55 protein-coding genes and 1 tRNA gene (2 of these 56 only partly in view) are annotated in these 57,671 nt (G+C 36.8%); 39 read left to right on the top strand and 17 right to left on the bottom strand.

What is annotated here, in order from left to right; all coding sequences use genetic code 11:
* The 5 genes from trpD to H3R28_RS03145 all read left to right on the top strand — a co-directional run.
* Positions 1-445, top strand: the end of a protein-coding gene (gene trpD, locus H3R28_RS03125) for an anthranilate phosphoribosyltransferase (protein ID WP_198208828.1). Its footprint begins 632 nt before the window's first position; the window shows 445 of its 1,077 coding nt (coding positions 633-1,077); the start codon falls outside the window, past its left edge; the stop codon is at positions 443-445.
* A gap of 12 nt (positions 446-457) precedes the next feature.
* Positions 458-1,315, top strand: coding sequence for an indole-3-glycerol phosphate synthase TrpC (trpC, locus tag H3R28_RS03130; RefSeq protein WP_122123602.1), 858 nt, complete (start codon positions 458-460; stop codon positions 1,313-1,315).
* A 56-nt stretch (positions 1,316-1,371) separates the two neighbouring features.
* Positions 1,372-2,307 (top strand): lipoyl synthase, encoded by a 936-nt coding sequence (gene lipA / locus H3R28_RS03135; protein ID WP_155580427.1) that lies wholly within the window; start codon positions 1,372-1,374, stop codon positions 2,305-2,307.
* A gap of 40 nt (positions 2,308-2,347) precedes the next feature.
* Positions 2,348-2,782 carry a type II toxin-antitoxin system RatA family toxin gene (locus H3R28_RS03140; RefSeq protein ID WP_122123600.1) on the top strand — a complete coding sequence of 145 codons (435 nt, stop codon included), beginning with the start codon at positions 2,348-2,350 and terminating at the stop codon, positions 2,780-2,782.
* 187 nt (positions 2,783-2,969) lie between these two features.
* On the top strand, positions 2,970-3,416 hold the full coding sequence (locus H3R28_RS03145; RefSeq protein WP_198208827.1) for a hypothetical protein: 447 nt from the start codon (positions 2,970-2,972) through the stop codon (positions 3,414-3,416).
* A gap of 67 nt (positions 3,417-3,483) precedes the next feature.
* On the opposite strand, the gene H3R28_RS03150 is transcribed toward H3R28_RS03145, so the two are convergent.
* The 3 genes from H3R28_RS03150 to H3R28_RS03160 are packed head-to-tail and all read right to left on the bottom strand — an operon-like array spanning position 3,484 to position 6,627.
* Positions 3,484-3,993, bottom strand: coding sequence for a CinA family protein (locus tag H3R28_RS03150; protein WP_122123598.1), 510 nt, complete (start codon positions 3,991-3,993; stop codon positions 3,484-3,486).
* A 34-nt stretch (positions 3,994-4,027) separates the two neighbouring features.
* On the bottom strand, positions 4,028-6,001 hold the full coding sequence (locus H3R28_RS03155) for a lytic transglycosylase domain-containing protein (RefSeq protein ID WP_198208826.1): 1,974 nt from the start codon (positions 5,999-6,001) through the stop codon (positions 4,028-4,030).
* A 26-nt stretch (positions 6,002-6,027) separates the two neighbouring features.
* Positions 6,028-6,627: a YjbE family putative metal transport protein gene (locus H3R28_RS03160; protein ID WP_155568122.1), complete on the bottom strand. Its 600-nt coding sequence runs from the start codon at positions 6,625-6,627 to the stop codon at positions 6,028-6,030.
* Positions 6,628-6,751: 124 nt separating this feature from the next.
* On the opposite strand from H3R28_RS03160, the gene purB reads away from it, so the two are divergent.
* The 9 genes from purB to H3R28_RS03205 all read left to right on the top strand — a co-directional run bounded on the left by purB (position 6,752) and on the right by H3R28_RS03205 (position 13,629).
* The gene (purB, locus tag H3R28_RS03165; RefSeq protein ID WP_198208825.1) at positions 6,752-8,104 is read left to right on the top strand and encodes an adenylosuccinate lyase; all 1,353 of its coding nucleotides are present in this window, start codon (positions 6,752-6,754) and stop codon (positions 8,102-8,104) included.
* 137 nt (positions 8,105-8,241) lie between these two features.
* The gene (gene purC, locus H3R28_RS03170) at positions 8,242-9,012 is read left to right on the top strand and encodes a phosphoribosylaminoimidazolesuccinocarboxamide synthase (RefSeq protein WP_198197647.1); all 771 of its coding nucleotides are present in this window, start codon (positions 8,242-8,244) and stop codon (positions 9,010-9,012) included.
* Positions 9,009-9,251, top strand: a complete 243-nt coding sequence (gene purS / locus H3R28_RS03175) for a phosphoribosylformylglycinamidine synthase subunit PurS (RefSeq protein WP_155565471.1) — start codon at positions 9,009-9,011, stop codon at positions 9,249-9,251. Before purC ends, purS begins: the two co-directional genes overlap by 4 nt.
* The gene (locus tag H3R28_RS03180) at positions 9,248-9,649 is read left to right on the top strand and encodes a Rap1a/Tai family immunity protein (protein WP_110438010.1); all 402 of its coding nucleotides are present in this window, start codon (positions 9,248-9,250) and stop codon (positions 9,647-9,649) included. Before purS ends, H3R28_RS03180 begins: the two co-directional genes overlap by 4 nt.
* Entirely contained in the window at positions 9,649-10,347 is a 699-nt protein-coding gene (gene purQ / locus H3R28_RS03185; RefSeq protein ID WP_155566818.1) for a phosphoribosylformylglycinamidine synthase subunit PurQ, read from the top strand. Before H3R28_RS03180 ends, purQ begins: the two co-directional genes overlap by 1 nt.
* Positions 10,347-12,557, top strand: a complete 2,211-nt coding sequence (purL, locus tag H3R28_RS03190; protein WP_198208824.1) for a phosphoribosylformylglycinamidine synthase subunit PurL — start codon at positions 10,347-10,349, stop codon at positions 12,555-12,557. The genes purQ and purL overlap by 1 nt, the downstream gene beginning before the upstream one ends.
* A gap of 2 nt (positions 12,558-12,559) precedes the next feature.
* On the top strand, positions 12,560-12,787 hold the full coding sequence (locus H3R28_RS03195) for a BolA/IbaG family iron-sulfur metabolism protein (protein ID WP_155566816.1): 228 nt from the start codon (positions 12,560-12,562) through the stop codon (positions 12,785-12,787).
* A 24-nt stretch (positions 12,788-12,811) separates the two neighbouring features.
* Positions 12,812-13,141, top strand: a complete 330-nt coding sequence (gene grxD / locus H3R28_RS03200) for a Grx4 family monothiol glutaredoxin (RefSeq protein ID WP_155565467.1) — start codon at positions 12,812-12,814, stop codon at positions 13,139-13,141.
* Positions 13,142-13,263: 122 nt separating this feature from the next.
* Complete coding sequence (locus tag H3R28_RS03205; protein WP_198208823.1) at positions 13,264-13,629, top strand: hypothetical protein; 366 nt, start codon at positions 13,264-13,266, stop codon at positions 13,627-13,629.
* Here the strand turns inward: H3R28_RS03205 and H3R28_RS03210 are convergent.
* Positions 13,626-14,021, bottom strand: a complete 396-nt coding sequence (locus tag H3R28_RS03210) for a YraN family protein (RefSeq protein WP_155566814.1) — start codon at positions 14,019-14,021, stop codon at positions 13,626-13,628. The two genes, H3R28_RS03205 and H3R28_RS03210, sit on opposite strands and share 4 nt — an antisense overlap.
* A 67-nt stretch (positions 14,022-14,088) precedes the next feature.
* On the opposite strand from H3R28_RS03210, the gene cls reads away from it, so the two are divergent.
* The gene (cls, locus tag H3R28_RS03215) at positions 14,089-15,525 is read left to right on the top strand and encodes a cardiolipin synthase (RefSeq protein ID WP_198208821.1); all 1,437 of its coding nucleotides are present in this window, start codon (positions 14,089-14,091) and stop codon (positions 15,523-15,525) included.
* Here the strand turns inward: cls and H3R28_RS03220 are convergent.
* Positions 15,520-16,176: an endonuclease/exonuclease/phosphatase family protein gene (locus tag H3R28_RS03220; protein WP_198208819.1), complete on the bottom strand. Its 657-nt coding sequence runs from the start codon at positions 16,174-16,176 to the stop codon at positions 15,520-15,522. The two genes, cls and H3R28_RS03220, sit on opposite strands and share 6 nt — an antisense overlap.
* 275 nt (positions 16,177-16,451) lie before the next feature.
* Between H3R28_RS03220 and metC the strand changes: the two genes are divergently transcribed.
* Positions 16,452-17,675: a cystathionine beta-lyase gene (metC, locus tag H3R28_RS03225; protein ID WP_198208817.1), complete on the top strand. Its 1,224-nt coding sequence runs from the start codon at positions 16,452-16,454 to the stop codon at positions 17,673-17,675.
* Here the strand turns inward: metC and H3R28_RS03230 are convergent.
* From H3R28_RS03230 to H3R28_RS03245, 4 genes are all read right to left on the bottom strand, one after another.
* Positions 17,667-19,151 (bottom strand): YifB family Mg chelatase-like AAA ATPase, encoded by a 1,485-nt coding sequence (locus H3R28_RS03230; protein WP_198208815.1) that lies wholly within the window; start codon positions 19,149-19,151, stop codon positions 17,667-17,669. The two genes, metC and H3R28_RS03230, sit on opposite strands and share 9 nt — an antisense overlap.
* 37 nt (positions 19,152-19,188) lie before the next feature.
* On the bottom strand, positions 19,189-20,448 hold the full coding sequence (gene serA, locus H3R28_RS03235; RefSeq protein WP_155568113.1) for a phosphoglycerate dehydrogenase: 1,260 nt from the start codon (positions 20,446-20,448) through the stop codon (positions 19,189-19,191).
* A 25-nt stretch (positions 20,449-20,473) separates the two neighbouring features.
* A complete protein-coding gene (locus tag H3R28_RS03240) occupies positions 20,474-21,259 on the bottom strand; it encodes an inositol monophosphatase family protein (protein WP_370552814.1) in 786 nt (261 codons plus the stop codon).
* Between the two features lie 211 nt (positions 21,260-21,470).
* On the bottom strand, positions 21,471-21,968 hold the full coding sequence (locus tag H3R28_RS03245; RefSeq protein WP_198208813.1) for a cytochrome c family protein: 498 nt from the start codon (positions 21,966-21,968) through the stop codon (positions 21,471-21,473).
* A gap of 123 nt (positions 21,969-22,091) precedes the next feature.
* Between H3R28_RS03245 and H3R28_RS03250 the strand changes: the two genes are divergently transcribed.
* From H3R28_RS03250 to H3R28_RS03275, 6 genes are all read left to right on the top strand, one after another.
* Positions 22,092-22,823 (top strand): 3-deoxy-manno-octulosonate cytidylyltransferase, encoded by a 732-nt coding sequence (locus tag H3R28_RS03250; protein WP_155568111.1) that lies wholly within the window; start codon positions 22,092-22,094, stop codon positions 22,821-22,823.
* Positions 22,824-22,835: 12 nt separating this feature from the next.
* The gene (locus H3R28_RS03255) at positions 22,836-23,675 is read left to right on the top strand and encodes a prephenate dehydratase (protein ID WP_198208811.1); all 840 of its coding nucleotides are present in this window, start codon (positions 22,836-22,838) and stop codon (positions 23,673-23,675) included.
* Positions 23,676-23,757: 82 nt separating this feature from the next.
* Complete coding sequence (gene dapA / locus H3R28_RS03260) at positions 23,758-24,645, top strand: 4-hydroxy-tetrahydrodipicolinate synthase (protein ID WP_198208809.1); 888 nt, start codon at positions 23,758-23,760, stop codon at positions 24,643-24,645.
* Positions 24,646-25,128, top strand: a complete 483-nt coding sequence (gene smpB, locus H3R28_RS03265; protein WP_198208807.1) for an SsrA-binding protein SmpB — start codon at positions 24,646-24,648, stop codon at positions 25,126-25,128.
* A gap of 190 nt (positions 25,129-25,318) precedes the next feature.
* Entirely contained in the window at positions 25,319-26,545 is a 1,227-nt protein-coding gene (locus tag H3R28_RS03270; protein WP_198208805.1) for an acetate/propionate family kinase, read from the top strand.
* Between the two features lie 60 nt (positions 26,546-26,605).
* Entirely contained in the window at positions 26,606-28,960 is a 2,355-nt protein-coding gene (locus H3R28_RS03275; RefSeq protein ID WP_198208804.1) for a phosphoketolase, read from the top strand.
* Positions 28,961-29,006: 46 nt separating this feature from the next.
* Here the strand turns inward: H3R28_RS03275 and H3R28_RS03280 are convergent, their stop codons facing one another.
* Entirely contained in the window at positions 29,007-29,369 is a 363-nt protein-coding gene (locus H3R28_RS03280) for a hypothetical protein (RefSeq protein WP_198208802.1), read from the bottom strand.
* Between the two features lie 270 nt (positions 29,370-29,639).
* Between H3R28_RS03280 and H3R28_RS03285 the strand changes: the two genes are divergently transcribed.
* From H3R28_RS03285 to H3R28_RS03305, 5 genes are all read left to right on the top strand, one after another.
* On the top strand, positions 29,640-29,915 hold the full coding sequence (locus H3R28_RS03285) for a hypothetical protein (RefSeq protein WP_232351167.1): 276 nt from the start codon (positions 29,640-29,642) through the stop codon (positions 29,913-29,915).
* Positions 29,916-30,030: 115 nt separating this feature from the next.
* Positions 30,031-31,299: a replication-associated recombination protein A gene (locus H3R28_RS03290; protein ID WP_232351192.1), complete on the top strand. Its 1,269-nt coding sequence runs from the start codon at positions 30,031-30,033 to the stop codon at positions 31,297-31,299.
* Positions 31,300-31,304: 5 nt separating this feature from the next.
* On the top strand, positions 31,305-32,279 hold the full coding sequence (locus H3R28_RS03295; protein WP_155571929.1) for an RluA family pseudouridine synthase: 975 nt from the start codon (positions 31,305-31,307) through the stop codon (positions 32,277-32,279).
* A 127-nt stretch (positions 32,280-32,406) separates the two neighbouring features.
* Entirely contained in the window at positions 32,407-34,563 is a 2,157-nt protein-coding gene (locus tag H3R28_RS03300; protein ID WP_198208798.1) for an AsmA family protein, read from the top strand.
* A gap of 29 nt (positions 34,564-34,592) precedes the next feature.
* A complete protein-coding gene (locus tag H3R28_RS03305; protein WP_198208796.1) occupies positions 34,593-35,318 on the top strand; it encodes an ATP12 family chaperone protein in 726 nt (241 codons plus the stop codon).
* Positions 35,319-35,363: 45 nt separating this feature from the next.
* Here H3R28_RS03305 and H3R28_RS03310 read toward each other — a convergent pair whose 3' ends face one another.
* Positions 35,364-36,545, bottom strand: a complete 1,182-nt coding sequence (locus H3R28_RS03310) for a bifunctional 2-C-methyl-D-erythritol 4-phosphate cytidylyltransferase/2-C-methyl-D-erythritol 2,4-cyclodiphosphate synthase (protein WP_198208794.1) — start codon at positions 36,543-36,545, stop codon at positions 35,364-35,366.
* Between the two features lie 132 nt (positions 36,546-36,677).
* On the opposite strand from H3R28_RS03310, the gene dusB reads away from it, so the two are divergent.
* Genes dusB through hflX form a run of 7 tightly spaced genes read left to right on the top strand, consistent with a single transcriptional unit; the run spans position 36,678 to position 45,552 of the window.
* Positions 36,678-37,721, top strand: coding sequence for a tRNA dihydrouridine synthase DusB (gene dusB, locus H3R28_RS03315; protein WP_198209490.1), 1,044 nt, complete (start codon positions 36,678-36,680; stop codon positions 37,719-37,721).
* A gap of 8 nt (positions 37,722-37,729) precedes the next feature.
* Positions 37,730-38,830: a nitrogen regulation protein NR(II) gene (locus tag H3R28_RS03320; RefSeq protein ID WP_198208792.1), complete on the top strand. Its 1,101-nt coding sequence runs from the start codon at positions 37,730-37,732 to the stop codon at positions 38,828-38,830.
* A 17-nt stretch (positions 38,831-38,847) separates the two neighbouring features.
* Entirely contained in the window at positions 38,848-40,308 is a 1,461-nt protein-coding gene (locus H3R28_RS03325) for a sigma-54 dependent transcriptional regulator (RefSeq protein WP_198208790.1), read from the top strand.
* A complete protein-coding gene (locus H3R28_RS03330; protein WP_198208788.1) occupies positions 40,278-42,524 on the top strand; it encodes a PAS domain-containing sensor histidine kinase in 2,247 nt (748 codons plus the stop codon). Before H3R28_RS03325 ends, H3R28_RS03330 begins: the two co-directional genes overlap by 31 nt.
* Positions 42,514-43,923 carry a sigma-54 dependent transcriptional regulator gene (locus H3R28_RS03335; RefSeq protein WP_155566792.1) on the top strand — a complete coding sequence of 470 codons (1,410 nt, stop codon included), beginning with the start codon at positions 42,514-42,516 and terminating at the stop codon, positions 43,921-43,923. Before H3R28_RS03330 ends, H3R28_RS03335 begins: the two co-directional genes overlap by 11 nt.
* A 54-nt stretch (positions 43,924-43,977) precedes the next feature.
* Positions 43,978-44,250, top strand: a complete 273-nt coding sequence (hfq, locus tag H3R28_RS03340) for an RNA chaperone Hfq (protein ID WP_198208786.1) — start codon at positions 43,978-43,980, stop codon at positions 44,248-44,250.
* Positions 44,251-44,262: 12 nt separating this feature from the next.
* Positions 44,263-45,552: a GTPase HflX gene (gene hflX, locus H3R28_RS03345; RefSeq protein WP_198208778.1), complete on the top strand. Its 1,290-nt coding sequence runs from the start codon at positions 44,263-44,265 to the stop codon at positions 45,550-45,552.
* A 9-nt stretch (positions 45,553-45,561) separates the two neighbouring features.
* Here the strand turns inward: hflX and H3R28_RS03350 are convergent, their stop codons facing one another.
* Positions 45,562-46,728, bottom strand: a complete 1,167-nt coding sequence (locus H3R28_RS03350; protein WP_198208776.1) for a hypothetical protein — start codon at positions 46,726-46,728, stop codon at positions 45,562-45,564.
* 97 nt (positions 46,729-46,825) lie between these two features.
* Between H3R28_RS03350 and H3R28_RS03355 the strand changes: the two genes are divergently transcribed.
* Positions 46,826-47,659 carry an SDR family oxidoreductase gene (locus tag H3R28_RS03355; protein WP_198208774.1) on the top strand — a complete coding sequence of 278 codons (834 nt, stop codon included), beginning with the start codon at positions 46,826-46,828 and terminating at the stop codon, positions 47,657-47,659.
* Positions 47,660-47,663: 4 nt separating this feature from the next.
* Here the strand turns inward: H3R28_RS03355 and H3R28_RS03360 are convergent.
* Positions 47,664-47,738 (bottom strand) — tRNA-Cys (locus tag H3R28_RS03360).
* Positions 47,739-47,874: 136 nt separating this feature from the next.
* Here H3R28_RS03360 and H3R28_RS03365 point away from each other — a divergent pair.
* From H3R28_RS03365 to msrA, 4 genes are all read left to right on the top strand, one after another.
* Positions 47,875-48,522 (top strand): protein-L-isoaspartate O-methyltransferase, encoded by a 648-nt coding sequence (locus tag H3R28_RS03365; protein WP_198208772.1) that lies wholly within the window; start codon positions 47,875-47,877, stop codon positions 48,520-48,522.
* Positions 48,523-48,576: 54 nt separating this feature from the next.
* Entirely contained in the window at positions 48,577-50,040 is a 1,464-nt protein-coding gene (locus H3R28_RS03370) for a TolC family outer membrane protein (RefSeq protein ID WP_110437977.1), read from the top strand.
* 31 nt (positions 50,041-50,071) lie between these two features.
* Positions 50,072-52,753, top strand: a complete 2,682-nt coding sequence (locus H3R28_RS03375) for a valine--tRNA ligase (protein WP_198208770.1) — start codon at positions 50,072-50,074, stop codon at positions 52,751-52,753.
* A gap of 126 nt (positions 52,754-52,879) precedes the next feature.
* Positions 52,880-53,437 carry a peptide-methionine (S)-S-oxide reductase MsrA gene (msrA, locus tag H3R28_RS03380; protein WP_198208762.1) on the top strand — a complete coding sequence of 186 codons (558 nt, stop codon included), beginning with the start codon at positions 52,880-52,882 and terminating at the stop codon, positions 53,435-53,437.
* A 2-nt stretch (positions 53,438-53,439) separates the two neighbouring features.
* On the opposite strand, the gene H3R28_RS03385 is transcribed toward msrA, so the two are convergent.
* The 4 genes from H3R28_RS03385 to coaBC all read right to left on the bottom strand — a co-directional run.
* Complete coding sequence (locus tag H3R28_RS03385; RefSeq protein WP_198208760.1) at positions 53,440-54,771, bottom strand: AAA-associated domain-containing protein; 1,332 nt, start codon at positions 54,769-54,771, stop codon at positions 53,440-53,442.
* A gap of 10 nt (positions 54,772-54,781) precedes the next feature.
* On the bottom strand, positions 54,782-56,506 hold the full coding sequence (locus H3R28_RS03390; RefSeq protein WP_198208758.1) for an ABC transporter permease subunit: 1,725 nt from the start codon (positions 56,504-56,506) through the stop codon (positions 54,782-54,784).
* Between the two features lie 87 nt (positions 56,507-56,593).
* Entirely contained in the window at positions 56,594-57,052 is a 459-nt protein-coding gene (dut, locus tag H3R28_RS03395; RefSeq protein ID WP_198208756.1) for a dUTP diphosphatase, read from the bottom strand.
* Between the two features lie 5 nt (positions 57,053-57,057).
* A protein-coding gene (gene coaBC, locus H3R28_RS03400) for a bifunctional phosphopantothenoylcysteine decarboxylase/phosphopantothenate--cysteine ligase CoaBC (protein WP_198208754.1) crosses the window boundary here: on the bottom strand, positions 57,058-57,671 show its 3' portion. It continues 604 nt past the right edge of the window; only the last 614 of its 1,218 coding nucleotides appear in the window; its start codon lies off the right edge, out of view; the stop codon is at positions 57,058-57,060.

Below are 57,671 nucleotides of genomic sequence, written 5' to 3' on the forward strand. Positions count from 1 at the left end.
GGGTTCAAAACGGGTATGGGCTGTTCATGGGTTTATTGATCCCAATAAATCCGAACACGGTGTTGATGAAATTACGTTGGCAGGACCATCAACGATACTGGCCCTGGAAAATAACAGGATTGTCCCGGTTGATTTAACATTATCCACTATGGAAGCGGCCGGTCTGAGATATACCCCACTTACAGAGATACAGGGTGGAACACCTTCCGAAAATGCGAAGGCATTGCTGGATCTTCTTTATGGTGAAAAAGGTGCCTATCGTGACACAGTCTTGATAAATACCGCTATTGCGCTACATATTGTAAAAGGTTATTCTTTGATAAATTCACATGGTGAAATTGATCCTTGTATCTTGAAGAGACTTATAAACCAAGCGTCTGAAGCGATCGATAGCGGTAAGGCTTTATCAGTTCTTCGGGCCATACAAAATGAAAACCATTTTTAATTAGACAATATCATGAATGACGAAGAAAAATCCAATTCCGTTTTGAATGCCATTTTGCAATCTGAAAATCATCCCTCTGATGTATTGGAGCGAATTTGTGCAAGAACAAGGGCCGAAGTTGCAAAAAGGGCGGAAATAAAATCCTTCAAGGATATTATTCGAGAAGCAAAAAATAAAAATACGCCAACTCGCGGTTTTGCTAAAATAATAAAAGACCAGGTGGCAAAAAAACAGATTGGATTAATTGCTGAATGTAAAAAAGCGTCTCCATCTGCAGGAATTATTCGTCCTGACTATGATCCGGCGATGATCGCGGTTCAATATGAAAATGCAGGAGCTTGTTGTTTATCCGTTTTGACAGAAAATGCATATTTTCATGGAAATAATGAGGATCTCAAAATTGCAAGAGATGCTTGTTCCCTTCCTGTTCTACGTAAAGATTTTATTCTTGAACCTTATCAAGTTTACGAAAGTCGCGTGATTGAAGCAGATTGCATCTTATTGATCATGGCCGCACTAAAAGATAAGGAAGCGGCCGCCTTACTGGAATTGGCTACATGTTTGGAGCTGGATGTGCTTGTAGAAGTACATGACAGGGAAGAATTGAACAGGGCGCTGGCATTGGATGTTTCTCTTATTGGCATCAATAATAGAAATTTGAAAACCCTTAAAACGGATATATCGATAACTCAACATCTTGCTCCATTGGTTCCTCCTGACCGTATTATTGTTTCAGAAAGTGGATTAAAAACGTTTGAGGATATTCAGGCTGTCCAGAAAGTTGGAGCTGGTGCAGTATTGGTGGGTGAAAGCCTATTATCACAAAAAAATGCAGGGGCAGCGGCCAGAAATCTATTAGGAATTAAATAAAATTGTTTTATGTTGTTTTGCGTATCTGTTTTTTACAATCGGGAATATGATCTAAAATGACTGTAAAACGTATTGTAGTTCGTCATCAGACAGTTTTATCTGGTGAGAATATTGCGAAACTTCCTAAACCGGCGTGGATTAAAACAAGGATTAAACATAGTTCCAGTTTTAATGAAACGGATACCTTGCTTCAGAATTATCAACTAAATACCGTTTGTGCAGAGGCTGCTTGTCCAAATATTGGTGAATGCTGGTCAGAGGGTCACGCAACAGTAATGATTTTGGGAAGCATTTGCACAAGAGCATGTAAGTTCTGTAATGTTGCAACGGGAAAACCTGACCCAATTGATCATGATGAACCATCAAAAATTGCTGATATGGTTCAAAAATTAAAATTGCGTCATGTTGTAATTACATCTGTTGATCGTGATGATTTAAAAGATGGTGGGGCCTCCCATTTTGCAAATGTTATCAAGGCTATAAGAAATATTTCTTCAACTGTTACAATTGAGGTGCTGACACCTGATTTTCTTAGAAAAGATGGGGCGTTGGCTGTTATCAGCGCAGCCAAACCCGATGTTTTCAACCATAATATGGAAACGGTTCCACGTTTATATCCATCCATTCGTCCAGGCGCCCGTTATTTTCAATCAATGAGAATTTTGCATGAGGCAAAAATACTGAATCCGTCCATATTCACAAAATCGGGGTTAATGCTTGGTCTGGGAGAAACAAAGGAAGAAATCATTCAGGTTATGGATGATTTAAGATGTGCTGAGGTAGATTTTTTAACGTTGGGTCAATATTTACAACCCTCTTCCAAACATGCACCTGTTGTGGAATATGTTCATCCTGATGAATTTAAAGAATTGGAAAAATTGGCTAAATCAAAAGGTTTCTTAATGGTAAGCGCTTCTCCTTTAACACGTTCATCCTATCATGCCGATGCAGATTTTACGGTATTGAAACGTAAACGGTATGCATTGCATTAAGCTGTTGTGTATATAATAAAATATTCTGGAGTGATGATCGATGCCTACGCATACCGAACAACGTTTAATTAACCATACACCCGAACAAATGTTTGATCTGGTTGCCGCGGTTGATTTATACCCAGAATTTTTGCCTTGGTGTAACGGAGCGTATATTCGATATAAGGATAGTGAACTTTTACTCGCTGATTTAAAAGTCGGTTTTGGACCTTTTACCGAGGTATTTGGTAGTCGTGTTGAGTTATATCGTCCTGATAAGATTGAAGTGACCTATGATCGGGGTCCCTTGAAATATTTAAGTAATCATTGGGTTTTCCTACCCGATGAAAGAGGGTGCACAATTGATTTTTTTGTCGATTTCGAGTTCAAGTCAAAGCTAATGCAAAAAGCTATGGGATTGATCTTTCATGAAGCGGTCCAAAAAATGGTTTCCGCTTTTATCAAGCGTGCCGATGATATCTATGCAACAGCATAATAATTTTTTATTATGGATGCCAGTTTAAGCCCATAATGAGGGATTATTTACTTTCCTGATTGTAGCTATTTAAATGATAATAAAGTATAATGAAATTGTGACTAATAACACAAATAAACATGAACTGATTTTTATTAACTAAAAATAAAAATTAAAATGTTGATTATATATATTAAAGGATAGAATCATGAATTCTACATTTAAATTATCTCTAATGGCTGCTGCTTTTGCCTTCGCTTTACCTGCTACAACAATGGCGGCAACGCATGGTCATCGTGCTTCTCATGTTGCCAATCATAAAGTAAGACATGGTAAGTCTCATAAATCGAGACATCATCATTCTGCCTATAATCAAGATAAAGACAGCCAAAATCAAGCCACGCGTGATTTGAATGCCCGTAGCTTGCAGACTGCACAATCAGTAAATCGTGATCCCAACACTGGTGTACTTGCTCCACAAAGTCCAGCGGGTCAACAACCCTCAACACCTGTTGTGGGACAACCTCCTATGCAGTCCTCTCCCTCTGTAAATGGACCAGTTAACGCTTCGGCACCTCCTACAATGGGGGCACCTGTTGGACCCGCGAATGCGCAGGGTGCAGTCAATCCAAATAATATGCCTCCTGCAAATTAATTTTATATAAAATTGGTTTGTCAGCAGATCTTTTTAAAATGATCTGCTGATATAAGAAATAAAAAATCTATACCCAAGTAAAATGTTTTTTAATTAATACCAAAGCGTTTATGGTGGCCTGTAATCGAATTTCATCTCGATTACCGTAAAAATTGTTTTTTTGCACAACAGGCTGATGATCTGATTGTTTAAACGCTATCCAGACCAACCCTACAGGTTTATTAAAAGAACCACCATCTGGACCTGCAATACCCGTTACTGAAACAGCACAATTGGCATTGGGTGTTTTTTTTAATGCTCCATGAACCATTTCTTTGGCAACTTGTTCACTGACTGCACCAAATTGGTTTAGGCTGTTTTCTGAAACGTCCAGAATATTTTTTTTCATTTCATTGGAGTAGGTGATCAGTCCACCCTCAATATAGTGCGAAGAACCTGCTAAATTGGTGAGACTTGAACAAATCAGGCCAGCTGTACAACTTTCAGCTGTGACAATTTTTAAAGGAAATTTTTGTGATAGCAAAGCGATATCCTGACAAAGCTTATCACATTTATTTTTCAATAATGTCATATTCATAAACAAATTCCCTTCATTGATAAACTAAGAGGCTCTATTTATTTATATTGGTTTGGTAAATCATTAGATTTTCCATTACATGCTGAACATAATTTCTTGTTTCGGTATATGGAATCATTTCAATCCAATCTATCATATCAGTATAAGTTTGTACTGAATTATTTTCTGATGAATTTAACCAGTTTTTCACACGGTTGGGTCCAGCGTTATAACTCGCGATTGTGAAAATGAGATTATTATCAAATCTTTCCATCAGTTTTGCTAGATAGGCGGTACCCAAACGAATATTGTTGTCAGCAACAATAAGATTGCCAGGGTTACCCATATTGAGGGGTATTTTTTTCTGATGACACAATTCACGAGCGGTTGAGGGAAGAAGCTGCATAAGACCATATGCATGGGCACGACTAACAATAACTGGATTAAAGCTACTTTCTTGGCGCATAATTGCCAAGGATAAACCCGGTGGCAATCCTTCGTTTGCAAGTGATTCATAAGGTCTTGGCCAGCCATTTTTCAAAAATATGTAACCTTTTGCTGCTGCTTGACGAGATATGGTTACAGCATTGTCCGGTAAATGTATCTGATTGGCATAATTTGCATTAATGATCTGATTTGCAATATCAAAATGTAATTTGTTATAGGCTGCTAAAAAAGGACGGGCATGATTATAATCACCCTGTTCAATCAAAATTTGAGCCGCTTGTATTAACTCATTGTTTTTAAAAAAAATATATTGAGAATTGGAAGAGGAAGCTTCCTTGATATTGGTAAGATATGTTTGAAGAATTTTTTGTAGGGAATTTGGATTTAATAGTAAATTCTGAACATTCAAATGGTGTAGTTGAGCAATGGAAAGCTGTCCATAGAATGTAACCGGATATTTAGAGGCCGCCTTCCATGCCTGGTTTGCCTCATTGTTATTATTATTTGCTTGATAGGCACGTCCAAGCCAATAATATCCACGAGACTTAATTGATATGTTATTGGATTGAATTAATTTTTTAAAATAATCTATTGATTTTAAAGCATTATTCAGTTTTCTTAATTGTATCCACCCCCCCAAGAATATTTCATCTTGTTGACATGAGGATGGATTGCAACAGGCATCCGTAATTAATGAAGCCGCCTGTTTAATATTATTATTTTTCAAAAATTCACGAATAAGATTGTTTCGCTCTAACCAAAAACGTTTTTGGTTTGATTTCAATTCTTCATTTAATCCTGTAAACCGCCAATATTTCAAGGCTTCTTCTTTGCGGTTCTGTAACCGTAACCATCTTAGACGATTGTATATTAAACTTGTATCATTTAAATCGGATTTTGAAAGTTTACTTAGGTAATTTTCCGCATCTAGTTGTTTTTTTCTAAACGCAAGACGTGCCAAAGCCAAATTGCTTTGTTCGGAGGTAAGATACTTAACCTGACGGGACGCTGCAAGTGTTAAACCCGCGTTTTCCAGCCTATCAAATCGGTTCCAATTGTCTTGTTTGGTGAAATATTGTTTATAAGCAGATAAAATATCTTGTTCATCAGCAGGTAAATTGATGGAGAATATCCATGCTGATCGAGCTTTTTGAATTAATTCAGGTTTAACCTCAGTTTGTTGTGCACAAAATTTAAGAGCAGATGCCTTTTTTATGGATTGGGTTTTACAAATGTTTGAAACGGCATTTTTATCTGTCTCATTCAAAAGTTGCTTTTGCATACGATCTAAGAGAACATTTTGATTGGGCCATGTCGGATTGTTGGTTATGAAATCAGCATAGGTTGTTGCTGAAAAGTCATTTGTCTGAAGTAATTGTAAGTATAGATTGATCTTATCGTTTATTTTGAGATTTTTGCCGGTTTCGTGAGATAAAGAAACGGCCAGTTTTTGTGAAGGAGAGACATGACTGGATCTTGTTTGCACTGAATGACTCTGGCTGCAGCCAATAGATGATAAGGATATAAAAGTTAAAATTGAAATGAAAGGTATTTTATTTTTGTTATTAATCAAAAAACTCATTAAAATTATCCTTATAAGTCTAAAATTTAACCCAATAGATTGTATAGCTGCACACCACCTTTATAGATAAGTTCGATAGCAACACTTAAAATAACCAATGCACCGATCCATGCAAGCCATTTATAACGGTTCAATAATTTTGCGATATAGGAAGCTGCCATTCCCATCAAAGTAACGGACAGGAAAATTCCTCCCGCCATTAACCATAAATTGTTTCCTGCAGCACCTGCAACACCTAAAACATTATCGAGACTCATTGAAATATCTGCAATAATGATACTTCTTATGGATTTTTTTAAAGTATTATGAATCGGTGGGGTGATATTGTGTTTATCATGATTGGAATTTCTTATTCCATCAACTATTTCCCAGCAGACCCATAAAAGAAGGAAACCACCGATCAAATTCAGTCCGGGGATCTTTAGGAGATACTGTACAACAAGAGCAAACATTATCCGGATAATTGCGGCCGCTCCCAATCCCCAGAATATTGCTTTCTTTTTCTGACTTTCGGGTAATCCATTCACCGCCAGACCGATTGCGATGGCATTATCTGCTGCAAGCGTTATATCAAGCAGGATTATCCGAATAAGACCGATAAAAATGGAAAGGATATAATCAAGCATCGGGAATTAATTACTTTCATGATGATTTAACTTAATTTTATTCAAAATAAGGCTGGACGAATTATATAAAATCTATGATATAAACTTTTTTTAAGCTATCGGAAAGAAGAAAGGAAACCAGAGAATGATTCCACGTTATAGCCGTCCTGAAATGACTTCTATATGGGATGCTGAGAATCGTTATCGTATTTGGTTTGAAATTGAAGCTTTGGCTTGTGAAGCAATGTCGAATTATGGGTATATCCCGGCGGATTCAGCAAAAAAAATTCGACAGAATGGGGATCACGCAATGGCCACATTCAATAAAGAGGATGTCCAGGCTATTGATGCAATCGAAGCCAAGGTTCGTCATGATGTTATCGCTTTTTTAACATGGTTGGCAGGAAAAATAGGGGAGGATAGTCGTTTTGTTCACTTGGGAATGACATCTTCTGATGTGTTGGATACATGTCTCTCTGTTCAGTTGACACAAGCTGCTGACCTTTTGATAAAAGATCTTGACCGAGTTCTTGAAGCTTTAAAGAAGCAGGCTTATGACCATAAATATACCATGACCATTGGTCGAAGTCATGGGATACATGCCGAACCACTAACCTTTGGTTTGAAATTGGCTGGATATTATGCGGAGTTTAAACGGAACAAGGAACGTTTGACCGTTGCCCGTAAGGAAATTGCCATTTGCGCCATATCTGGTGCAGTTGGTACCTATGCGCATATTGATCCAAGGATCGAGGCTTATGTCGCCGAACATTTGGGACTGCAAAAGGAACTCGTGTCAACACAGGTTATTCCTCGAGATCGGCATGCTGCCTTTTTTTCAACCTTGGCTATTATTGCAAGTTCTATTGAACGTCTAGCAATCGAGATAAGACATTTGCAACGCTCTGAAGTGCGTGAGGCGGAAGAATATTTCCATCCTGATCAAAAAGGGTCTTCCGCAATGCCTCATAAACGCAATCCCATTTTATCAGAAAATTTAACAGGATTGGCAAGAATTGTAAGATCACATGTTATACCAGCACTTGAAAATGTAGCATTGTGGCATGAAAGAGATATCAGTCATTCTTCAGTGGAAAGAATGATTTGTCCTGATGGAACCGTAACTCTTGATTTTGCCTTGAATAGATTGGCAGGAGTTATGGAAAAACTGGTTGTTTATCCTGACCAAATGAAGGCAAATCTTGAAAGTCTTGGCGGTGTTGTTCATTCTGGTGAGGTATTGCTGGTATTGGCCAAGGCAGGTTTATCACGAGAGGCGGCCTATCGTATCGTTCAACGGTGTGCCATGGCTACCTGGACAAAATTGAATACAGCAGATGGAAAAACATTCAGGGAAAATCTGGAAAATGATCCAGAAATCATGGGAAAAATCAGTCCTGAAGTTCTGGATAAAGCCATGGATGGCAGTATGCATACAAAAAATCTTGATTATATTTATGCTAATGTTTTTGGTGAAACCGGGCCTGTACCAGAATAAACGTTCTTGAATAAAAGAGCTTGTAAATCCAGTAATTCTCGCAATATTATAGATTTAAGTTCATATAATATTTGCTTGCATTTCAAGTACTTATTATTTCAATTTATTTTAATCACATTGTAAAATTAAGGGACATGATGACCCGTCGGCGAAAAATTTATGAAGGTAAGGCAAAAATTCTTTACGAAGGACCTGAACCTGGAACAATTGTTCAATATTTTAAAGATGATGCAACGGCTGGTAACGGTGCAAAAAAGGGTACAATCACGGGGAAGGGTGTATTGAATAATCGCATAAGCGAATATTTGATGTTGCAGCTTGCTGAAATTAATATACCTACCCATTTTATCCGTCGTTTGAATATGCGGGAACAACTGGTAAAATCTGTTGAGATCATTCCCTTGGAAATTGTGGTCAGAAATGTTGCGGCGGGTAGTATTGTCAAACGTCTGGGATTGGATGAGGGGAAAAAACTTCCCCGTCCCATTGTCGAATATTATTTGAAAAATGATGAACTGAATGACCCACTGGTTTTGGAAGATCATATTACAACATTCAATTGGGCGACCTTGCAGGAAATGGATGAAATCGTAAGTTATACTTTACGTATCAATGATTTTCTCAGAGGATTGTTCGCGGGTATCGGAATCAAGCTGATCGATTTCAAACTTGAATATGGACGTTTATGGAAAGATGATGAATTTCATATCGTTTTGGCAGATGAAATCTCACCTGATAATTGTCGTTTTTGGGATATGGCAAGTGGTGAAAAACTTGACAAGGATCGCTTCCGTCGTGATCTTGGTAAAGTGGAAGAAGCCTATCAGGAAATCGCCAGGCGATTGAAAATTATTCCTGAAAAAAATTTTGAGGTTATAGAAAGTAGCAATCCGGAGCATATGGAATGAAATTACGTTTGATTATTCAGTTGAAACAGGGTGTGCTCGATCCACAAGGTAAGGCGATTAACCATGCATTGCATAATCTGTCTTTTAATGAAGTAAAAGATGTACGCGTTGGACGTGTAGTTGATCTTGAATTATCTGAAATGTCAGTAAGTGAAGCCAAAAAAAAGGCAACAGAAATGGCTCAAAATTTATTGGCCAATAATGTTATCGAAGATTTTGAAGTCGAGGTTTTATCATGAGTATAGGTAAGAAAATATTATTTACTGTATCCGGTATCGCTTTGTTAATGGCTTGCGCAAATACAACAGTGCAGGCGCAAAGAGTGAGTAAAGTTAAAGCTGCCGATTTTCTGCAATTATGTCAAAAATCACAGACGGTTAGGGCATGTAATATTTATATTAGCGGTATTGCTGATTCTGTCGCATTTTCAAAAGTCTATGCCAAAAATGAAGGCGATCCCAAGGCACCGGCCGGTTTTTGCATTGATCCTTCCGTATCTGGCAATGAAATGCGTCAAAAAGTTATTGATTATATGAAGGCACATCCAGATCAATTGAACCAGCCAGCAGGAGCGACTGTCTTTAGTGCTTTGCATGAATCTTATCCATGTAAAAACGCATCTGTTGGGGTAAGGTAATGAAAATAGGTATCGTTGTTTTTCCAGGTACCAATCGTGAGCGAGATGTTGTGATTGCCTTTGAACAGGTAACGGGTGTAACTCCCGTTATCGTTTGGCATCGTGAAACAACTTTACCTTCTTTGGATATGATCGTTTTGCCTGGTGGATTTAGTTATGGGGATTATTTGCGTTGTGGTGCAATGGCGGCGCATTCACCAATAATGAGAGAAATCTGTGATTTTGCGAATAAAGGGGGATATATTCTTGGAATTTGTAATGGTTTTCAGATTTTGACAGAGGCCAAATTACTTCCCGGTGCTTTGCTACCGAATGCAAGCCTGAGATTTTTATCTCGTGATTGTCATTTAAAGATTGAACGAAATGATACCGCTTTTACATGCGGGTGGAATAAAGGTGATGTTTTCAAGACAGCAACTGCGCATGGAGATGGAAATTATTTTTGTGATTCAGAAACCTTAAGACAGCTTGAAGGAGAGGGACAGATTGCCTTCAGATATAGCTCAGCAAATGGAATTGTAAATCCGGAAGATAGACAGTTAAACCCAAATGGCAGCATTAATGCCATAGCTGGTATTGTAAGTTTGAATGGAAGAATCTGTGGAATGATGCCTCACCCTGAAGATATGGTGAATCCCTTAATGGGAAGTGAAGATGGAAAACCTTTATTCCAGGGTATTATGGAGACCTTGGCTTGATGAGTAAGATACAAAAATTGGTTGTAAATGAAGCTTTGGCAAAACAGTTCGGTTTATCTGCTGATGAATATCAAAAAGTCTTGTCTATCATGGGGCGTACACCCAGCCTGACCGAATTGGGTATTTTTTCGGTCATGTGGTCAGAACATTGCTCTTATAAATCTTCCCGTGCATGGTTAAGAAATCTTCCGACAAAAGCTCCATGGGTTATTCACGGTCCAGGTGAGAATGCTGGTGTTGTCGATATTGGCGAGGGTTTGGCGGCAGTTTTTAAAATGGAAAGCCATAATCATCCCTCTTTTATTGAACCTTATCAAGGTGCGGCAACAGGTGTTGGTGGTATCTTGCGTGATGTGTTTACCATGGGTGCACGACCGATTGCCAACCTGAACGCTTTACGATTTGGTAGCCCCGATAACCCCCAGACTCGTCATATTGTGGATGGAGTGATTCGGGGTATTGGAGGATATGGAAATTGTGTAGGTGTTCCTACGGTCGGTGGAGAAGTCAATTTTCATGAAAGTTATAACGGCAATCCGCTTGTCAATGCAATGACGGTTGGAATTGCAAGAAAAGACCGTATATTTTTATCAGCTGCAGCTGGAGTAGGTAACCCTGTAATTTATGTTGGTTCCAAAACGGGTCGTGATGGCATTCATGGGGCAACAATGGCTTCTGCGGAATTTGATGAGGATTCAGCATCAAGGCGACCTACCGTCCAGGTTGGAGATCCATTTGTTGAAAAATTGCTGATTGAGGCTTGTCTAGAATTAATGGCAACGGATGCCATTGTTGCCATCCAAGATATGGGCGCTGCTGGTCTGACCTCATCGGCTGTGGAAATGGCCGGAAAGGGTGGTGTCGGTATTGAGCTGGATTTGGATCACGTTCCGCAACGTGAAGACCAGATGACAGCATATGAAATGATGCTTTCCGAAAGTCAGGAAAGAATGCTTATGGTCTTGCGTTCAGATCGAACGGAGATTGCCAAGCAAATTTTCGAAAAATGGGAGTTGGATTTTGCCATTATTGGATATCTGACGGATACGGGACGTATTGTTATCAAACATCATAATCAGACAGAAGCTGATATTCCCCTTGCACCCCTGGCTGATAAGGCACCACTTTATAAACGACCATCCTCCAATTATCCTGCACCACAACCTATCGCGCCTTTAAATATTACTATCGATATTGAAAAATCCGTCATAAAGTTGCTGGGTTGTGCCGATTTGGCATCCCGTTCCTGGATATGGGATCAATATGACAGCACGATTGGTGGTCAGACAGTCTATCGTCCAGGACAAGGTGATGCAGCGGTGGTAAAGGTTGATGGTCATCATTTAGGTCTTGCGTTAACAACAGACTGTACACCTCGTTACTGTCAAGCCGATGCCTATCAGGGTGGAGCGCAGGCTGTTGCCGAAGCATGGCGCAACATTACCGCAGTAGGTGCCAAACCACTGGCAATAACCGATAATTTAAATTTTGGTAATCCGGAAAAACCTGAAATAATGGGACAGATTATTGCTGCTATTGAAGGTATGAAAGATGCCTGTAACGCACTAGATTTTCCTGTTGTCAGTGGAAATGTTTCACTTTACAATGAAACACGTAATGCACAAAATGAAAATGTATCGGTATTGCCCACACCTGCCATTGGTGGTTTAGGTGTTATTGAAGATGTTTCAAAATCAGTGGGTAGCGCTTTACAGAAAAATTACAAACTTGTTCTAATCGGTAAGACGGAAGGTCATTTGGGTCAAACGCTATGGCTCAGGGAAATTATGGGACAAGAGGCAGGTTACCCACCACCTGTTGATTTAAATATCGAACGTCTCAATGGTGATTTTGTTCGCACCATTATTAACCAGGGACTAGTTGCAGCTTGTCATGATGTATCTGATGGTGGTCTTCTTATTTCAATTGCTGAAATGGCAATGGCAGGAAATACCGGTTGCACGCTTGATGTTCCTGAAAGTGGTATGCGACCAGAAGCCTATTGGTTTGGTGAAGATCAGGGACGTTATATTGTCATGACTTCTGATGCCGATTTAATTATATCAAAAGCAAAAGAACAGGGTGTTGCTGCAAGATTAATAGGGTATACTGGTGGGGATAGCCTTGTCATGCCATCAGGTGCCATGATTACAATTGCAAGAATGAAAGCTGCGTCCAAGTCCTTCTTTGAAAATTTAATGAAAGTTTAAAGATGAATATTTCAGAAATTAAAGATTGCTTAGTCGAAGTATTTCCTGATGCTATTATTGATGTTGGTGCATTGAAAAATGATGGAAGACATTTCTATTGCAAGATCAGCGCTAAAGAATTTGATGGATTAAGCAAAGTTCAGCAACATCAGCTTGTCTATAAGGCATTGGAAAATTATATGGATAAAGATTTACATGCCTTGGCTTTACAAACGTCTGTATTAAAATAATTTAATCAAGGAATTATACAATAAATGAGTAATCCGTTATTTCAACAAATCCAAAAAGAAATCGATAACAATCCTGTTGTTCTTTTCATGAAGGGTACAGCAGACTTTCCAAGTTGCGGTTTTTCTGCAAAAGTGGTTCATATTCTTTCTGATATGGGCGTTTCCTTCAAGGATGTAAATATTCTTGAAAATGATGAATTAAGGCAGGGATTAAAGGAGTTTTCCAGTTGGCCAACTTTTCCTCAGCTTTATGTCAAGGGAAAGCTTGTCGGTGGTTGTGATATTGTTCGCGAGATGTATGCCACTGGCGAATTGAAAACCCTTTTTCAGGATGAAAATATTATCAGCAAGTAAATAGTAGAATTTTTACAACGCAAGAATAAAAATTCTATTTCATTTCTTTTTATTCTTGCTAAATTATCCTTTAATGTGTTTCTTGATATCTAGGTTGGTATTTGGTTTAAGGGTCTGGGATAATGATAAAAAATGTAAAAGAAACTTTATATTGGGTTTTAGGGGTTACAATATTAGGATGTTCAACGCCTTCTTTTGTTAAGGCACAACATATCGTTACAGAATCGGAAGCTGGTAAGTTAACCCTTGCATCCCTTACGGCTGCACCTATAATACATCATTACCGTCCTGTCAAACGTACTGTGAGAAAATCAAGACATCCAATGCTAAGGAATGTTGCCTATCACACGAGTTCAAAAAAAAGTTATTCATTATTGGTTCATAAAATTTCCTATAGACAAAGAAATCTAGGAAAAATGAGGGTAAGAAACGCTCTATATAATGTTTCATCCCATAAAAAATCTAAAGGTCGTCGCCATCGCAGCTAATAAGCGGTAATATTTTCAAGATGTTCAATTCGATTTTGAGAATCTAGTATAATGTAATCAAATTGAACATTGTTGATATTATTCATATTATATGTTTCAAGATAATAATTCGCTGAATTAATCAATCTTAGTTTTTGTCTATTGGTAAGAGCGAAAAGAGCTTTTCGCAAGGATTTTCTTTTCTTGACTTCCACAAACAATATATAGTCAGCACGTTGTGCAATTAAATCAATTTCACCAAATTGACAGCGGTATCTTTGATTCAATATGTTCCAGTCAAGTTTTTTTAAATAGTTCGCTACTTTTTCTTCAGCAAATAATCCAGCAGAATAATTTTTATTGGTGAAAGAATAAGAATTAAAATCGTTTTGACGATTACTAAATTTGATCATAATTAAAGCATAACATAATTAAAATAGAATAAAAATATATGTTGTTAATTATATGGAATGGAATTTTATGACTGCCTTTTATACTTATCTGTTTTTTATTGATGTCAAGCAAGATTGGGTAATGGCGGTTCTAAGATTATTTTTATTAATAGTGGTTACATATCATGTTTTGAAACATGTGAGAGATACCAAAGCTGCGATAGGATGGATCGGATTCTCGTGGATAATGCCAATTACGGGTTTTATTCTGTATTTTATGTTTGGTATAAATCGTGTTACCCGAAAGGCACAAAAATTGGCCACACACAGGCCCTGGCATCATAAATTTACCAAAAGCAATTTTAATTATACAGTTCAAGGTCATTTTTATCCATTGGCTAAAGTTGTAGAAAGCTTTACACAAAGGGCATTATTAAAGGGAAATAATATTGATATATATCATAATGGGGATGAAGCCTATCCCGTTATGCTGGAATCAATAAATTCTGCAAAAAGTTGCGTTTTCTTATCCTCTTATATTCTTAAAAGTGATGATATTGGCAGGAAATTTGCCGATGCAATAATCAGGGCACATGAAAGGGGCGCTGTTGTCCGTGTACTTGTCGATGGAATAGGTAGCGGTTATTTCTATTGTCCCATTGCCAAATATTTAAAAGCTCATGGCGTTCGTATAGACAGGTTTATGCATACATTTCTTCCATGGAAAATGGCGTTTATAAACCTAAGAACTCATAAGAAGATTTTGGTGGTAGATGGAAAGATTGGGTTTATAGGAGGTTTAAATATCGCTGCTGTAAATGTGTTATCAAAATGCCCTAAAAATCCGGTTTCAGACACTCATTTTAGAGTAAAAGGCGCCATTGTTCATGAATTAACCGAAGCTTTTTTGCAGGACTGGTTTTTTATTACATCGGAAAAGCTGGATGATGAAAAATTTTTTCCTGAAGTGAAAGAGGAAGGAGATATGGTATGTCGCATTATAACCGCTGGTCCTGATTCAGATATGGAAAAAATCAAATATACAATGATGCAGGCAATAAGTTTGGCGCGTAAATCAATAAGGATTATGACCCCTTACTTTTTGCCAGATGACCGTTTTCTATCATTGTTATGTATGGCTGCCATTCGAGGGGTGGAAATTGATATAATTACCCCTGAACAAAGCAATCAGTTTTTGGTTGATTGGGCCAGAAACATAAACAATAAATTACCCTTACGTTATGGATGTAAAATCTGGTTGGCCAAACCTCCTTTCAATCATTCCAAACTGATGGTTATTGACCGTTTATGGTCCTTTGTTGGTAGTTCAAATATTGATATGCGCAGTTTAAGATTGAATTTTGAAATCAATATGGAAGTTTATCATGAAAAATTTTCAGAAAAAATTGACGATTTCATTATATTGCATAAAAACAAGTCATTAAAATTAAAAGAGCTTGAAAAAAGATTCTTTTTGGTAAAATTAAGAGATGCTACCACTCGATTGCTGCTTCCATATTTATAAGACTGGACGCAGTATCACCATTATTGGATGATGATCGGATGTAAATCTGGATAAAACCTGACTTGCAATACATTCCATACCCTTGATCAAGCAACGATCGAGACGAATTGGCACAAGATTGACCATTTTATGTGTTGGTTCATTGGGCCCAACATCTCTGAATCCATGTAATAATGCGGGTCCAATCTGGTTAAAGTCACCTAAAACTGCAGCGTGATCAGGTAGAATACCGGCAAGAGCCTGTAATTGTTTACGGTTCAATATCTGACCATGGGATAGGTGGACATTAGCTATCCAGAAATTTCCATAATCGATCAATTGGGCTACACGTTTGATTAACGTGCCTCGGGGTAAATCGCAAATCGTGGGTGGCGAAAAAAATGGGTAAGGACTCCAGCAAGCAACACCATGAATTCTGCCAGGTAATGGAAAACGACTGTAATAACCACCAACAAGATCGGGTAAAATATTAATTTCCTCTGTTGCTTCCTGCATTAACAATAAATCAGGTTTGTGATTATTGATCAAATAAGCAACGTCATATGGGGATGCTCCAATTTTTCTTAACAAATTCCAGCTGATAATTTTCATTTGAGAATATATTTTAGGAATGTTAGGAATTTTGTAATGTGGCGTAATTGAAAGGGTCATGAATTGATATTCTTGGATAGTTATCTGATAATATAGTTAATATTACTACCTATTTCTGATCCAATAAATTTAAGAATTAATCTTTGTTTTTCAATATATAAGAATTTTAGTAACATTTTTGGGATAATTAATTATCGATAACAATTACTAATTGGCAAATATTATAAAGTATGAATTTTAATTATTGCTAACAGTATTTAAATATAAAAATATGACGAATCTTTATAAAATGATTTTTCAGTAAGTAAAAGATTTTTTATCAAAAAGGTTAAAGCATGTCTCATATATCATCTGAAGAATTGGCCGTTTCCTGTGGATGGAAAATTTTGTCAACATTTTTGGTCCAAATAGGTAGACAGACATACTCATTACCCGAGAAAGGTGTGTTTGTAAATGATCCGCTCGCACGGGGATCGACAGTTATATATCCTTCAGTTGAGGCTATGCGTCGTTCGGAAAAAGGTAAGTATGAACATGAAACGCTTTATGGAGCAATGGGTTCACCAAATCAGCATCAGCTTGAGCAAGTTATTGCCCAAATTGAAGGAGGATCACATTGTCAAGTAGTATCATCGGGTTTGGCAGCTTGTACTATACCTCTATTAGGTTTTTTATCGTCAGGTGATCATTGTTTGATAATTGACAGTATCTATGGGCCAACCAAACGGTTTGCAGAGACTGTTTTGGAAAAATTTGGAGTCGAAATCAGCTACTACCCTGCTGATTGTAATCTTGGTGAAATTGAAACCTATATTCAGAACAATACGAAATTAATATTTACGGAAAGTCCCGGTAGTCATAGTTTTGAAATTCAGAATATTGCCGGTACGGCTGAAATAGCTCATAGATATGGAGCTAAACTAATATTAGACAATACATGGGGAATAGGTATATTTAAGCCTTTCGAGCATGGAGTGGATATATCTGTTCAGGCATTAACAAAATATGCCAATGGTCATTCAGATTTAGTACTTGGTGCCATTACAGTTAAATGTGATGATGACTGGCATATTTTAAGGGATTATGCTGTCGCCATGGGAGAGGTGGCAGCGCCAGATGTATGCTGGTTAACATTGCGTGGGTTGAGAACTATGGCAGCGCGACTCGAAAAACAATCAGTGACCGGATTAAAAATTGCACACTGGTGCAGTCGGCAACCTTATGTTGAGCGGGTTCTTCATCCCGCATTGCCAAGTTGTTATGGGCATGAATTTTGGAAACGAGATTTTACAGGTGCAAGCAGTGTATTTGGAGTGGTTTTCAAAAAAAATATTATTTTGCAAAAAGTTATTGAAATGATTAATCATCTTAAAATTTTTTCAATTGGTGCTTCTTGGGGGGGATATGAAAGTCTGGTTTTACTCACTGATGGAGAGATAAGAAGGAAATATAAAAGCAGAACTTTAACTGGTTCGGCTTGTAGGTTTCATATCGGTTTAGAAAATGAAAATGATTTGATTGAAGATTTAAAACAAGCTTTTGATAAAACGTTAAAGTAGATTACGTTTTCGATAGGACAACGCTTCAGTAATACTGGAAACATCAATTTCATCCTTTTCTGAAAGATCTGCGATTGTAAGAGCAACCCTCAATAATCTTGTGATGCCTCGGGCAGAAAGGCGTAATTGCACTGAAGCTTTTTCTACTATTTCCGCCACCGAGGCAGATAATGATATTTGATTATTATTTAATTCACAATTTAAATTGTTCTGTCTTTCAAATTGTTTTTCTCTGGCTTTTTTTACACGTTTTGCAACCTTTACACTTTTTTCACCATTCGGTATGGAAACGATATCGCGTGGTGGTATCGGTTCAATATAGGTAACAATATCGATACGATCCAATAATGGACCAGAAATCTTACGAGTATATTCTTCACCACAGCGGGGGACACGATGACACTCACGTTCTGTATCGCCCATATATCCACATCGACAGGGATTCATTGCGGCAATTAATTGAAATTTCGCAGGGAAAGTTATATGATTCATCGCTCTGGCAATAGATATTTTACCATTTTCAAGCGGTTGTCTTAATGCTTCAAGACTGTTCCTCGTAAATTCAGGAAATTCATCCAAAAATAATATTCCATGATGAGCCAAGCTTATTTCACCCGGTTTCACTTTTATTCCTCCTCCAGTTAATGAAACTTGACTGGCAGAATGATGAGGGTTTCGAAAGGGAGGTTGTCTGATAGGGACAGAACCGTTTAATAATCCCGCAGCACTATAAATACGAGTAATCTCTAAAGATTGTTGTGCGGTTAAATCAGGTAAAATGCTGGGCAATCTTGTTGCAAGCATGGATTTGCCAGATCCTGGCGGCCCAATCATCAACATTGAATGCCCACCTGAAGCGGCAATTTCCAGGGCACGTTTTGCACTTTCCATACCTTTGATATCAAACAAATCATAATCATGGGAGGTTTTTGGAGATTGTAACATTTTAGGAGGCGTTAAAATCTGTTTTCCCAAAAAATGCTGGATGATTGAAAGCAGATCGGGAGCAGCAAGTATATCTATATCTCCACCCAATAGGGCTTCGCTTCCTTGTATGGCTGGACAAATCAAACCTTTTTCTTGAGAAACAGCTCCAATAGTTGCTGAAATTACATTGTTGACAGCACTAATTTTTCCATCAAGTGATAATTCGCCAACAGCTGCATAATTCAATAACATTTCTTCAGGAATAATATCCAAAGCGACCAACAGTCCCAATGCAATAGGCAAATCATAATGAGTGCCCTCTTTAATAATATCGGCTGGAGAAAGATTTATCAAAATCCGTTTCGGTGGTAAGGCTATGCCCATTGAAATAAGGGCGGCCTTAACACGTTCACGGGATTCAGTCACGGCCTTATCAGCCAGGCCAACAATTGTAAATGCCGGTAAGCCTCGAGAAATTTGAACCTGAATTTCCACAGAAATAGGATCAATACCAGAAAAGGCAAAAGTTGATATTCTGGTTATTGCCATTATAGAATATGGATCCTGACTTTAAAATTTTAATTAATTACAACTCATTTGGACGATAAAGGATTCGAGCCCTGATCGTTCCCTCGAGATTGCGTAAGGCTCGCAAAATTTCAATATCAATTTCCTTATCTCCATCGGTTGTTGCCTCAATGACAACATAACCCACTTCACCATCCGTCTGTAAATATTGAGCGGAAATATTGGCGTTGACCTTGGTAAATATGTTGTTAATTTTTTGCATGATGCCAGGAATGTTTTGATGAACATGCATATATCGTGTGCCCTTTAAACGGATTGGCAACTGAACTTCTGGAAAATTTACGGCACTTAGGGTTGAACCGACATCCGAATATTCAATAAACTTATTTCCTACTTCCCGACCAATTCGTTCTTGCGCCTCGATTGTGGATCCACCGATATGAGGTGTTAGGATAACATTATCCAATCCGCGTAATGGTGAAGTGAATTCCTCACCTTTAACTTTGGGTTCTACAGGAAATACATCAATTGCCGCACCTAAAAGATGATTGGATTTCAATGCTTGTACAAGGGCATCAATATCAACAACCTGTCCTCTAGCGTTATTGATAAGAAATGAACCGGGTTTCATCAAGGCTATCTCTTTTTCGCCTATCAGATTGATAGTGCCTTTATTATGAGGCACATGCAGGCTAACAATGTCACTTATCTGTAAAAGATCTTTCAATGACTGGACAGGACGCGCATTTCCATGACTTAACTTATCAATTATGTCATAATATATAACCTGTAATCCAAAAGATTCGGCTAAAATTGATAATTGTGATCCGATGGATCCATATCCCACAATTCCTAAAGTTTTGCCTCTTACTTCCCAGCTGTTTATACTGCTTTTGTCCCAGAGTCCTTTATGACATTCGGATGAGCGAACAAAAATGCGCCTTAACAGCATGACGATTTCACCCATTACCAATTCCGCCACCGAACGGGTATTGCTGAAGGGGGCATTAAAAACAGGAATACCCAGATTGCGTGCAGCATTAAGATCAACTTGATTTGTTCCGATGCAAAAACATCCAATAGCAATCAGTTTATCGGCTTCATCCAAGATTTCTTTGGTTAATTGTGTACGGGAGCGAATACCGATTAAATGTACACCTTTGATCGCTTTTTTTAAAGCATCACCTTCCAAGGCTGTCTTAAGATAGGTAATGTTGTTATACCCATTCTTTTTTAATAAATCGACGGCACTTTGATGAACACCTTCTAATAAAAGAATATGAATTTTGTCTTTGGGTAATGATAGATGTGAATTCATTAATTTTCTCTTTAATATATAGAAACTAAAAATTTAAAATTTTTATAACGTCCTGTTTTAAGCCTGGATCACCCAAAGCTAGCACAGATTTATTATTGTTTTGAAGAGATAGGGAATTTCCATTCCAGTCGGTTATTGATCCTCCGGCTCCTTTTATGATTGGAACCAAGGCCGCCCAATCCCAAATTTTATTGCCATATTCAATTATGAGGTCAATTTGACCCAATGCCAATAAACCATATGCGTAACAATCTCCACCCCAGCTCATTCTCTTGATTTTTTTGCACAATGATTTCCAGCGAATGTTTGGAGAATGATCAAGGATTTCAGGTGCAGTGCAAGAACCTTCGGCTATGGAAAGGTCAATACATTTTCTTGTACCTATATGACCACCAAATTCTGAAATAAATTGGCTTTCATACCCTTCAAGACCAATCCAGCGCTCTTTGAGTATCGGTTGGTCAATGATTCCCAATACAGGATTACCCTCATACAATAAGGCGATTAATATTCCAAATAAGGGACGGCCTGTTATAAAAGCCCTGGTTCCATCAATTGGATCTATAACCCATTGAAATTTGGAATTTATATTATCTGATCCATATTCCTCTCCAATAATTCCAAAATCGGGTGTTTCTTGTTTTAGGATTTGTCGGATTGTTTGTTCGGCTTCACGATCGGCTTTTGTTACAGGGGATTCATCATATTTGTCATCTGCATGAATTGAATGTCTAAAATAGGGACGAATAACTTTTTGTGCCTCTTGAAGGGCATGTTCAGCAATCTGAAGATAAGAATTTAAATTCTTCACTATATTTTCCTGATTAGACAATTAGGTGATAAGGGTAAAAAAATTAATTGATTTATAATTTTAACATTAAAATTGTTGGAGCATAAAGATTATAAAACCTATTGTTTGAAATCAATAAAATTTAAAATATTATAATTTTTCAAAAATTATTTTTTGGGTTAAGCATAGTTAAATTTATTACATATGCAAATGGTTCTTTATTTTAGTTTTTTTATTTTTGTCCTGATGGAGGATTATTGCCTGTCAGAGAATTCAGATATGCAATAACATCCGCCCGATCCTTATTTGATGAAAGACCACCATAAGCCATTAGAGTAGCGGGAGCAAAAGCAAGTGGTTTGGCAAGCCATTTATTTAGATTTTCCACAGTCCAGTATTCGTTTTCATGTATTTTAAGCGAGGAAGAGTAATTAAAGTTTGGACTGGAGGCAATTTTTTTATTTTTGATATTAAAAAGTGAAGGCCCTATTTTATCAGGTTCACCCTGTCTGAAACTGTGGCATACTCCGCATTGTTGTGAGGCAATGATTTTTCCTTTGCCTATATCGACGGTTTTGAGATCAATGGTTTCTTGATTTTCACTAGCATATACTGATGATGTAAGCGGTGAGTAAGGAATCAGGATCTTACTTATCAACCAGCTACCAAACAATATTCCACAGGATATGACACAAGCTGCAGCTATACGGTTCCAGTCAAAACTATCCATTTTATTTTTCTTTGGTTTCTTGAATAACAACTATGATTATTAAATTGATTATAGAATAAAAGCTTATTATTAATAATACAACATAAAGAAAAACTGATATATATTATTTATAGAGAATTGTTGATGAAGCCTGCTTTGATCCTTATTCCAACACGATTGGCCTCAACTAGACTGCCACGAAAACCTTTGGTTGATATCGGTGGAAAACCTATGATAGTCAGGGTGATGGAACAGGCTTTAAAAACGAAAATCGGACCAGTGGTTGTAGCTTCAGGTGATAGGGAAATTTCGGAGATTGTCAGGGAGAACGGGGGCAGGGCAATTGATACGGATCCAAATCTTTTATCTGGTTCAGACCGAATTTATCAGGCACTATCCTTACTGCAGGAATATGATCACATTGATACGATTATCAATGTTCAGGGCGATTTACCCCTCATTGATCCATCAGATATTGGTAAATCACTGATACCGCTGAAATATTCTGGAATAGATATCGGAACCTTAATAGCTCCCGTGAAAAATGAATTTGAAAAGACGGCTTTTTCCGTAGTAAAGGTGGCTTGCAGTTTTAGTGAGGATTTATTATTTGCGAAGGCTCTGTATTTTTCTCGTGCAACAATTCCATGGGGAAAGGGTCCATTATGGCACCATGTCGGTATTTATGCATATACGCGAAAATCTCTTAACCGTTTTATAAACTTGCCTCAATCTTTACTTGAGAAACGTGAAAAACTCGAGCAATTGAGAGCTTTGGAAGCTGGAATGAATATTGGTTGTGCTGTAATAGATGAAGCGCCATTGGGAATTGATACACCAGACGATCTTGAACGGATAAGAAAACGAATTATTTAATAGGATTATTTTATGACTGCCAAAATTATTGCCTTTCAGGGTCGACCAGGTGCCTATTCCGATATGGCCTGTCGTTCGGCAAGGCGGGGATGGGTAACGTTACCTTGTGAAAATTTTATTGAAACGATAAAAGCTGTGCAGTCTGGAAAGGCTGAACAAGCCATGTTGCCATGCGAAAATAATTTAGTTGGAAGAGTGCCTGATATTCATAATCTTTTGCCTTCTTCGGGACTTTTTATTGTTGGTGAGCATTTCCAAAGGATTGAACATTGTCTAATAGGTATCAAGAATGCAAAAATTTCTGATATCAAAAGGGTTCACACACATCCGGTGGCAATGGGGCAGGTTTCGGAAATAATCAATGATTTGTCGCTTGAACGGATAACAGAATTTGATACAGCAGGTGCTGCTGAAATTATAGCAAAAATGAATAACAGGGAAGATGCGGCAATCGCATCGGAACTTGCGGCAGAATTGAATGGGCTGGATATATTACGTTACAATGTTGAAAATGAAAATTATAATACAACCCGCTTTTATATCGTTTCACGTGAGAGGAAAATACCAACACAACGTGAAAACATGATGACGACTGTTTTATTTAAAACGAAAAATATTCCATCCGCCCTTTACAAGGCATTGGGAGGTTTTGCGACAAATAATGTAAATATGACACGTTTGGAAAGCTGTATGGATAAAGGGGGGTTTGTTGCAACCAAATTTTTGGTTGATGTGGAAGGACATGTTCACAATGACCCGTTAAATCAGGCCTTGAATGAACTGAAATTTTATTCAGATGATTATGTTCTTTTGGGGGTGTATCCTGCTTCACAATATCGTCAGAGTGTATAGTCCATATATAATTTTATAAAAATTTGATACACTTATTTAATATATAATTGAATATCAATGATTGATAAGGAATAATGACAACATGAGTATATGGTTTGAAGGTTCAATCACGGCATTAATTACCCCGATGAAACAGGATGGTTCATTGGATATTCCAACTTTTGAAAAATTTGTGGATTGGCAGATCCAGGAGGGGACTTCTGTACTGGCTCCCGTTGGTACAACAGGGGAAAGTCCAACTTTATCTCATGAAGAACATCGGAAAATTGTTGAAGTGGCGGTTAAGGTTGCAAATGGTAGGGTTCCAGTTTTGGCAGGAGCCGGATCAAATAGTACATCTGAAGCTATTGAAATGGTTAAATTTGCAAAAGAAATTGGCGCGACAGCTGCTTTGGTCGTAACACCTTATTATAACAAACCAACCCAGGAAGGATTGTATTGTCATTATATGTCAATTGTAGAGGCGACGGAATTTCCTGTTTATATCTATAATATACCAGCCCGCTCAGTAATTGACATGTCTGTGGAGACTATGGCAAGACTTGCAGAAAATCCCTATATTGTTGGTGTCAAAGATGCGACGGCTAATCTTGTCCGGCCCATTCAGGTAAGACGGGCGGTTAAAAAGAATTTTAACCAGTTGTCGGGGGAAGATGGTACCGCGATTTCATTTTTGGCCGCTGGTGGTGATGGTTGTATCAGTGTGACGGCTAATATTGCACCAAAATTATGCGCAGAAATGCAACAGGCCTGGAAGGATGGTCATATTGCCAATGCAATGGCTTTGCAGGATCGTTTGTCTGTTTTACATGATGCCCTTTTTATTGAGAGCAATCCAGGCCCCGTTAAATTTGCAGCGTCCGTTTTGGGGTTGGCAGGAGAGACTTGCCGTTTACCGCTTGCGCCTGTTGCGGAGAAAACGCGGATTAGGGTTAAAGAGGCTTTGGAAAAAGTGGGATTATTGGGTTAAATGGCGGAAAAAAAGAAAAATTCTCTAATCTCTTTTGGAAACGTGGCAAAAAATCGTAAAGCCACGTTCAACTATTCCATTGTTGATAAGGTGGAAGCGGGTTTAATGTTAAAGGGTCCGGAAGTAAAAAGTTTACGTTTAGGACGGGCCACGATTAACGAGGCTCATGCAGGGGAAAGGGAAGGGGAAATATGGCTTTTCAATAGCTACATTCCTGAATATCAGGGCGGATTTTTTTCAAAATTTGATCCACGCGCCCCTAGGAAACTGCTGCTTAATAAAAAACAAATTTTTAAATTGCTAGGGGCTATAAGTAGGAATGGTATGACATTGGTTCCACTGGATATTTTTTTTAACAGCCGGGGGATAGCCAAGGTAACACTAGGTCTAGGTCAGGGTAAGAAAAAAGCGGATAAACGTCAGGCAATAGCTGATCGAGACTGGAAACGTGATCAGGCAAGATTATTAAGGAATAAATTTTAACATTATCCTTTTGACAAAAAAAGAATTACGATTAATCATTAAGTATGTGAAAGGCTGAAGAGAAACTGAATATAAATTTATGAATTAATTGATTTATCCACAATTATTTATGCTATTGATTGATTAAAACAGTTTTTTAACTTTATGCTTTTCTAGATATATAGGTTATTTTTCTAGAAGGGTTTCGTGTATGGCATCGGTCGTATTAATCATTAATGCGGGTTCATCAAGTCTAAAATTTTCTCTGTATCGGAGTCAGAATAATTCAGATTTTGAATTATATTCCAAAGGATTACTAGAGGGGATTGGATCAGGACCACATTTGAAAATAACCGATCATCAAGATAAAATCATTCATGAAAAAAAATGGACAGATGGTCAATATGCAAAACTTGATGCCAGGGATGAATTGTTGGATCAGGTCTTGAAATGGCTTTTCGATTTTATGAAAAAAGATAGAATTCTGGCAATCGGTCATCGTGTGGTTCATGGTGGGATGAAATATTATCGTCCTGTTGTTATTGATCAAAAAATTTACAGTTATTTGGATTCATTGACACCATTTGTACCCTTGCATCAACCGGCCAGCCTTGCTCCCATGAAAGTCATAATGGATAAATATCCGGATATTACTCAGGTTGCTTGTTTTGATACCGCTTTTCATGCCACGATGCCAGATAAAGCTAAACGCTTTGCCCTTCCAAGAAAATATTATGATAGTGGATTGAGACGTTATGGGTTTCATGGTCTTTCCTATCATTATATCGTGCATTATTTGCAAAAAAATAAATCCCCTCTGATTAAGGGTAAAATAGTTGTGGCGCATCTTGGAAATGGTTCAAGTGTTGCGGCTATAAATAAGGGAAAATCCATTGATACGTCCATGAGTTTTACGCCCTTGGACGGTTTGGTGATGGGTACACGTACTGGACAGATCGATCCAAATGTCGTCTTATATATGACTCGTGAAGAAAAAAGGTCTCCCGATGAAATTGAGGATATAATCTGGAAACAATCTGGTTTGTTAGGTGTATCCGAGGTTTCAAGTGATATGCGAGGTCTTATTCATGAAATTGCCCAAAATGGACCAAAATCGAAATTTGCCAAACAGGCACTGGATTTGTTTATTTATAAACTGATTGGAGAAATAGGTCGGCTAATTGTTTGTCTAAAAGGGATTGACGGATTGATTTTTACAGCTGGTATCGGTGCACATGCCACATATGTCCGGTCTGTAGTCTGTCAGACTTTGTCCTGGCTAGGGATTGAAATCGATGAACAGGCAAATAAAGATGGAAATGAACTGATCAGTACTTCAGAAAGCAATATCAAGGTATATACAATCCCGACCAATGAGGAGTTCATCATATTGAAAGAAATACAACAGCTTTTATTAAATTCGAAACAGCGTGCATGAATCCGGGGTTTTAATAACTCTTATTGAGTTTAACAATAGCTATTTATCAAGGAGTAAAAAATGACTGATAAAAAGCTTTTATCTGAACATGAAGTGGACTTATTTAATAAATGGTGGCATGCCGCCAATTATCTATCCATCGGACAGATCTATCTAATGGATAACCCTTTATTGAGGGAACCATTGAAACTGGAACATACCAAACCACGATTGCTTGGACATTGGGGAACAACCCCGGGCCTCAATTTCATTTATCTTCATCTGAACCGTATTATCAGAGAACGAAATAACGATATTCTTTTTATAGCTGGGCCAGGTCATGGGGCTCCTGGGGTTGTGGCGTCAACCTATCTTGAAGGGACTTATACAGAACTTTTTCCCGAGATTACACAGGATGAAGTGGGAATGCAGAAATTGTTCAAACAATTTTCCTTTCCCGGCGGCATTCCAAGCCATACAGGTGCACCAACACCAGGATCCATTCATGAGGGTGGAGAACTTGGATATTCGCTTTCACATGCATATGGGGCAATATTTGACAATCCTGATCTGACCGTTGCATGTGTTATAGGTGATGGTGAGGCAGAAACAGGACCCTTGGCAACATCATGGCACAGTAATAAATTTGTTAATCCAAAAACAGATGGTGCTGTCTTACCCATTCTTCATTTGAATGGCTATAAAATTGCAAACCCGACTATATTGGCACGTATATCCCATCAGGAATTAATCAATTTAATCAAGGGGTACGGCTATGATCCAATTTTTGTTGAAGACAATGATCCAGATTCAATGCATCAGAAAATGGCTTCAGCCATGAATACTGCATTCAATCGTATTCATCGAATACAACAGAATGCACGCAAAAATAATGATACCGGTCGTCCATTATGGCCAGCCATTATTTTTAAAAGCCCAAAAGGTTGGACATGCCCGAAAACCATTGATGGAGAAAAAGTGGAAGATTATTGGCGTGCACATCAGATTCCTTTTGGGGATTTGAGCAATCCAAAACATCTGAAATTATTAGAAAAATGGATGAGATCCTACCATCCTGATGCGTTATTTGATGAAAAAGGGGCAATATTTCCAGAAATTGCAGAATTGGCACCCAAGGGGGATAAACGTATGAGCGCCAATCCGAATGGGAATGGCGGGTTGCTCAGACAACCCTTGAAGTTACCTGATTATCGACAATATGCAGTAAAAATGACGAAACATGGTCATGTAATTGCTGAATCAACCAGGATAATGGGAGAGTTTTTAAGAGATGTCATTAAAAATAATCCTGAAAATTTTTTGCTTCTTTCCCCTGATGAAAATAATTCAAATCGTTTGAATAAGGTATTTGAAGTAACCGATCGGGTCTGGAATGCCGAAATATATGATTACGATGATCATTTGGCCCATAAGGGACAGGTGATGGAAATTTTAAGTGAACATACGGTTGAGGGTTGGCTTGAAGGATATTTATTGACTGGAAGACATGGATTGTTTTCCTGTTACGAGGCTTTTATCCATATTGTCGACTCAATGGTCAATCAATTTGCAAAGTGGTTGGACGAGGCGAGCAAGGTGGAATGGCGGCGGCCAATTTCGTCTTTAAATATCCTTTTGACTTCTCATGTTTGGCGGCAGGATCATAATGGGTTCAGTCATCAAGATCCCGGTTTCATAGATCATGTTGTTTCGAAAAAACCTAAAATGAGCAGGGTTTATTTGCCACCAGATGCTAATACCCTGTTGCTGGTCACGAGTCACTGTTTAAAAAGTTCGGACCGTATCAATGTTATTGTTGCCGGCAAGCAGCCAGAGCCCCAGTGGCTTACCATGGATGAGGCAATTAAACATTGTTATAAAGGCCTTGGCATTTGGGAATGGGCCAGTAACGATAAAGGAACAGAACCCGATGTCATTGTGGCATGCGCTGGTGATGTGCCAACGCTTGAAGCATTGGCGGCGAGCAAAATTCTTAACGAATATGTACCAGATCTTAAAATTCGTTTTATCAATGTTGTTGACCTGATGACTCTTATGACAGATGATCAGCATCCACATGGATTGTCAAATCAAGAATTTGATGCCTTGTTTACAATCAACAAACCAGTTATCTTTGCTTATCATGGTTTTCCAAGATTAATTCACTCACTTATTTATAAACGAAGCAATGCAAGAAATTTTCATGTTCATGGTTTCAGAGAAGAAGGAACAACCACAACACCTTTTGATATGGTTGTATTGAACAATCTTGATCGTTATCACTTGGTATCAAATATCATGAACAGGGTTGATCGTTACAAATCAAAAATAGCTTATATAGACCAGTTTGTTAGAGACAAACTTGTTGAGCATGAATTATATATTCGCCAATATGGTGAAGATATGCCAGAAATCAAAAACTGGCGTTGGAAATAAAAAAATTGTAAATATATATTGATCCGGCTTTTCAGCGTATGGATTGTTAGTCTGAAAGTTTTCTACATTCCATGCGTATGGAAATGGGAACTTGGTGACTGCATATATTTCTCGCGTCCACTTTGCAAAATTCCAGTGCATTGTTGTATAGGGATCTTAATATTTTACTGTTGACATCCCTGTCATTGTCAAACTTGTCATCGGCTTTTTGTTTTTTCAATTCATGTATATCTTTTAAGGTTTCAATACATGAGGGACTTATTGTTGTTGATTGGGTTCGTAAAATTTTGAAAATAGGTTGTAATTGTTCATATGAAAAACTGATTGATTTTTCATCACTTGATTGTCCATAAACAGTCAAGGGAAATAGGGTGATTATAAAAGTTAAAAATCTTGTTCTATTTTTCAATTTAGTCTCTAGTTAAGGCTTGATTTCATAATTGCAAAGTTTATGTTATCCAGCTGTTAAAGTTAGATAAAAACCTTTATATTATATATGTTTATAACATAAATGATATATTTATACAGTTTTTTAGCATATTATCCTATAATAACACACAAACTATTCCTCAAGTTTATCCCCCAAATTGTGGATAACTTTATGTCGGATAAAAATCAATCCTTGAATAGAAAATTATAATATTCAATCATAACGTTAATAAAAATAGTATTGAAGAAAATGAATGAAAAGAAAATGGTGAATTTAAGAATAAATAATATCAAACATTTTTTTTGTATCGGTATCTGTTTAGTTTCATCCGCGCTGTTTCTTAATGGATGTTCAGGAACAGCTGAAACACCAGTTCCGGCAGGAACACAATCATCTGTTGGTTATGGATCTGTTTGCAAGGCAGGAATTTATAGCTGTCATACTCCATATCAAGTTCCTCTGGGCTCTCCATGCAGTTGTCCTGGTGTGGGAGCGCCCTCCTACGGTAATGTTCACGCGAAATAAATAAAATTGACAAGTTAATTCGGAATTCCTCATGATCTTTTCCGCATCAAAGAATGACAAGGATCTTTTTGCCTCCGATCACACCTTTTTTAGTGAGAATTCAAATAAGAAGTCAATGATTGATAATAAGGTTCCTCTGGCTGATCAATTGCGGCCAGTGGAATTGGAGGAGGTTGTCGGACAAAATCATTTGGTTGGTAAAAAGGGCATTATTACCCGTATGATTAATCATGGTACTTTATCAAGTTTGATTTTGTGGGGTTATCCTGGAACAGGGAAGACGACGATTGCCCGGATTATTTCCCAGTATACAAATTTGAGATTTGTTCAAATATCCGCAATTTTTTCCGGGGTGGCAGAATTAAAAAAAATTTTTGACGAGGCAAGAAAATATAGACAACAAACCGGTAAGGGTACCCTATTATTTGTGGACGAAATTCACCGTTTCAACCGTACTCAACAAGACAGTTTTTTACCCGTTGTTGAAGATGGAACTATTATTCTGATAGGGGCGACCACTGAAAATCCATCTTTCGTGTTAAATGGTGCTTTGTTATCCCGTTGCCAATTGATGGTACTGAAACGTCTTGATGAAGAAGCGTTGAAACAACTCATTCAGCGTGTTGAAATTAATACTGAAAAGAAATTGCCTCTTACGGATAAAGCCTTACATGTTCTTATTGCCATGGCAGATGGAGATGGTCGCTATCTCTTGAATATGGTAGAACAATTAATCAAACAAAATTTTGTTCATAAAATTGATGAAAATGCGTTAAATGAATTACTAAGCCAAAAAGCAGTATTGTATGATAAGGATAGGGATGGGCATTATAATTTGATTTCAGCCCTGCATAAATCACTTCGAGGTTCGGATCCCGATGCTGCCTTGTACTGGTTCGCGAGAATGTTGGAGGGTGGAGAGGATCCAAGATATATTGCAAGACGATTGACCCGTTTTGCATCGGAAGATATTGGATTAGCCTCACCTAATGCTCAGATACTGGCAATTTCAGCTTGGGAGAGTTATGAACGGTTAGGATCACCTGAAGGGGAAATCGCATTAGCTGAACTGGTAGTTTACTTGGCAACAGCACCAAAGTCCAATGCTGTTTATAAAGCCTATAACAAAGCGAGAGCGGTTGCAAAAAAAACGGGAAGCTTGATGCCACCAGCCCATATATTGAACGCGCCAACCAAAGTGATGAAAGAGCTTGGTTATGGCAAGGGATATCAGTATGATCATGATACAGAAGAGGGATTTTCTGGACAAAACTATTTTCCTGATCGTATGAAACGTGAACAGTTTTATTTTCCCACACATCGGGGAACAGAAGAGATCATTTCAAAACGTCTTGAACAGTGGAATAAACTTAGAAATAAATAGATTATATGAAAATTTTAAATATTACGGTTAAAGATGAAGATGGTGAAGTGCGTCTTGATCGTTGGGTAAAAAGAAATTACCCCCAATTTACGCAGGGCATGATTCAAAAATTGTGCAGAACCGGTCAAATAAGGGTTGATAAAAAAAGAATTCAGGCATCTACACATTTGAATACTGGAAATGTTGTTCGGCTTCCTCTTGTTGAAAAAGGTGTTCTATCATCAAAAAAAAATCATGACATGGATTCCCATTTTTCAAAAAAAGTTAAAAGCTGGATTATTTATGAAGATAGCGATCTATTTGTTATAAATAAACCGTCCGGTATTGCTGTTCAGGGGGGTAGTAATGTAAGATTTCATATTGACGGAATGCTCGAAGCATTGAGGGAGAATAGTAACTATCGTCCCTGTTTGGTTCATCGTTTGGATAAAGATACTTCCGGTATATTATTGATTGCTCGTCATCCAGCTGCTGCAGCAAAACTAACTGCTGCGTTCAGAGGCAGGGCAGTAAAAAAAATATACTGGGCCATTACAACAGGTCGTCCCGTTTCATCAAGTGGTAGGGTGACGCTACCATTATTGAAAGTTGAACGTCCGGGCGAATCATATGTCGTTGTTTCAGAAGAAAATAAAAATGCGCAAAAAGCTGTAACGGAATATATGGTTAAAGATTATGCCGCCAGGAAATTTGCCTGGGTCGAATTATATCCCCTTACTGGACGCATGCATCAACTTCGTGTTCATTGTTCGGCGATGAACTGTCCTATATTGGGGGATAGAAAATATAATCAAGTGAATGGCTCACTCGAAGGTTTTCCAGAATTACTACATCTTCATGCCCGCGCAATAATCATTCCTCATCCCCAGGGTGGATATCTGGAGGTTGAAGTTGAATTGTCATCCCATATGAAAGAAACATTTAAGAGATTGGGATTTGATATGCCATCCGGTAATTGTGTCAAAGTTAATAAAAGATAAGAAATATAACTGAAAATATTTCATTTGAAAAATTAATTTCGTTTTATGATTGCATAAAAAAACCATCATGTTATTTCTGATTAGTTTATATTTTTAACTTACCATTATTAAATGAATCCAAAGATTAATGATGCTAAAAAAGAAAAAGATATTTATTGGTGTTTTGGGAGCCTCTGTATTATTGATAGCGGGAAGTAACCTTGCAATCAATTACATGATTGACCGGCAAAAAATCAATGATCAATTATCAGAAATAATTGAAAAAAAAACAGGACGAAAAGTCCATTTAAATCATTTGTCTCTTCAATTAGTTCCCTGGCCTGAAATCAAAGCATCGGATATTGCTTTGGAAAATATAAAAGATGGCAAGGCTGATTATTTCATTCATGCAGGGAAATTTTCAGCGAAAATTAATTTATTGTCTTTGTTAAAAAAAAATATCAATATTCATGCATTGGAACTTTCAAATGTAAAATTAAATTTGGAAGAAAATCAAGAAGGTATAAAAAACTGGGAATTTCATCCCTATAAAAAATCAGATATTCTGTCTGAAAAAAATAAGAAAAAAAATAAGAAAAAATGGACAGTTAATTTCAGGACAATCAATTTCAGTCATGTTCAGACATGTTACGATAATTTTAGAAATAATAAACATGCACATTTTCTTTTGAAAACTGTTGATATTGATCAGTTTGAAGGGAATAAGATACGTTTTGAAATTAATGGACATAATCATCAAGCGAATTTTTCATTATCTGGACGTATTAATCATGCGGATGCTTTGCTATTGCATAGAAATGTAGTTTCTTCATCTCCTGTTAAATTCCAAATGGTTTTAACAGAGTATTTTCAAAACCAAAATGTCGGAAATATACATGTCAATGGAACTGTAAAAGATTCTATCAATTTGAAAAATTTCTCAATATCGGCAAGAGGTGCGATTCTAAACCTGCAGAACCTTAATTTGTTATTCCCACATGCCAATTTACCATTGGTTGAAAATATTACCTTCAATACGCTACTTGAAGATATTGATACAGAAACGGAGAAAAATTTAAAACCAAAAATAAAACTGTTACAATTAAATATGGGTTATATTCCAATTAGGGAATCATACAAAGATTTCGATTTGACGAATGTCCAAATCATGGCCAATCAGTTTAATGAAAATATAAATATCCAGTTTAAGGGTAAACTGAATGACAATATATTCAGTTGGGCTGGCGATTTGGGAACATTGAATAATTTTCAACAAATATTGTTTTCAAATAATCTCAAGGAAATACCCATAAAGGGAAATTTGTCATCAGATAATTATTCGGCACAGATTCATGGGACAGTAGGAGGAAAAAATCCATCTCTCATAATAAAATTAAATGCATTAAAAATTGACCATCAATTTTCTAAAATTGGTTTTGTTGAAGCACATGATATATTTTATAGTGGTAAAATATATTTGCCTTTTAGAGTTAACATTCAGTCAATCAATCATATTCGCGATGAAATTTTGCATAATTTGGGTGCAGAAGGTAGTATAAACGGTAAAAATCTTCAATTTAATCAATATAATTTTAATAATTTTTCAGGATATTTTAATTGGAATAACAATCAGTTAAAAATTAACAATGCACAGTTCATTAATAAACAAAATCATCTTAATCTTGATATCGCCTATAATCATAACAATGATGATCAAAAACTGTATGTTACGATCCATCCATCCGTTTTTCCGATGGAGTGGCTGGAACAAAGATATAAGTTGGCAGAATTGTATAGTGGTCCTATTGAAGTGACTGGAAATATTTCAGCTAAAGGTTCAAATTATGATCAGTGGATTCATTCAATGGTTGGACGTGTTGGAATAGCCGGAATTGGAGGAATTGTCAAGGCTGAAGGATTAAGACATTATCTAGGTAAAGCAGCTGATACTTTGCCATTGAAAAAGAATCTTTCAACGCAATGTTTGGCAGTACATTTTAACCTGAAAAATGATCAATTATATTTTGATACATTTACACTTCAGGCTAAAAAATTTGCCCTGAATGGAACAGGGTATTATTCCATACCCGCACATCAAATTGATTTTCATATTGTTCCCGATATCTCATTGGGTTCATTCAGTGCCTCCGTGCCAATCATTATTAAAGGCAATCTTGACAAACCGATTATAAACTTTGAAAAAAATAAAGATAAGGTTTTTACCCTAAGTATTAATACGATAAAAAAAATGCTTGAACGCACCGATTATTGTTCAGATTCCTTATCAAAAGCTAGAGCACAATAATTATAAATACCTGATATTGGAAAAATTATATGAACAAACCATTAAAATTGCGCCGTTTTTGGGATAAGGCAACTTATATCAAAGATGATGATGGTTTTAGGATATATCTTGATAAACAATTATTACGTCTTCCGCAGAAATCGATATTAAAAGTATCTAACGAAACGCTAGCAAAAAGAATAGTAGATGAATGGCAAAATGCCGGTTGTAAAAAAGGAGATATTTTTTCATTTGATACTTTACCCATTACGCGAATAATCAGTACTCTTATTGAAAAAATCAAACCTGATCGTAAGAAATATATTGATGTCCTTCTTCCCTATGTAAATGGTGAATTGCTTTGCTATCGTGCGGAAAAACCTAAACAATTGGTAAATAGACAAAATCAGCTATGGCAACCTATTTTGCAATGGATTGAAGAGTTTTTACATATAACCTTTAGAATGACAAAAGGGGTTATGCCTATTGTGCAGGATAAACAAACAATCAATAAGATAAAAACCTATATTATGAAGCTTTCTGATGAAGAGTTGACTTTTTTTGCTGTAATTATACCATTATTGGGAAGTGTTGTATTATCAATTGCCATTTTTGAAAGAAAGTTATCAGCACAGCAAGGATTTGAGTATGCTTATCTGGATGAACATATTCAATCTCAAATTTGGGGTTATGATGCAGAACAACAACAAAGATTAAACCTTATACAGAAAGAAATCAATGAATGTGTAGATTATCTTGAATATGTTAATAATTGAGGTTTAAATAAATTGATTATCAAACCTCAGAAAATAGTTTGAAAGTTAAATTTTAGACCAAGTTTCCTCTTCTGGCATAAGCAAACATATTACCGCTTGACAGGCAATACCTTCCTGGCGGCCTGTAAATCCCAGTTTTTCGGTAGTTGTCGCTTTAACGGATATAGCTGAAAGTTTGAGTTGCAACAATTCTGAGATTTTTTGCCTCATTGAATCGATATACGGACGCATTTTCGGTTTTTCACAAATCAGGGTAATATCCAGATTACTTATTTTACCACCACGTTCTATTATGCGTTTTCCGGCATGAATAATAAATTTTTGGCTATCCGCATTTTTCCATTGAGGATCAGAGGGAGGAAAATGACTGCCGATATCCCCTTCAGCCAAAGCACCGTAGATAGCATCACATAAAGCATGCAAAGCAACATCGGCATCTGAATGGCCTGCCAATCCATGTTCATAGGGTATATTAATACCGCACAGGATCAATGGACGATCTTTTTCAAAAGCATGCACGTCAAAACCGGAACCTATTCTCGGAATCATTACTTTAGACATAAGGCATTCCAATCGTTTCAAATCATTTTTGTAGGTTAATTTAATATTGTTTTCATCACCCATGACCAACATAACGGGTAATCCTGCCTGTTCAAAAAGCGCTGCATCGTCTGTCGCTCCTTTGGAGAATGAACCGCGATGAATTTTAAGTAATTGGCGAAAATTAAATCCTTGAGGTGTTTGTGCACGATATAAATCATCTCTCGAAATTGTATTCTCAATAATATTTTGTTTAGATTTTTTAAGTGTTTCAGCAACGGGAATGGCGGGAATAGCTGCAGGATATTGTTTAAGAGCGTCAATTACCTTTGTAATAATCTCAGATGATACATTCGGTCTTGCTCCATCATGTATTAGAACAACATCAGGCTGTTCAGGTTCGGGAAGTTTTGCCAATGCTTCCAGACCGGCCTTTACACTATCCTGTCGTTCTTCCCCCCCTTGAATGATTGGTAAAATCTTATTATTTTTTAGATCATTTAAAATTGGAGACAGCAATGAGGCATCACCTACGGGCTGTACAAGATCAACATGAGGTAAAAATGCTTTGGCAGCATGAAAGATGACAGGATGGCCCAGCAATCGAACATACTGTTTTGGTAACGTTCCATTTTGATTGAACCGTTTACCTGAACCGGCAGATAGAAGAATAAGAGCGATGCGCATAATAACTGAATTGTATAAAAAAAGATATTTTTGTTAAACTATAATTAAAGTAAAAGACTTTATTAATCATGTTTTAAATAATAAATCAATTGTGATAAATTTTACGAAATCAAATTGAAAAAAATACCGAAAATGATTACAGATACCGCTAAAGACATTCCTGATTTGAAGCCGATTTGCCTTGCTGGGGATAAAATAATCAACTATCCTGTTATTCTGGCACCTATGGCAGGAGTGACAGATTTTCCATTCAGACAATTGGTCAAGAAATTCGGTGCGGGTCTGGTTGTTTCCGAAATGATAGCCTCATGGGCCATGATTCGTGAAAACAAGACAACGTTGCAAATGGCTGAACCCATTACAAAGGGCTTGAACTCTACCCAATTGGCTGGTTCAGATCCTCAAGCCATGGCTGAGGCGGCACGAATCGCTGTTGATAAAGGCGCTGATATTATTGATATTAATTTTGGCTGCCCCGTCAAGAAAGTGGCTGTGGGTCAACAAGCTGGCTCAGCCCTGATGAAGGATGAATTAAAAGCATCAATTATATTGGAAGCAGTGGTTAAAGCCGTTGATGTTCCGGTTACGCTTAAAATGCGTATGGGATGGGATCATCAATCTCTAAATGCCCCGCAATTGGCCAGAATTGCTGAAGAATGTGGGATTAAAATGATTACAGTGCATGGCAGAACACGACAGCAATTATATAAGGGGAAAGCAGATTGGTCTTTTGTGAAGTATGTTAAGGAAGCTGTTAAAATTCCAGTAATCGTTAACGGTGATATTGTTGATTTCAATACTTCTGTGATTGCTTTGCAACAATCAAAGGCTGACGGAATTATGATTGGACGGGGTGTTTACGGAAAACCCTGGCTTTTATCCAAGATTATCCATTACCTGCAATGCAAGGATATTCCAGCACCTATAACCTTGCAGGAAGAAAAAGAGATCATTCTATCTCATTATGATTCCATGTTAACCTATTATGGGGAGTATTCTGGATTAAGATTGGCCCGTAAACATTTATCATGGTACTGTGCGGGCTTACCTGATTCCGCTTCATTCAGAGCGTCAATTAATAAAATGGACAACGCCAGGGATGTAATCTATGCAATTAACGAATTCTATGATTTCCATAGTGATGAATTTTTAATAAGGCATGAATTTGTTAATTGAAATTTATGATGAGCAAAAATATTCATGTTTTTACAGATAGTAATGAGATAATTGAGGCTTTACCTTTTCCATTGGTGATTATCAATCATTTCGGAAAAATTGTTTATCTGAATCATCAGGCAGAGTTGTTTTTGAATATTTCCAGAAAATCCGCCTATTGTTGTGAATTGAATGATTTTTTGCTGGAAAATATATCTTTTTCAACATTGTTTTCACAAGTAAAAGAAAATGGACGTGTTGTTAGACAATACGGAATGAAATTAAGATTGAAAAACGGTAATAATAAAGAATTTTTTCTTTCTCTGGCTCCAGTTGAAAATAATGATGATCTATATATCGTTACATTTCATGATCATTCCTTGCTCAATATCATCAGGAATTCACGGCAAACAACTGATTTCAATCAGATTGAAAAAAATCTGTCACTCATGCTTTCGCATGAAATAAAAAACCCATTGTCAGGTATTCTTGGTGCGGCACAATTGCTGCAACAAACTGTTACAAATGAAGATAAAAAGCTAACCGGCTTAATTTGTACAGAAGTTGAGCGCATAAGTAAAATGCTTGATAGATATATTGATGAAACGCATAAACATATCAAATATTCGAAGTTGAATATTCATGCTATTTTGAATCATGTTATTCAAATCGCAAAAAACGGTTTTGCTAAAGATATCAGAATCAATGCATTATACGATCCATCTCTACCTTTAATAATGGGCGATAAAGATGCATTAATACAATTATTTCTTAATCTTATCAAAAATGCTTCAGAAGCATTGCAAAATTTTGATAATCAAGATGAAATAAGTATAATAACCAAATATCAATCAGATTTGATGATAAAAGAGGCGTGTCATCACTATAATTTTTTACCATTATTGATTGTTATTAGAGATACTGGAGCAGGCGTATCTGAAAAAATAAAAGATCATCTTTTCAATCCGTTTATTAGTGACAAGGAAAATGGATTGGGAATCGGATTAGCTTTATGTAAAAAAATTGTTCAAAATCATGGAGGTATGATTGATGTTGAACGAAATAAAAAATTCACTGATTTTAAGATATATCTTCCCATCAAACAATCCAAATCGAACCTGAGATATTAAGTTGTAATTAATTAAAAATGGTTATAAAAAAATCAACAATCTTAATTCTGGATGATGATACCTCGATCAGAACAGTTTTAAGTCAGGCCTTTACACGACTAGAATTTAATGTAATGGCAACGACAAAAGTTGAATTGGGATTGGATTGGGTTAAGAAAAATAAAGTTGATCTTGTCATAACAGACATAATGATGCCTGATATAAATGGCTTTGATGTTATTGACAGGATTAAATCATTTAATATTGACATACCCATTATTGCTATAAGTGCATTATCAACACTTTCAACGGCATTAGAGGTTAAAAGAAAGAATATTTTTGAATATTTCCCAAAACCATTTGACCTTAATAAGTTAATTGCAACGGTACAAAAAGCATTAAAATCCTTAAAAGTCAATTTTTATAATTTTGATGGAATTATTCATGAAGAAAATTTACCCTTAATTGGTCAGTCAACAGCGATGCAGGAATTGTATCGTATGATCGCTAGGCTAATTCAATCTGATTTGACTGTTCTTATCACGGGAGAAAGCGGAACAGGTAAAGAGCTCGTTGCAAAAGTTTTACACAATTATGGTAATAGAAAAAACAATTCATTTATAACGATAAATTTGGCTATTTTACAGGATGATGATATTGAAAATGAGCTTTTGAAATATACTCCTTTTATTCATGAAAATAAAAAAGAAATAGACAATCTGGAGAAAAACTATAAAGGTACATTATTTTTGGATGAAATAGGTGAGTTATCACTATCTGCCCAATTTCATCTATTGAAATTTCTTGAAAAAAATTTTTGTTTCTCAATGAATAATTCAAACACAAAAAATTACCGTATCATAGCGACGTCAAAAAACAATCTATTTGAGTTGGTTAAAACCGGGCATTTCAGAGAAGATCTCTTTTATTGTTTAAATATTGCACCATTATATCTTCCCCCTTTAAGGGAGAGAACTGAGGATATACCTTTACTTATCCAACATTTTTTAAAAAATGATCAAAATATTATAAATTTTTCTAACGAGACTATGGATTATTTTTTGACTTATAGTTGGCCAGGAAATATTCGTGAATTAAAGAATATCATAACTCGTCTATTGATTCTATATCCCTATGAAACAATCGAGGTTGATTTTGTAAAAAAGATTTTAAATGATTCTTCCATGATTGATAAATCATTCAAGTTGGACAGATTAAAGCCTTTGTCAAAACTGATTGAAAGTCATCTAAACCGTTACTTTATTGAAAATAAAGGTCAACCAATTTCAAATTTACATGAAAAAATTATAATGGAAGTTGAGCGACCATTGATTGAAATGGCTCTTGTGGAAGCTGAAGGCAATCAAATAAAAACGGCTTCGATGCTGGGAATAAATCGAAATACGTTACGTAAAAAAATGAAAATGTTTAATCTTCTCGAATTGAGTAAAAAACATAAAGGCTCAACATGTCTGGAAAAATCTATAAGCAGAAAGTGAATAAGGTTACTGAAAAATTTTCTAATAGAAAAGCCACTATTTTCTTGGTTGTGCTGGCCTTGATTTTTACAATCATCACTTTTGTTATTCTTTCAGGTGGAATTGTTACATCTCATAAATCATCGGTACAATTTGTTATTTTAAGTATTAACGGATTTGTTCTTGTTTTATTGATACTAGCTTTATTTTTTTGTATATTTCGTTTGATTTCCGAACATAGACGACGGTTGGTTGGTTCAAAAATACATATCAAGCTGATTGTGTTATTTAGTATTATTGCCATAGTTCCAACCATCTTGGTTGGAATTTTTGCGACAATTTTATTTCATTTTGGCATTCAAAACTGGTTTAATAACAGGGTAAGCACAGCGCTTAACGAGGCTTTGCTGGCTTCAAAAGGATATTTACAGGAACATAATGACAATATACGTACTGAAGCCTTTTCTTTGGCCAATTATATACAAGGTATTCAAAACAATTACGCTCAAGCAGGTCAGGATCTATATGATGATGGTAATAGCCTCGATCAGATTCTTGATTCTCAAGCGACATTAAGAGGATTAAATGCTGCCTTTGTCTATAACTCTTTTACCCAAAAAATAATTGCGTCGGGCGGTTTATTCAATAATACATCATACGCCAAACAATTACCTCGATCAGCGACCTTGATGTCGCATAATGATGTGGCAATTTTGGATTCACCTGATGAGGAAACAGTTCGTGCTGCCATTCCTATTAACGATACTCCGCCGCTCGTTTTATTGATTATAAGGCCTGTTGATCCGGTTATTCTTAATCATATGCATAAAACTGAAAAAGTTGTTATGCAGTATAATGATTTGAACAACAAAAGTTCAAAAATTCAGGTGATGTTTGTAATTATATTTGCATTGATTGCATTGCTTGTTGTTTTGGTGGCCATTTTGATAGGGCTTTTTATTGCCAATCAAATTGCTCGTCCTGTCGGGTTATTGACGTTAGCCGCACAAAAAATCAGTAAGGGTAACCTAAATGTTAGGGTACCTGAATATGGTAAGGATGATGAAATAACCGATTTGGCACGTGCCTTTAATCAAATGACCAATCAACTTTCTGTCCAGCATAAAGAACTTATAGAGGCCAATCAGCAAATTGATGAACGCAGACGCTTCACCGAAGCGGTTTTATCCGGTGTTTCCAGTGGAGTGATTGGGTTGGACAAGCAGGCAGTAATTGAATTACCTAATCGATCAGCAAATCAGCTTCTATCTATTGATTTAATGAATTATATAGGACATAAAATTACGGATGTTGTACCAGAATTCTCTCCCTTGCTATCAATTATTTCCGAAGAAATAGATATCATCAATAACAATCATAAATTAATTCAAAAGGAAATTCAGATCAAAACCTCTGCTGGGAGTAGAATGTTGCTTGCTCAGATTGGGCCAGAAATTAGGGGAAATGAAATTGAGGGATTTGTAATTACCTTTGATGATATAACGGATTTACAAGCGGCGCAGAGAAAAGCCGCCTGGGCAGATATCGCCCGTCGAATTGCGCACGAAATCAAAAACCCCTTAACACCTATCCAACTTTCTGCAGAACGACTTCGAAGACGTTTTCTTAAAGAGATATCCAAAGATCAGGATATATATAATCAGTGTATTGATACAATTGTACGTCACGTTGGTGATATAGGTAGAATGGTGGATGAGTTTTCATCTTTTGCTCGACTTCCCCAACCTGTTATCAAAACAAACGAAGTGACATGCATTATTAGGGAAACATTATTTCTTCAGCAGAATGCACATTGTGAAATAAGATATCATACGGATTTGCCCAATGACAAAATTGAAATGAATTGTGATGCGCGATTGATAAGTCAGGCTCTCACCAACTTGTTTCAAAATGCATCAGATGCTATAAATATGAAAAATGAAAAAAGTAACGGTCATGAAAATTACATAGGAAATATTTGGGTTACATTAGAGTTAAATAAGAATACTATTATCATTTCAGTAAAAGATGATGGAATTGGTCTTCCACAGGAGGACAGGTTAAGGTTAACTGAACCTTATGTAACCCATAAACCTAAGGGAACAGGATTAGGTCTCGCTATTGTAAAAAAAATTATGGAAGAACATAATGGAACATTACAGTTAAAAGATCGGATCGAAGGTCGGGGAACAATATCAATTTTGACTTTTCAAATACGAGGACAATATGACGCATGAAATTTTAATCGTCGATGATGAGCCAGATATTAGACTACTCATTGAGGGAATTTTACAAGATGAGGGGTATGAAACTCGACTTGCCGGGGATGCGGATTCAGCGATTAAGGCCTTTCATGCAAGAAGACCATCCTTAGTCATTCTTGATATATGGTTGCAAGGGTCAAAAATGGATGGTTTGGAAATTCTTAAACTCATACAAAATGAAAAACCTGCTGTTCCCACTATCATGATATCAGGTCATGGAACAATAGAAACTGCTGTTTCCGCACTTCAACATGGTGCATATGATTTTATTGAAAAACCCTTCAAGACAGATCATCTGCTAGTAGTAGTCCGTCGTGCTCTGGAAGCTGCAAAATTGGCAAGGGAAAATGAAGAATTACGTTTTCGAAGTGGATACGAAGTTAAATTAAATGGACAAAGTCAAACTATCAATTCTGTCAAAAGTCAAATTGAGCGTGTTGCGCCAACGAATTCTCGAGTTTTAATATATGGTGCGCCAGGTACGGGAAAAGAAGTGGCTGCTCGAGCTATACATAAATTATCCAAAAGAGCAGAGGGGCCTTTTTTTGTATTAAATTGCGCAACCCTTTCCCCAACAAGATTTGAAGAGGAATTGTTTGGTATTGAGGGCAATACACAAAATAATTTGCAAAGACGTACCGGTGTTCTGGAAAAGGCTCATGGAGGTACGCTGGTGTTAGATGAGGTTGCCGACATGCCTCTTGAAACACAGGGAAAGATTGTTCGAGCATTACAAGATCAAACATTTCAACGTGTTGGCGGTTCCAGCCGCGTTAAGGTTGATGTGAGGGTTATTGCCATTACGAATAAGGATTTAAACCAGGAAATTGCCAATGGAAGATTCCGCAAGGATTTATATTATCGTCTTGCAGTTGTGCCTTTGAAAATTCCAAGCTTGAAGGAAAGAAGAGAAGATATACCTGAACTCGCAACTTTCTTTTTGAAGCATTATTCTGAATTAACCGGAGTGCCAGTCATTGAATTATCAGCAGATGCTCTAACAACCTTACAGACTTATGAATGGCCAGGAAACGTACGTGAATTACGCAATTTAATGGAACGGCTTTTAATCATGATGCCTGGAAATGTTAATGAAGCCATCCGTACTGATATGTTGCCATCAAATGTCGGTCAAAACGCACCGGGTTTATTGAAAATCGATACACAAACTGATATCATCAGTCTTCCGTTAAGAGAGGCTCGTGATATTTTTGAAACGCAATATTTACAAGCTCAATTAATGCGGTTTGGTGGCAATATCAGTCGGACTGCTGGTTTTGTTGGAATGGAACGAAGTGCTTTACACAGAAAATTGAAACAGTTAGGAGTTACCGGATCAGAAGAAAGAAATAATAATAATATAAATAATTAAACTGTTAATATATGCAAGTTTCAATTTCATAAAGTGATTGGTAAAGGTTTTATTTTGTCAAAAGATACATATCAAAATATTCAAGATGTTTTTTTAAATCAGATCCGCCGTTCCAAAGTTTCAGTTACTGTTTTCTTAGTGAATGGCGTGAAATTACAGGGAATCATTTCTGGATTTGATAATTTCTCCATATTATTACGTAGAGAAAGTCATGCGCAGCTCGTTTATAAACATGCTGTAAGTACGATTATGCCCTCGTCACCTGTTCAACTCCCCTTTAATGCACCTGTAGCGACTTCAACTTCCACAACATCTGAAGAAAAGTGAGAATTTATATTTATGATTGAATCCGATTCAGTGAAATCATCAAATTTTGCTGCAGTCATTGTTCCATGGGATGTAAATCTAAAACAAAATGATAGGAATTCTAAATCTAGGCTTGATGAGATTGTTGGATTAGTATCATCTATTAAAATTGATATTGTCTATAGAGAGATTATAAATATTCGGTCATTCCGTTCTTCAACCTTAATAGGGCGGGGAAATATCGAAAAATTAAAATCTGTTATTATTGAGAAAAAGATTCAAGTTGTTGTTTTTGATGCACGTTTAAGTCCAATTCAGCAACGAAACCTTGAAAAAGAACTTAATTGTAAGGTTATAGATCGAACAGCCTTAATACTGGATATTTTTGGTGAAAGAGCGCAGACCAGAGAAGGTGTGTTACAGGTTGAACTTGCCCACCTTCAATATCAGCGTAGCCGACTAGTTAGATCATGGACTCATTTAGAAAGGCAGAGAGGTGGGTTTGGGTTTATGGGGGGGCCCGGTGAAACCCAAATTGAAGCGGATAGAAGGCTGATTGATGAACGGATTACTCGTTTAAAAAAAGATCTTGAACAGGTTCGAAGGACAAGAGGATTGCATCGTAAGGCTCGAAGAAAAGTCCCTTTTCCTATAATTGCCTTGGTTGGCTATACAAATGCAGGAAAATCCACTTTATTCAATCATTTGACAGGGGCTTCTGTTCATGCTCAGGATCAACTTTTTGCTACACTTGATCCAACCATGCGCAAGATTGATCTGCCATCAGGAAAAACAGTCATTCTTTCTGATACAGTTGGTTTTATTAGCGACCTCCCAACCGAATTGATAGCTGCTTTTAGAGCAACGCTTGAAGAAATTTCCGAAGCGGATATCATTTTACATGTAAGAGATATTTCACATCCAGAGACCCGTCAACAACAACAAGATGTTTCTTCTGTATTGGACATGATGGTGAAAGATGATGTATTGAGTGAAAACTGGAGGTCATCGACAATTGAAGTTCTCAATAAAATCGACCTAGTAGATTATACTGAATTAACAGGCAAAAATGATAATATTGTCGGTGTATCTGCCTTGACAGGACAAAATCTACCCTCGCTCATTTCTAAAATTGATCAAAGATTGCAATGTTCAATGGAAAAATTGACATATGCTATTGATATTGTTGATGGTTCAGCTTTAGCATGGCTTTATGATCATGGAGAAATTCTTGAGCGTCATGATAGCGAAAAAATCATTCAGGTAACGCTGTTACTTTCTCCTATAGATAAAGCTCGATTTGAACAGATTTATACGTACTAAAAATTTTTTTTATATTTTCATTTCATACATTCGATGAATTTTATTAGGTTCTGGAACAATCCGTTCAATTAAGTTTCGCATACCATGATTTGTTTCCAAAATCCATCCCAATTCAATTGTTTTATAGGGTAAAACTTCTCCACGTTCAAAAAGTTCGGATATAACCAATGATGGCATCAAAGCTCCCAGAGCTGTATCTCTTATGGATCCACTTATACCAAGCAAAATAACGCGGGCTGAATGAAATTGGTGTCGTAAGATTCGATAAATCAATTTACTATATCCCAAAAGGGATGGATCAGGTCCGATATCAATGATTAAATCATAAATATTGGGAATTACCAAAGCAACAGCCACTGGAATATAATTTTGTTCAACCAGAACAAAATTATCAGGTTTTAGCATGGATTTTAAATCTTTAATTAATACAGACATCTCGATTGAGGTGAGAGGAACAAAGCCCCAAGTATCATGCCATGCATCATTGTAAAGTTGGCGAAGAATTTCACCATCCCGCGCAATTTCTTTTGTATTTAATTTTCTGGTTGTGATGTTACCCAATTTTCCACATCCCATTTTCAAACCTGCAGGTATTTTATGGGCCTGTTTAGCTTGTGGACCGAATTTCATCTGATATGAAAGTAGATCCATGGCTTTTTCAAGACCGACTGCTTCAACATGGTGATGAAGCCAGGTTGGATGCCAGGGAATGGCAACGGTTGGTAAGGCATTTTGCCCTGTTATCATTATCCCTATTTCAGAATTGGCATTTAGAGTATAAGGTCCCCTGATTTTTTCCATGCCATTATGTTTCAACCATTTGGTTGCAGCGTCTATTAATTTTTTTACGACGCATAAATCATCAATTGCATCTAATGCACCGAACAAACCGACAGGTTCCTTCCATTGTCTTAACGCATTCGGATCAATTTGTGCAGAAATACGTCCAACAGGTTGATGATTTTTATATGCTATGAAATATTTTGCTGAACCATATCGAAAAAAAGCTGATTTTTTTGGATTTAATAAGCTTGATTCTTGCCAGTCCAAGGGAGGGACATATCCAGATAAACCTTTATATAGAAGACGTGGCAATTGAATAAAAAGTTTAAGCTGTTGTTTGGTTTGAACAGGAACAATATCAATATTATTGATGGAGCAAGAATTAAGGGACATGTAAAAACCATAGAAATTATGAATTATTATTTTTGAATTTTACCAATGTAAACTATAAAATAGCATTTTCTGCTTTTATATATAAAAGGATTTTGTCTTGATAGATATAAATTTATCAAAAAACAATCAAACCTTAAATTATCAACCAAAAACTCAATTTAATTCTGCAAAAAATATTCTGATTACCGGGGCTTCCAGTGGAATAGGCCAATCGTTGGCAATAGCATGTGCAAACAAAGGCAAAACTCTTTTTTTATGGGGTCGTTCTCAAGAAAAGTTAAATAGAGCGGCACAATTATGTCTAAACAAAGGGGCAAAGGTTCAAATATTTAGTATCGATCTTGCAGATTCAAAAAATAGCTTACGCCAACTGGAAACATTATTAAGCAATTATACAATTGATATGGCAATCATGGCTGCCGGTTCTGGGGATATAAGGGAGGATAAAAACAATTTGGAAAGTGATGAGTTATTATTGAAACTGATGCATTTAAATTATGTAACACCATGTATAATGGGTAATAAAATAGCTCAACAAATGATTGATCGTGGAATTTATGGACAATTGGTCTTTGTCGGTTCAGTTGCTGCATTTCATTCATTGCCTTTTGCAACTGCCTATAGTAGTTCAAAAGCCGGTTTAAGTCGTTTTGTTGATTCTTTGAGAATTTCCGTGAAAAAATGGAATATAAAAATCACTTTAATTACTCCTGGATTTGTCGATACACCCATGAGCCAAAGGTTGGAATGTAACAAACCTTTTATGATTTCATTAGAAACCGCAACTCAAAAAATAATTAAAGCGGTTGATGAGGGAAAAACAGAGCTAATTATGCCTAAATTGTTTGTTTATCTAAAATGGATTGATCTTGTTATGCCTAACAGATTAAAAGACTTTATTCTCTCTCGTCTTAAAGTGAAACAATCTTGAGATCTGGAGGTCCGGGAGGGAATTGAACCCCCGTAAACGGATTTGCAATCCGCTGCATGAGCCACTCTGCCACCGGACCATTTGATCAAGCTATTGCCTATATCAATGAAATTGGTAAAAAGGTCAAGAAAAAAATGTATAAAAACTTTACTTTTCATATTTGAGTAGTTCATGGTATTAATTTTGAAAGCATAGATATAGAGATTTTATAAACAATGACCCATCCGAATTTTGATTTTGTTCAGGCCCGGCAAAACATGATTGAAAATCAGTTACGTCCAGCTGAAGTCAGTCATGTTAAATTAATAGAAATAATGCGTGTTTTACCACGCGAATATTGTGTTCTGAATAACCAAAAAGAAATGGCTTATTCAGATATTAATATTTCACTTTTTGATCAACGGTATCTTAGTGAGCCAAGAGTGCTTGCCAGACTTGTTCAACTAGCAAATATTGAGGCAAAGCAAAAAATATTGGTTATTGGTGCAGGGACTGGATATCTTTCAGCCATTATTTCCTTAATGGGTGCGGAAGTATATGCATTGGAAGAAAATGAAAAGTTGTCTGTTATTGGAAAAAAATTCTGTAATGAATATGCATCTGACGTGCAATGGTGTGATGGAATATTACAAAATGGATATCCAAAAAATAAATTTTATGATGCCATAATAATTGACGGCTGTATTAAGGAAATTTCAAAAAAACTGATTGATCAATTAAATAAAAATGGTCATATTATTACGGTATTAAAAAAAGATGGTGATATAGGTCATGCAGTTACAGCAAAAAAGACTGATGAAGGTATAGTAATACAAAAAAGTTTTTATGCTGCCTTACCTTATTTACCAGAATTCATGAAATAATTTATATTTTTTAGCTGCTATTTTATTTTGAAGTGTTATTAATAAGGTATTATCATGATCGTCAATCGTAATTTTGGAATAAGTTTATTAACATTTTTTGCATCGACTACTGTATATGCTCAAAATTATGATGGATCAGGTATGCCAAGTTTTATTCCGCATACGCTTGAAGAAGCTCTGGCGACAGCTTATCTAACCAATCCAGATTTGCAACAGGAACGTGCCAGCTTGAGAGCCGTGGATGAACAGGTTTCGACAGCACATGCAGGTTGGAGACCGACTATCACGACTGGTTTGACTGGTGTTGTGACAGAGGGTTATAACTTAGGTGTTTCTGAACCGGCATTAGGTGCTGCAGGGGTTCATTATCCTAAATCTACTACAGAACAAAAATCAGGTGGACGACTTGGATATGGTGCAAATGTTAATATAACACAACCTATTTATCAGGGTGGGAAAACGACTGCTCAAACGCATGAGGCAATAAACAAGGTCATGGCTGAAAGGGCAAAACTTTTATCAACTGAACAAAAGGTTTTTAGCAAGGTTATTGATGCTTATGTAGCTGTTATACAATATCAGCAGCTGTTACAGATTAATATTAACAATGAAAAAATTCTGGCTGAACAGGTCAAGGCCACACATCAGCGTTTTAATCTTGGAGAAGTTACGCGAACCGATTCTGCACAGGCAGAAGCGGCATTAGCCGCAGCACGAGCACAGCGTCAAACGACTGAAGGAGATTTGCGTGGTGCTGAGGCAACCTATACCCAAGTTGTGGGGATTGCGCCAGCTCCTAATCTCAAACCACCTCAACCTCTGATTTTACCGATCAAAACAGAACAAGAAGCAATTGCACAGGCAGCATCAAACAATCCAGACGTGATTTCAGCCCTGTTTACTGAAGCGTCACAAAAAGATGATGTAAATGTGGCTATATCGGAAATTATGCCTAAGCTTAATGCTTCTTTATCCTATCAACGCATGGTCAATCAAGGAGTAGGACAAAATACATCAGATCAAAAAATGGGTATGTTGCAATTAAACATTCCCATTTATCAAAGTGGTGCGGAATATTCTAAAATACGTGAAGCAAAACAGTTGGCTCAGGCTGCACATCGTCAAGTCAGTTCTCAACGAAGAAGTGCCATGCAACTTGCCTCTACAAACTGGCAAAAATTAATGGCAGCCAAAGCGGCCATAGCAAGCAACCGTGCAGCCATTGCGTCAAATATCATTGCTTTGGCTGGTGTTGAAAAACAGGCTGTTGTTGGAACAAGTACAACATTGGAAATGTTACAACAGCAACAAACCTTGTTAAATTCACAAACCACACTTATTCAGAATTTAAGCTCAATGGTTACGGCATCTTATAGTATTGCTTCAGCCATTGGGCGTTTAACAGCACAAGACCTTAAACTGAATGTTCCCCATTATGATTATACAGCATATTATAATGCTGTTAAAAACAGATGGTGGGGTATGAGTGACTACGCACAGGATCAACCTGGACGTTAATAATTTTTCTTTAGTATAATAAAAATAATAAATGTTAGATAAAAAATTTAATCCATCTGCTTGTGAAAACGATATATACCATATATGGGAAAAAAATGGTTCTTTTTCAGCCAACCCGGAAATAAATGAAAGAAAACCTTTTGCCATAATGATCCCGCCACCAAATGTGACGGGTACCTTGCACATAGGACATGCCCTAACGATGACCTTACAGGATACCCTTGTAAGGTTTCGTCGTATGCAGGGATATGATGTGTTGTGGCAACCAGGTACGGATCATGCCGGTATTTCGACTCAATTAGTTGTTGATCGTCAATTAACAGCTCAAGGCATTGACCGTAAAACCTTGGGCAGGAAAAAATTTATTGAACGTGTCTGGCAATGGAAAGAGGAATCTGGTGGTCAAATTACCCAACAATTGAGACGGGTTGGTGCATCTCTTGATTGGAGGAGAGAGCGCTTTACAATGGATGAAGGTTTGTCTGAAGCTGTCAAAAAAGTTTTCATCACGCTTTATCGAGAAGGGTTGATTTATCAGGATAAGCGTTTGGTGAACTGGGATCCTGTTTTCAGATCTGCCGTTTCCGATCTTGAAGTCGAAAATAGAGAAATACAGGGAAATCTCTGGTATATCAAATACCCGTTAGTAGAGGATAATACTCAATTTATCATTATTGCAACAACTCGTCCAGAAACAATGTTGGGTGATACTGCAATCGCTGTTCATCCAGAAGATGACCGTTATAAAGATCTAATAGGCAAAAAAGTTATTGTTCCATTAACTAATCGTGAAATTATAATTGTTGCCGATGAATATTCAGATCCTGAAAAAGGTACAGGAGCAGTGAAAATTACACCTGCTCATGATTTTAATGATTTTGAAGTAGGTCGTCGTCACAACCTGAAATTGATAACAATTTTGGATGAAAGTGCAGCAATTGATCTAAATGAGTTATCTGAAAATGAAAAATCAGATTTTATATGTTCTTTACAATCATTACCTCGTGATAAAGCACGTAAAATCATTGTCGAAGAATTAAAAAAACTTGAATATATTGAAAAAATAGAATCGCATAAACATCAGGTTCCTCATGCTGAACGTGGAGGGGCAGTTATTGAACCTAGATTAACCACACAATGGTATTGTGACGCAAAAACGCTTTCTGAACCTGCTATCAGGGCGGTACAATCGGGAAGGATGAAATTCGTTCCCAAACAATGGGAAAACACTTTTTTTGCTTGGATGAGGGATCTGCAACCCTGGTGTATAAGTCGCCAATTATGGTGGGGGCATCAAATACCCGCGTGGTATGGTCCTGATAATACTGTTTTTGTAGCCTATGATGAAAACGAGGCTAAACAGCAAGCATTAAAATATTATGGATGTAAGCAGGAATTACGAAGAGATGAAGATGTTTTGGATACATGGTTTTCATCCGCATTGTGGCCATTTTCGACATTGGGGTGGCCAAATGAAACAATAGAATTAGACCGTTATTATCCCGGAAACGTGTTAATAACAGGTTTTGATATCATTTTCTTTTGGGTTGCGAGAATGATGATGATGGGAATGCATTTTATGAAAGATATTCCCTTTAAAACCATTTATTTACATGGACTTGTACGTGACGAAAAAGGTCAAAAAATGTCCAAAACCAAAGGGAATGGTATCGATCCTATTGAAATAATCGACGAGTTCGGTGCTGATGCAATGCGATTCACTATTTGCGCTTTGACAGGGCCGGGTCGAGATATCAAACTAGGTAAAAAACGTATTGAGGAATATCGTACATTCATCACCAAGTTATGGAATGCTGCACGATTTTGCGAAATGAATCAAGTGACTGAAAATACTGAATATTCACCATCCGATATTCAGTTATCCCTAAGTCAATGGATTTTAGCAGAATTATCAAAAACGATTAGACAGGCCACAGCTGCTCTGGATAATTTTCGTTATGATGAATATGCTTCTATTTGTTATCATTTTACATGGGATAAATTTTGTGATTGGTTTTTAGAATTTGCAAAATCAGCGTTTCAAAAAAATAACCACGATACAGTAAAAGAAGTTAGAACAATCACTGCTTTTGTATTAAAGAATTTATTAAAAATTTTACATCCCGTTATTCCGTTTGTAACAGAAATTATTTGGGCTGAATTTGGATTTGGTAAAAAAGGAAACCTGATCACGTCTTCATGGCCAAAAAGTTATGAATTAGAGACAGCTATTTCTCAAAAGGCAAATGATGAAATAGATTTTATAATAAAATTAATAACTGAAATTCGTGTTTTAAAAGCTGAAATGAATATCCCGCCAGCAAAACTAATACCTGTTCTGGTTAAAGATATTGATCAAAAATATTTCCAAATTATTGAACAATGGTCAGATGCCATTGGCAGAATGGCCAGAGTGCAATCTATTGCCAAATTACAGAATGAAATACCATCTGGTTCGATTCAAACAATTATAGATGATACAATTTTGGTCTTACCCTTACAAGGCATTATTGATATAAAGAAAGAAAAAGAACGCTTAACAAAGGAAATCGAAAAAATTGCATTGGAAATTGAACAGCTGAATAAAAAATTATCCAACCAGAATTTTCTTAGTAAGGCAAGACCTGAAATTGTTGAAGAAAATCGTGAACGGTTAAAACAGTTGGTAAAATCTGAAAAGCGATTTAAAACCGCTTTATTGCATTTAAATTAAAAGTAAAATTTTCAACTATTAAGGATGTTGAAAAGGTAATTCAATATCCTTTTAATTGTACAAATATTTACAAATATTATAATTGATTATTCATCAAAAAAATTTATCTTGTATAAAGGAAACAATATGTATGGAAATGAAAAAAATCAATTAACAAACAATATAGTTTTGGGTGGCGGATGTTTTTGGTGTATAGAAGCAATTTTAAAAAATGTTAAGGGTATCCGTACTATTATACCGGGTTATTCAGGAGGATATACTGAAAACCCAACTTATAAGGAGGTATGCACTAATCAAACTGGGCATGCCGAAGTGGTAAAAATCATTTATGATCCTGATACTATTAGTCTTGATAACATATTAAAATTATTTTTTGTTATTCACGATCCCACGACGAAAGATCGACAAGGTGGAGATATCGGTTCGCAATATCGTTCAATAATTTTACCCGCATCTGTAGAGCAGGAAAAAATTGCCTATAAAGTTAAAAAAGAAATTCAAGATGAAAAAATATGGAAAAATCCAATTGTAACAGAAATTAAAATGCTGGATAAATTCTATCCAGCTGAAAAAGAACATCAAAATTATTTTGAATTACATCCTGAAGTGGCTTATTGTCAGGCTGTAATTGAACCAAAAGTCCGAAAATTCCGACAGAAATTTATCGACTACCTAAAAAAATAATATTATGATTTATCAATATTCTTGTCATCTTCATCAAGGAAAAACTGGTCAGTTTCCTCATCAAAATCAAAAATTTCTGCATATCTGACCCAACCAATAATGGTTAACAAAGTCTGACGTGCTGAATTTGGTGACATGGTATCAGTCAATTCATCGCGGAACCTTTCAGCACTTGCTCTATGGTTGGGTCGTTCATCCAGAATGGAACGTATCGAACGAATCAATGAAACATTTTTTATCAAACTCTTACGGAATATATCCTTACGTTCTTCCAATTCAGAATTAACAAGTTTTTTTCCCAAATCAGTTAGGCGGATATCACCTTCGGCCATATCAGCGAATTCAAGCATTTGCAAGGTTTCACCAATAGGCAGTAAATCATCCAGCTCCATTTGCAGACTCTTGGCCAATTGAGGCAAATCTGCCTTTCCACAATAGGGTTCTGTATATAATGTTTCCATCATACCGATCATAAGATTCATTGACATACGTGGAAGCGCTGCATAACGATTATTTACCGCTTGTTTCATATCGATATTGTTTGGATCGACATTGATTGGATCACGATGAGTCATGAGAATATAAATCCGGTCAACAAATTGTCGAAAAGCCGGATCTTCCCGATTACGGGGATGAGGAAACGTAACTTCCAACTCGTGGGCAATTGTACCCGGATTTGAAGAAAATATAAGTAAACGGTCACACATCAATACAGCTTCCTCGATACTATGTGTAACAATCAAAATGGATTTTACTGGTAATTTTTTTTCTACCCACAGTTCAATAAGATCAGTTCTTAAATTTTCAGCTGTAAGAACATCAAGGGCAGAAAAAGGTTCATCCATCAATAAAAGATCTGGATGCACTACCAACGCTCTTGCCAATCCAACACGTTGACGCATTCCACCCGAAAGCTCTTTTGGGTAAGCCTTTTCGTAACCCCCTAAACCAATAAGATCTATTGCCTCTTCACTTAACTGTTCCATATTTTTTCGTGGGGTGTTTTTTGCTTCAAGTCCCAACTGAACATTATCTTGTACAGTCAACCATGGAAAAAGAGCGAAAGATTGAAAAACCATAGCTACATCCTTTGCCGGACCTGACAATAATTGGTTTTTCCATTTTACCTCTCCTTTGCTTGGTGGGGTTAAACCAGCAATAATTCTCAATAAAGTGGATTTTCCAGAGCCAGAGCGTCCCAATAATCCGACAATCTCCCCTTGTTTCAAGGTTAAATTGACGTTATCTAAAACCACCAATTCAGAATTATTATCTTTTTTATATGATTTTTGACAATTCTTGATTTGAAGTAAAATATCCTGTTTTTGATTCATGGTTTTTTCCTTAGATAAAGGACAAGCGTCGTTGCGCAAAACTATATAAAGGGTGCCAGACAATCCGATTGAAAAGAATGACAAAGGCCGACATTACAACCATGCCAAGTCCGACCTTAAATGTATTGCCCATTTCTGTTGCAAGTGCGATATATGATCCCAAACCTTCAGCAATCAAGGTTGTATTGCCCCAACTTGCTAATTCTGCAGCGATGGAGGCATTCCAAGCTCCTCCACACGCAGTGAGTGCTCCTGTAACATAATAGGGAAAAATGGCAGGTAACATAACCTTAAACCACCATAATTTTCCATGGATTTGTAAATTGTTTACCACCTCTCTTAAATCTCCGGGAAAATTTGAGGCACCACCAACAACATTAAATAAAATGTACCATTGTGTTCCCAGGATCATCAATGGCGTCAACCAAATATTACTACTTAAGTGAAAATGAACAATTCCAACAACAAAAAAAGGAAAAAATAGATTGGCTGGAAAGGCAGCCATGAATTGCGCGATTACCTGTGTTCTTTTTGCCCATTTGGAACGTAATCCCAACCATATTCCTGCAGGTACCCAAATGATACTTGCCAGAATTATCATGCTTATAACTCTTAAAAGTGTTAAAAATCCCAGCCAGATAACATATAAAATTTCATGAATGGTCAATTGGTCATGGACAGCGTGATAGATATAAAAACCAGCGATTATGCCCAGAAAACATAATACAGAAATATAAATGACATCTGATGTTTTTGTTGCAATGAATTTTTCATTGAAGAAATTATTTTTCCTGCCAAGAGGCAGGTTGGCAATCTTATGCATTAATTTACCAATAAAGGTCATTACCCACCGAATAAAATAGGTTTTATGTATAAGACGTAAAAACCAAGGAGCAGTGTCTGTTTCGCTTTGTGTAGTTTCAAATCTAAATTTTGATGACCATGCAACCAAGGGCCGGAATAGTAATTGGTCATATGCCAAAATAACAAACAACATTGCTCCAATTGCATAAAAAATTGCGGCCAGATTTCTTTGTTCAATTGCCATACCTACATACGATCCTATTCCAGGCAAAACAATGTTTGTATTTCCAACAGTGATTGTTTCTGAATAGACAATCATGAACCAGCCACCGGACATGGACATCATCATATTCCAGATCAATCCTGGAATAGCGAATGGAACTTCCAGTTTCCAAAAACGTTGCCATCCAGTTAAACCAAAACAACGTGCGGCTTCTTCCATGTCAGGAGGTATCGTTTTGAGGGATTGATACAAACTAAATGCCATATTCCATGCCTGACTGGTAAAAATCGTAAAAATTGCAGCCAGTTCGGCACCAAGAATTTTGCCGGGAAATAATCCCATAAAAAAGACAACTGTAAAGGTTAAAAACCCTAAAATGGGCACAGATTGCAATATATCGAGAACAGGAATTAGCAGCATTTCCGCCTTACGACTTTTGGCTGCTAAGACTGCGTATCCAAAGGTAAAAAGTAAAGAAGCGAAAAGAGCGGCAAACATGCGTAAAGTTGTACGCATGGCATATCCTGGCAAATAGATGGGATCCAGGTGTATAAGTTGCGCATTTGGCATATTCAAGGGTTGTATAACGTGCCGTGTAGCTGTTGCAATCGATACCCCTAGTGCAATCACACATATAATGGTGATTGCATCAAAAATATTTGGTTTCGATTGAACAGTTACGCTGGCGGGAATATTCTGTTTTTTCATTTGCCCGCCTAGTCCTCTTAATTGTATTTTATTGTTAGATTGAACGATAATTATTAACTAAACTCGATCATATTGTATAAAAAATGATCAGACACCCGTACTTCCGAAACCTCCACACGATCGTTCCGTTTCTTCGAGAATATCTGTTTCTTCCCAAACTGCCCGAATAACTGGGGCTATAATAGCTTGCGCAATGCGCATACCACGCTCGACCACAAAGGATTCTTTCCCTGTATTCAATAAAATTACTTTAACTTCACCACGATAATCTTCATCAATTGTACCGGGAGAATTGGGAAGTAATATTCCATGTTTCATGGCCAATCCTGATCTGGGACGGATTTGCAACTCATAATTATGGGGTAAAGCTATTTGCAACCCTGTAGGAATAAGCGCTATTTCTTGCGATAAGATTGTAATCGGTTCATTAACGGCAGCCAGTAAGTCCATTCCTGCCGCACCAATGGTTGCATAGGAAGGGAGTGGCAGCTCTATAGAATGTGCCAGCCTTTTTACTCGAATTCTAGGAAAGGGTGCCAAGGACATGTTAATTACCCCCTATTTTCTGATTTGAAAAATGTAATGATTTCCTGCGTCAAAAGATATCCAATCTTTTTTTTACTGGCTCTCTCAAAATGCTGCTTACCAGAGGATGACAGAATTGTCACCTCATTTTCTGAGCCCCCCATGATATTTGTTGAAGATTGGACATCGTTAACAACTATCCAATCGCAACCTTTACGTATTCTTTTATCAACTGCATTTTTTAAATGGTTTTCAGTCTCCGCTGCGAATCCGATAACAAGTTTTGGACGATTATTTTTAAGTTGAGAAATTTTTGCAAGAATATCAGGATTGATTTCCATTTCCAGAATTGGTGGGAGAATATCCGCTGTCTTTTTGATTTTATGTTTGGCAACATTCCTGACTCGCCAATCAGAAACTGCAGCAGTCATAACAGCCATATCTACAGGTAAATGTGCAAGACATGCATCTAGCATTTCATTAGCTGTCTTAATTTTTACGGTGTTTATATTGTCAGGTGGTGATAGTGATACGGGTCCTGAAATCAGGGTAACCTCTGCACCAGCATCCCGTATGCTTTCTGCAATAGCATAACCTTGTCTGCCTGATGAATAATTACCTATAAAACGGATAGGATCAA

This window comes from Commensalibacter sp. M0268, from assembly GCF_016101925.1.
Taxonomy (GTDB): domain Bacteria; phylum Pseudomonadota; class Alphaproteobacteria; order Acetobacterales; family Acetobacteraceae; genus Commensalibacter; species Commensalibacter melissae.

Coding starts and splice junctions, on each gene's coding strand:
- trpC (WP_122123602.1), top strand. CDS start 458: ATGAATGACGAAGAAAAATCCAATTCCGTTTTGAATGCCATTTTGCAA.
- lipA (WP_155580427.1), top strand. CDS start 1,372: ATGACTGTAAAACGTATTGTAGTTCGTCATCAGACAGTTTTATCTGGT.
- H3R28_RS03140 (WP_122123600.1), top strand. CDS start 2,348: ATGCCTACGCATACCGAACAACGTTTAATTAACCATACACCCGAACAA.
- H3R28_RS03145 (WP_198208827.1), top strand. CDS start 2,970: ATGAATTCTACATTTAAATTATCTCTAATGGCTGCTGCTTTTGCCTTC.
- H3R28_RS03150 (WP_122123598.1), bottom strand. CDS start 3,993: ATGAATATGACATTATTGAAAAATAAATGTGATAAGCTTTGTCAGGAT.
- H3R28_RS03155 (WP_198208826.1), bottom strand. CDS start 6,001: ATGAGTTTTTTGATTAATAACAAAAATAAAATACCTTTCATTTCAATT.
- H3R28_RS03160 (WP_155568122.1), bottom strand. CDS start 6,627: ATGCTTGATTATATCCTTTCCATTTTTATCGGTCTTATTCGGATAATC.
- purB (WP_198208825.1), top strand. CDS start 6,752: ATGATTCCACGTTATAGCCGTCCTGAAATGACTTCTATATGGGATGCT.
- purC (WP_198197647.1), top strand. CDS start 8,242: ATGACCCGTCGGCGAAAAATTTATGAAGGTAAGGCAAAAATTCTTTAC.
- purS (WP_155565471.1), top strand. CDS start 9,009: ATGAAATTACGTTTGATTATTCAGTTGAAACAGGGTGTGCTCGATCCA.
- H3R28_RS03180 (WP_110438010.1), top strand. CDS start 9,248: ATGAGTATAGGTAAGAAAATATTATTTACTGTATCCGGTATCGCTTTG.
- purQ (WP_155566818.1), top strand. CDS start 9,649: ATGAAAATAGGTATCGTTGTTTTTCCAGGTACCAATCGTGAGCGAGAT.
- purL (WP_198208824.1), top strand. CDS start 10,347: ATGAGTAAGATACAAAAATTGGTTGTAAATGAAGCTTTGGCAAAACAG.
- H3R28_RS03195 (WP_155566816.1), top strand. CDS start 12,560: ATGAATATTTCAGAAATTAAAGATTGCTTAGTCGAAGTATTTCCTGAT.
- grxD (WP_155565467.1), top strand. CDS start 12,812: ATGAGTAATCCGTTATTTCAACAAATCCAAAAAGAAATCGATAACAAT.
- H3R28_RS03205 (WP_198208823.1), top strand. CDS start 13,264: ATGATAAAAAATGTAAAAGAAACTTTATATTGGGTTTTAGGGGTTACA.
- H3R28_RS03210 (WP_155566814.1), bottom strand. CDS start 14,021: ATGATCAAATTTAGTAATCGTCAAAACGATTTTAATTCTTATTCTTTC.
- cls (WP_198208821.1), top strand. CDS start 14,089: ATGACTGCCTTTTATACTTATCTGTTTTTTATTGATGTCAAGCAAGAT.
- H3R28_RS03220 (WP_198208819.1), bottom strand. CDS start 16,176: ATGACCCTTTCAATTACGCCACATTACAAAATTCCTAACATTCCTAAA.
- metC (WP_198208817.1), top strand. CDS start 16,452: ATGTCTCATATATCATCTGAAGAATTGGCCGTTTCCTGTGGATGGAAA.
- H3R28_RS03230 (WP_198208815.1), bottom strand. CDS start 19,151: ATGGCAATAACCAGAATATCAACTTTTGCCTTTTCTGGTATTGATCCT.
- serA (WP_155568113.1), bottom strand. CDS start 20,448: ATGAATTCACATCTATCATTACCCAAAGACAAAATTCATATTCTTTTA.
- H3R28_RS03245 (WP_198208813.1), bottom strand. CDS start 21,968: ATGGATAGTTTTGACTGGAACCGTATAGCTGCAGCTTGTGTCATATCC.
- H3R28_RS03250 (WP_155568111.1), top strand. CDS start 22,092: ATGAAGCCTGCTTTGATCCTTATTCCAACACGATTGGCCTCAACTAGA.
- H3R28_RS03255 (WP_198208811.1), top strand. CDS start 22,836: ATGACTGCCAAAATTATTGCCTTTCAGGGTCGACCAGGTGCCTATTCC.
- dapA (WP_198208809.1), top strand. CDS start 23,758: ATGAGTATATGGTTTGAAGGTTCAATCACGGCATTAATTACCCCGATG.
- smpB (WP_198208807.1), top strand. CDS start 24,646: ATGGCGGAAAAAAAGAAAAATTCTCTAATCTCTTTTGGAAACGTGGCA.
- H3R28_RS03270 (WP_198208805.1), top strand. CDS start 25,319: ATGGCATCGGTCGTATTAATCATTAATGCGGGTTCATCAAGTCTAAAA.
- H3R28_RS03275 (WP_198208804.1), top strand. CDS start 26,606: ATGACTGATAAAAAGCTTTTATCTGAACATGAAGTGGACTTATTTAAT.
- H3R28_RS03285 (WP_232351167.1), top strand. CDS start 29,640: ATGAATGAAAAGAAAATGGTGAATTTAAGAATAAATAATATCAAACAT.
- H3R28_RS03290 (WP_232351192.1), top strand. CDS start 30,031: ATGATTGATAATAAGGTTCCTCTGGCTGATCAATTGCGGCCAGTGGAA.
- H3R28_RS03295 (WP_155571929.1), top strand. CDS start 31,305: ATGAAAATTTTAAATATTACGGTTAAAGATGAAGATGGTGAAGTGCGT.
- H3R28_RS03300 (WP_198208798.1), top strand. CDS start 32,407: ATGATGCTAAAAAAGAAAAAGATATTTATTGGTGTTTTGGGAGCCTCT.
- H3R28_RS03305 (WP_198208796.1), top strand. CDS start 34,593: ATGAACAAACCATTAAAATTGCGCCGTTTTTGGGATAAGGCAACTTAT.
- H3R28_RS03310 (WP_198208794.1), bottom strand. CDS start 36,545: ATGCGCATCGCTCTTATTCTTCTATCTGCCGGTTCAGGTAAACGGTTC.
- dusB (WP_198209490.1), top strand. CDS start 36,678: ATGATTACAGATACCGCTAAAGACATTCCTGATTTGAAGCCGATTTGC.
- H3R28_RS03320 (WP_198208792.1), top strand. CDS start 37,730: ATGAGCAAAAATATTCATGTTTTTACAGATAGTAATGAGATAATTGAG.
- H3R28_RS03325 (WP_198208790.1), top strand. CDS start 38,848: ATGGTTATAAAAAAATCAACAATCTTAATTCTGGATGATGATACCTCG.
- H3R28_RS03330 (WP_198208788.1), top strand. CDS start 40,278: ATGTCTGGAAAAATCTATAAGCAGAAAGTGAATAAGGTTACTGAAAAA.
- H3R28_RS03335 (WP_155566792.1), top strand. CDS start 42,514: ATGACGCATGAAATTTTAATCGTCGATGATGAGCCAGATATTAGACTA.
- hflX (WP_198208778.1), top strand. CDS start 44,263: ATGATTGAATCCGATTCAGTGAAATCATCAAATTTTGCTGCAGTCATT.
- H3R28_RS03350 (WP_198208776.1), bottom strand. CDS start 46,728: ATGTCCCTTAATTCTTGCTCCATCAATAATATTGATATTGTTCCTGTT.
- H3R28_RS03365 (WP_198208772.1), top strand. CDS start 47,875: ATGACCCATCCGAATTTTGATTTTGTTCAGGCCCGGCAAAACATGATT.
- H3R28_RS03370 (WP_110437977.1), top strand. CDS start 48,577: ATGATCGTCAATCGTAATTTTGGAATAAGTTTATTAACATTTTTTGCA.
- H3R28_RS03375 (WP_198208770.1), top strand. CDS start 50,072: ATGTTAGATAAAAAATTTAATCCATCTGCTTGTGAAAACGATATATAC.
- msrA (WP_198208762.1), top strand. CDS start 52,880: ATGTATGGAAATGAAAAAAATCAATTAACAAACAATATAGTTTTGGGT.
- H3R28_RS03385 (WP_198208760.1), bottom strand. CDS start 54,771: ATGAATCAAAAACAGGATATTTTACTTCAAATCAAGAATTGTCAAAAA.
- H3R28_RS03390 (WP_198208758.1), bottom strand. CDS start 56,506: ATGAAAAAACAGAATATTCCCGCCAGCGTAACTGTTCAATCGAAACCA.
- dut (WP_198208756.1), bottom strand. CDS start 57,052: ATGTCCTTGGCACCCTTTCCTAGAATTCGAGTAAAAAGGCTGGCACAT.